This window comes from Micromonospora sp. CPCC 205561 (genome assembly GCF_036906775.1).
GTDB lineage: Bacteria > Actinomycetota > Actinomycetes > Mycobacteriales > Micromonosporaceae > Micromonospora.
The window spans coordinates 1-54,361 of sequence record NZ_JBAKHV010000002.1; the positions used below are offsets into that span (position 1 = coordinate 1).

Annotated in this window: 61 protein-coding genes and 3 pseudogenes (1 of these 64 cut by a window edge); 27 read left to right on the forward strand and 37 right to left on the reverse strand. The window is 72.6% G+C overall.

Translation table 11 applies throughout. The features are described from left to right. The 7 genes from V6V16_RS02145 to V6V16_RS02175 form a co-directional block, all read right to left on the reverse strand. On the reverse strand, positions 1 to 746 hold a 746-nt coding region (locus tag V6V16_RS02145; protein ID WP_334559007.1), incomplete at its 3' end, for a SigE family RNA polymerase sigma factor. Between the two features lie 102 nt (positions 747 to 848). Beyond that, complete coding sequence (locus V6V16_RS02150; RefSeq protein ID WP_334559009.1) at positions 849 to 1,724, reverse strand: PH domain-containing protein; 876 nt, start codon at positions 1,722 to 1,724, stop codon at positions 849 to 851. A gap of 6 nt (positions 1,725 to 1,730) precedes the next feature. Continuing rightward, on the reverse strand, positions 1,731 to 1,889 hold the full coding sequence (locus tag V6V16_RS02155; RefSeq protein WP_007455302.1) for a hypothetical protein: 159 nt from the start codon (positions 1,887 to 1,889) through the stop codon (positions 1,731 to 1,733). 134 nt (positions 1,890 to 2,023) lie between these two features. Next, entirely contained in the window at positions 2,024 to 2,722 is a 699-nt protein-coding gene (locus V6V16_RS02160; protein ID WP_334559011.1) for a DUF6758 family protein, read from the reverse strand. 92 nt (positions 2,723 to 2,814) lie between these two features. Then, positions 2,815 to 3,438 carry a TrmH family RNA methyltransferase gene (locus tag V6V16_RS02165; RefSeq protein ID WP_334559012.1) on the reverse strand — a complete coding sequence of 208 codons (624 nt, stop codon included), beginning with the start codon at positions 3,436 to 3,438 and terminating at the stop codon, positions 2,815 to 2,817. 61 nt (positions 3,439 to 3,499) lie between these two features. Continuing rightward, on the reverse strand, positions 3,500 to 4,027 hold the full coding sequence (locus tag V6V16_RS02170) for a hypothetical protein (RefSeq protein ID WP_334559013.1): 528 nt from the start codon (positions 4,025 to 4,027) through the stop codon (positions 3,500 to 3,502). A gap of 61 nt (positions 4,028 to 4,088) precedes the next feature. Beyond that, a complete protein-coding gene (locus V6V16_RS02175; RefSeq protein ID WP_334559015.1) occupies positions 4,089 to 4,604 on the reverse strand; it encodes a MaoC family dehydratase in 516 nt (171 codons plus the stop codon). Between the two features lie 548 nt (positions 4,605 to 5,152). On the opposite strand from V6V16_RS02175, the gene trxA reads away from it, so the two are divergent. From trxA to V6V16_RS02190, 3 genes are all read left to right on the forward strand, one after another. Beyond that, positions 5,153 to 5,515 carry a thioredoxin gene (gene trxA / locus V6V16_RS02180; protein ID WP_334559017.1) on the forward strand — a complete coding sequence of 121 codons (363 nt, stop codon included), beginning with the start codon at positions 5,153 to 5,155 and terminating at the stop codon, positions 5,513 to 5,515. A gap of 136 nt (positions 5,516 to 5,651) precedes the next feature. Then, complete coding sequence (locus tag V6V16_RS02185; protein WP_334559019.1) at positions 5,652 to 6,092, forward strand: hypothetical protein; 441 nt, start codon at positions 5,652 to 5,654, stop codon at positions 6,090 to 6,092. Beyond that, complete coding sequence (locus V6V16_RS02190; protein ID WP_334559020.1) at positions 6,089 to 6,997, forward strand: HTTM domain-containing protein; 909 nt, start codon at positions 6,089 to 6,091, stop codon at positions 6,995 to 6,997. Before V6V16_RS02185 ends, V6V16_RS02190 begins: the two co-directional genes overlap by 4 nt. Here the strand turns inward: V6V16_RS02190 and V6V16_RS02195 are convergent. Continuing rightward, complete coding sequence (locus tag V6V16_RS02195) at positions 6,961 to 7,380, reverse strand: thiol-disulfide oxidoreductase DCC family protein (protein ID WP_334559021.1); 420 nt, start codon at positions 7,378 to 7,380, stop codon at positions 6,961 to 6,963. The genes V6V16_RS02190 and V6V16_RS02195 overlap by 37 nt on opposite strands. Positions 7,381 to 7,482: 102 nt before the next feature. On the opposite strand from V6V16_RS02195, the gene V6V16_RS02200 reads away from it, so the two are divergent. Together V6V16_RS02200 and V6V16_RS02205 are read left to right on the forward strand one after the other, a co-directional pair. After that, on the forward strand, positions 7,483 to 8,529 hold the full coding sequence (locus tag V6V16_RS02200; protein WP_334559022.1) for an Rv2578c family radical SAM protein: 1,047 nt from the start codon (positions 7,483 to 7,485) through the stop codon (positions 8,527 to 8,529). 82 nt (positions 8,530 to 8,611) lie between these two features. Further along, entirely contained in the window at positions 8,612 to 9,019 is a 408-nt protein-coding gene (locus tag V6V16_RS02205; protein WP_334559023.1) for a CoA-binding protein, read from the forward strand. A 153-nt stretch (positions 9,020 to 9,172) separates the two neighbouring features. Here V6V16_RS02205 and V6V16_RS02210 read toward each other — a convergent pair whose 3' ends face one another. Further along, positions 9,173 to 10,369: an acyl-CoA dehydrogenase family protein gene (locus tag V6V16_RS02210; protein ID WP_334559025.1), complete on the reverse strand. Its 1,197-nt coding sequence runs from the start codon at positions 10,367 to 10,369 to the stop codon at positions 9,173 to 9,175. A gap of 174 nt (positions 10,370 to 10,543) precedes the next feature. Between V6V16_RS02210 and V6V16_RS02215 the strand changes: the two genes are divergently transcribed. Then, complete coding sequence (locus V6V16_RS02215) at positions 10,544 to 10,993, forward strand: DUF4190 domain-containing protein (RefSeq protein ID WP_334559027.1); 450 nt, start codon at positions 10,544 to 10,546, stop codon at positions 10,991 to 10,993. Positions 10,994 to 11,003: 10 nt separating this feature from the next. Here V6V16_RS02215 and V6V16_RS02220 read toward each other — a convergent pair whose 3' ends face one another. Further along, positions 11,004 to 11,909 carry an SDR family NAD(P)-dependent oxidoreductase gene (locus V6V16_RS02220; protein WP_334559029.1) on the reverse strand — a complete coding sequence of 302 codons (906 nt, stop codon included), beginning with the start codon at positions 11,907 to 11,909 and terminating at the stop codon, positions 11,004 to 11,006. A gap of 121 nt (positions 11,910 to 12,030) precedes the next feature. Between V6V16_RS02220 and V6V16_RS02225 the strand changes: the two genes are divergently transcribed. Continuing rightward, positions 12,031 to 12,546, forward strand: coding sequence for a DUF4190 domain-containing protein (locus V6V16_RS02225; protein ID WP_334559030.1), 516 nt, complete (start codon positions 12,031 to 12,033; stop codon positions 12,544 to 12,546). 52 nt (positions 12,547 to 12,598) lie between these two features. Here V6V16_RS02225 and V6V16_RS02230 read toward each other — a convergent pair whose 3' ends face one another. Then, entirely contained in the window at positions 12,599 to 13,555 is a 957-nt protein-coding gene (locus V6V16_RS02230; RefSeq protein WP_334559032.1) for an HpcH/HpaI aldolase/citrate lyase family protein, read from the reverse strand. Between the two features lie 127 nt (positions 13,556 to 13,682). On the opposite strand from V6V16_RS02230, the gene V6V16_RS02235 reads away from it, so the two are divergent. Continuing rightward, entirely contained in the window at positions 13,683 to 14,507 is an 825-nt protein-coding gene (locus V6V16_RS02235; protein ID WP_334559034.1) for an SDR family NAD(P)-dependent oxidoreductase, read from the forward strand. Positions 14,508 to 14,547: 40 nt separating this feature from the next. Beyond that, on the forward strand, positions 14,548 to 15,291 hold the full coding sequence (locus tag V6V16_RS02240; RefSeq protein ID WP_334559036.1) for a GNAT family N-acetyltransferase: 744 nt from the start codon (positions 14,548 to 14,550) through the stop codon (positions 15,289 to 15,291). Between the two features lie 37 nt (positions 15,292 to 15,328). Here V6V16_RS02240 and V6V16_RS02245 read toward each other — a convergent pair whose 3' ends face one another. After that, on the reverse strand, positions 15,329 to 16,279 hold the full coding sequence (locus tag V6V16_RS02245) for a DMT family transporter (RefSeq protein ID WP_442934015.1): 951 nt from the start codon (positions 16,277 to 16,279) through the stop codon (positions 15,329 to 15,331). Positions 16,280 to 16,385: 106 nt separating this feature from the next. Between V6V16_RS02245 and V6V16_RS02250 the strand changes: the two genes are divergently transcribed. Beyond that, positions 16,386 to 17,117, forward strand: coding sequence for an HAD family hydrolase (locus tag V6V16_RS02250; protein WP_334559040.1), 732 nt, complete (start codon positions 16,386 to 16,388; stop codon positions 17,115 to 17,117). 12 nt (positions 17,118 to 17,129) lie between these two features. On the opposite strand, the gene V6V16_RS02255 is transcribed toward V6V16_RS02250, so the two are convergent. Then, entirely contained in the window at positions 17,130 to 17,639 is a 510-nt protein-coding gene (locus V6V16_RS02255) for a hypothetical protein (protein WP_334559041.1), read from the reverse strand. Between the two features lie 76 nt (positions 17,640 to 17,715). After that, positions 17,716 to 18,585: a PhzF family phenazine biosynthesis protein gene (locus V6V16_RS02260; protein WP_334559043.1), complete on the reverse strand. Its 870-nt coding sequence runs from the start codon at positions 18,583 to 18,585 to the stop codon at positions 17,716 to 17,718. A gap of 33 nt (positions 18,586 to 18,618) precedes the next feature. Between V6V16_RS02260 and V6V16_RS02265 the strand changes: the two genes are divergently transcribed. The 3 genes from V6V16_RS02265 (at position 18,619) to V6V16_RS02275 (ending at position 21,865) form a co-directional block, all read left to right on the forward strand. Next, positions 18,619 to 19,905 carry a magnesium transporter MgtE N-terminal domain-containing protein gene (locus tag V6V16_RS02265; protein ID WP_334559045.1) on the forward strand — a complete coding sequence of 429 codons (1,287 nt, stop codon included), beginning with the start codon at positions 18,619 to 18,621 and terminating at the stop codon, positions 19,903 to 19,905. Further along, on the forward strand, positions 19,898 to 20,512 hold the full coding sequence (locus tag V6V16_RS02270; protein WP_334559047.1) for a DUF1003 domain-containing protein: 615 nt from the start codon (positions 19,898 to 19,900) through the stop codon (positions 20,510 to 20,512). The genes V6V16_RS02265 and V6V16_RS02270 overlap by 8 nt, the downstream gene beginning before the upstream one ends. Before the next feature lie 204 nt (positions 20,513 to 20,716). Beyond that, entirely contained in the window at positions 20,717 to 21,865 is a 1,149-nt protein-coding gene (locus V6V16_RS02275; protein ID WP_334559049.1) for an Mrp/NBP35 family ATP-binding protein, read from the forward strand. 104 nt (positions 21,866 to 21,969) lie between these two features. Here V6V16_RS02275 and V6V16_RS02280 read toward each other — a convergent pair whose 3' ends face one another. Both V6V16_RS02280 and V6V16_RS02285 read right to left on the reverse strand, forming a co-directional pair. Beyond that, complete coding sequence (locus V6V16_RS02280) at positions 21,970 to 22,392, reverse strand: preprotein translocase subunit TatB (protein WP_334559050.1); 423 nt, start codon at positions 22,390 to 22,392, stop codon at positions 21,970 to 21,972. A 70-nt stretch (positions 22,393 to 22,462) separates the two neighbouring features. Beyond that, positions 22,463 to 23,800 carry a S1C family serine protease gene (locus tag V6V16_RS02285; protein ID WP_334559051.1) on the reverse strand — a complete coding sequence of 446 codons (1,338 nt, stop codon included), beginning with the start codon at positions 23,798 to 23,800 and terminating at the stop codon, positions 22,463 to 22,465. 286 nt (positions 23,801 to 24,086) lie between these two features. Between V6V16_RS02285 and V6V16_RS02290 the strand changes: the two genes are divergently transcribed. Then, positions 24,087 to 24,674 carry an O-methyltransferase gene (locus V6V16_RS02290; RefSeq protein WP_334559397.1) on the forward strand — a complete coding sequence of 196 codons (588 nt, stop codon included), beginning with the start codon at positions 24,087 to 24,089 and terminating at the stop codon, positions 24,672 to 24,674. 50 nt (positions 24,675 to 24,724) lie between these two features. Here V6V16_RS02290 and V6V16_RS02295 read toward each other — a convergent pair whose 3' ends face one another. Both V6V16_RS02295 and V6V16_RS02300 read right to left on the reverse strand, forming a co-directional pair. Beyond that, entirely contained in the window at positions 24,725 to 26,191 is a 1,467-nt protein-coding gene (locus V6V16_RS02295) for a leucyl aminopeptidase family protein (protein ID WP_334559053.1), read from the reverse strand. A gap of 129 nt (positions 26,192 to 26,320) precedes the next feature. Beyond that, positions 26,321 to 26,488 (reverse strand): DUF3117 domain-containing protein, encoded by a 168-nt coding sequence (locus tag V6V16_RS02300; protein ID WP_007455245.1) that lies wholly within the window; start codon positions 26,486 to 26,488, stop codon positions 26,321 to 26,323. Between the two features lie 189 nt (positions 26,489 to 26,677). Between V6V16_RS02300 and V6V16_RS02305 the strand changes: the two genes are divergently transcribed. Both V6V16_RS02305 and V6V16_RS02310 read left to right on the forward strand, forming a co-directional pair. Continuing rightward, complete coding sequence (locus tag V6V16_RS02305; RefSeq protein WP_334559054.1) at positions 26,678 to 27,496, forward strand: PaaX family transcriptional regulator; 819 nt, start codon at positions 26,678 to 26,680, stop codon at positions 27,494 to 27,496. A gap of 2 nt (positions 27,497 to 27,498) precedes the next feature. Then, a complete protein-coding gene (locus V6V16_RS02310) occupies positions 27,499 to 28,290 on the forward strand; it encodes an enoyl-CoA hydratase-related protein (RefSeq protein WP_334559055.1) in 792 nt (263 codons plus the stop codon). Between the two features lie 30 nt (positions 28,291 to 28,320). On the opposite strand, the gene V6V16_RS02315 is transcribed toward V6V16_RS02310, so the two are convergent. The 4 genes from V6V16_RS02315 to V6V16_RS27830 all read right to left on the reverse strand — a co-directional run bounded on the left by V6V16_RS02315 (position 28,321) and on the right by V6V16_RS27830 (position 30,957). Then, positions 28,321 to 28,944 carry a hypothetical protein gene (locus V6V16_RS02315; protein WP_334559057.1) on the reverse strand — a complete coding sequence of 208 codons (624 nt, stop codon included), beginning with the start codon at positions 28,942 to 28,944 and terminating at the stop codon, positions 28,321 to 28,323. Between the two features lie 13 nt (positions 28,945 to 28,957). Next, positions 28,958 to 29,539 (reverse strand): DNA-3-methyladenine glycosylase I, encoded by a 582-nt coding sequence (locus tag V6V16_RS02320; protein WP_334559059.1) that lies wholly within the window; start codon positions 29,537 to 29,539, stop codon positions 28,958 to 28,960. A 159-nt stretch (positions 29,540 to 29,698) separates the two neighbouring features. Further along, entirely contained in the window at positions 29,699 to 30,196 is a 498-nt protein-coding gene (locus V6V16_RS02325) for an SRPBCC family protein (RefSeq protein WP_334559060.1), read from the reverse strand. Next, positions 30,193 to 30,957 (reverse strand): DivIVA domain-containing protein, encoded by a 765-nt coding sequence (locus V6V16_RS27830; protein ID WP_442934016.1) that lies wholly within the window; start codon positions 30,955 to 30,957, stop codon positions 30,193 to 30,195. Before V6V16_RS27830 ends, V6V16_RS02325 begins: the two co-directional genes overlap by 4 nt. Before the next feature lie 284 nt (positions 30,958 to 31,241). Here V6V16_RS27830 and folP point away from each other — a divergent pair, with 284 nt between their 5' ends. Next, positions 31,242 to 32,111, forward strand: a complete 870-nt coding sequence (folP, locus tag V6V16_RS02335; RefSeq protein ID WP_334559061.1) for a dihydropteroate synthase — start codon at positions 31,242 to 31,244, stop codon at positions 32,109 to 32,111. Between the two features lie 42 nt (positions 32,112 to 32,153). On the opposite strand, the gene ndhC is transcribed toward folP, so the two are convergent. Beyond that, positions 32,154 to 32,531, reverse strand: coding sequence for an NADH-quinone oxidoreductase subunit A (gene ndhC / locus V6V16_RS02340; RefSeq protein WP_334559062.1), 378 nt, complete (start codon positions 32,529 to 32,531; stop codon positions 32,154 to 32,156). A 131-nt stretch (positions 32,532 to 32,662) separates the two neighbouring features. Between ndhC and V6V16_RS02345 the strand changes: the two genes are divergently transcribed. The 3 genes from V6V16_RS02345 (at position 32,663) to V6V16_RS02355 (ending at position 37,272) form a co-directional block, all read left to right on the forward strand. Continuing rightward, complete coding sequence (locus V6V16_RS02345) at positions 32,663 to 34,063, forward strand: hypothetical protein (RefSeq protein WP_334559064.1); 1,401 nt, start codon at positions 32,663 to 32,665, stop codon at positions 34,061 to 34,063. Between the two features lie 334 nt (positions 34,064 to 34,397). Beyond that, entirely contained in the window at positions 34,398 to 36,245 is a 1,848-nt protein-coding gene (locus V6V16_RS02350) for a 2-oxoacid:acceptor oxidoreductase subunit alpha (protein WP_334559065.1), read from the forward strand. Then, a complete protein-coding gene (locus tag V6V16_RS02355) occupies positions 36,238 to 37,272 on the forward strand; it encodes a 2-oxoacid:ferredoxin oxidoreductase subunit beta (protein ID WP_334559066.1) in 1,035 nt (344 codons plus the stop codon). Before V6V16_RS02350 ends, V6V16_RS02355 begins: the two co-directional genes overlap by 8 nt. A gap of 118 nt (positions 37,273 to 37,390) precedes the next feature. Here V6V16_RS02355 and V6V16_RS02360 read toward each other — a convergent pair whose 3' ends face one another. Together V6V16_RS02360 and V6V16_RS02365 are read right to left on the reverse strand one after the other, a co-directional pair. Further along, positions 37,391 to 39,151: a trypsin-like serine protease gene (locus V6V16_RS02360; protein WP_334559068.1), complete on the reverse strand. Its 1,761-nt coding sequence runs from the start codon at positions 39,149 to 39,151 to the stop codon at positions 37,391 to 37,393. 327 nt (positions 39,152 to 39,478) lie between these two features. After that, positions 39,479 to 40,492, reverse strand: a complete 1,014-nt coding sequence (locus tag V6V16_RS02365) for a potassium channel family protein (protein ID WP_334559069.1) — start codon at positions 40,490 to 40,492, stop codon at positions 39,479 to 39,481. Positions 40,493 to 40,691: 199 nt separating this feature from the next. On the opposite strand from V6V16_RS02365, the gene V6V16_RS02370 reads away from it, so the two are divergent. The 3 genes from V6V16_RS02370 (at position 40,692) to V6V16_RS02380 (ending at position 42,995) form a co-directional block, all read left to right on the forward strand. Then, positions 40,692 to 41,189, forward strand: coding sequence for a helix-turn-helix domain-containing protein (locus V6V16_RS02370; protein WP_334559071.1), 498 nt, complete (start codon positions 40,692 to 40,694; stop codon positions 41,187 to 41,189). A gap of 140 nt (positions 41,190 to 41,329) precedes the next feature. Further along, positions 41,330 to 41,929 (forward strand): ClpP family protease, encoded by a 600-nt coding sequence (locus V6V16_RS02375; RefSeq protein WP_334559072.1) that lies wholly within the window; start codon positions 41,330 to 41,332, stop codon positions 41,927 to 41,929. A gap of 400 nt (positions 41,930 to 42,329) precedes the next feature. Further along, a complete protein-coding gene (locus V6V16_RS02380; RefSeq protein WP_334559074.1) occupies positions 42,330 to 42,995 on the forward strand; it encodes a class I SAM-dependent DNA methyltransferase in 666 nt (221 codons plus the stop codon). A 15-nt stretch (positions 42,996 to 43,010) separates the two neighbouring features. Here the strand turns inward: V6V16_RS02380 and V6V16_RS02385 are convergent, their stop codons facing one another. Both V6V16_RS02385 and V6V16_RS02390 read right to left on the reverse strand, forming a co-directional pair. Continuing rightward, a complete protein-coding gene (locus V6V16_RS02385; protein ID WP_334559076.1) occupies positions 43,011 to 43,988 on the reverse strand; it encodes a zinc-binding dehydrogenase in 978 nt (325 codons plus the stop codon). Positions 43,989 to 44,175: 187 nt separating this feature from the next. Next, positions 44,176 to 44,319: pseudogene (locus V6V16_RS02390) on the reverse strand (ATP-binding cassette domain-containing protein); the annotation flags it as partial. Between the two features lie 44 nt (positions 44,320 to 44,363). On the opposite strand from V6V16_RS02390, the pseudogene V6V16_RS27835 reads away from it, so the two are divergent. Further along, positions 44,364 to 44,507: pseudogene (locus V6V16_RS27835) on the forward strand (helix-turn-helix domain-containing protein); the annotation flags it as partial. A gap of 54 nt (positions 44,508 to 44,561) precedes the next feature. Here V6V16_RS27835 and V6V16_RS02395 read toward each other — a convergent pair. Further along, positions 44,562 to 45,059: a hypothetical protein gene (locus V6V16_RS02395; protein ID WP_334559077.1), complete on the reverse strand. Its 498-nt coding sequence runs from the start codon at positions 45,057 to 45,059 to the stop codon at positions 44,562 to 44,564. Between the two features lie 374 nt (positions 45,060 to 45,433). Here V6V16_RS02395 and V6V16_RS02400 point away from each other — a divergent pair, with 374 nt between their 5' ends. The 3 genes from V6V16_RS02400 to V6V16_RS02410 all read left to right on the forward strand — a co-directional run bounded on the left by V6V16_RS02400 (position 45,434) and on the right by V6V16_RS02410 (position 47,597). Continuing rightward, the gene (locus V6V16_RS02400) at positions 45,434 to 45,595 is read left to right on the forward strand and encodes a hypothetical protein (RefSeq protein ID WP_334559078.1); all 162 of its coding nucleotides are present in this window, start codon (positions 45,434 to 45,436) and stop codon (positions 45,593 to 45,595) included. 264 nt (positions 45,596 to 45,859) lie between these two features. Next, a complete protein-coding gene (locus V6V16_RS02405; RefSeq protein WP_334559079.1) occupies positions 45,860 to 46,423 on the forward strand; it encodes a dihydrofolate reductase family protein in 564 nt (187 codons plus the stop codon). A 646-nt stretch (positions 46,424 to 47,069) separates the two neighbouring features. Next, the gene (locus V6V16_RS02410) at positions 47,070 to 47,597 is read left to right on the forward strand and encodes a hypothetical protein (protein WP_334559080.1); all 528 of its coding nucleotides are present in this window, start codon (positions 47,070 to 47,072) and stop codon (positions 47,595 to 47,597) included. A 133-nt stretch (positions 47,598 to 47,730) separates the two neighbouring features. Here the strand turns inward: V6V16_RS02410 and V6V16_RS02415 are convergent, their stop codons facing one another. The 9 genes and pseudogenes from V6V16_RS02415 to V6V16_RS02455 all read right to left on the reverse strand — a co-directional run. Continuing rightward, entirely contained in the window at positions 47,731 to 48,144 is a 414-nt protein-coding gene (locus V6V16_RS02415; protein WP_334559081.1) for a hypothetical protein, read from the reverse strand. A 695-nt stretch (positions 48,145 to 48,839) separates the two neighbouring features. Beyond that, a pseudogene (locus V6V16_RS02420) lies at positions 48,840 to 49,102 on the reverse strand (IS5/IS1182 family transposase); the annotation flags it as partial. 165 nt (positions 49,103 to 49,267) lie between these two features. Next, positions 49,268 to 50,740, reverse strand: a complete 1,473-nt coding sequence (locus tag V6V16_RS02425) for an ABC transporter permease subunit (protein ID WP_334559082.1) — start codon at positions 50,738 to 50,740, stop codon at positions 49,268 to 49,270. A gap of 11 nt (positions 50,741 to 50,751) precedes the next feature. Then, positions 50,752 to 51,435, reverse strand: coding sequence for an ATP-binding cassette domain-containing protein (locus tag V6V16_RS02430; RefSeq protein WP_334559084.1), 684 nt, complete (start codon positions 51,433 to 51,435; stop codon positions 50,752 to 50,754). After that, a complete protein-coding gene (locus tag V6V16_RS02435; RefSeq protein ID WP_334559086.1) occupies positions 51,435 to 52,349 on the reverse strand; it encodes a phosphate/phosphite/phosphonate ABC transporter substrate-binding protein in 915 nt (304 codons plus the stop codon). The genes V6V16_RS02430 and V6V16_RS02435 overlap by 1 nt, the downstream gene beginning before the upstream one ends. Before the next feature lies 1 nt (position 52,350). Beyond that, positions 52,351 to 52,845 (reverse strand): hypothetical protein, encoded by a 495-nt coding sequence (locus tag V6V16_RS02440; RefSeq protein WP_334559087.1) that lies wholly within the window; start codon positions 52,843 to 52,845, stop codon positions 52,351 to 52,353. Between the two features lie 3 nt (positions 52,846 to 52,848). Then, positions 52,849 to 53,493, reverse strand: a complete 645-nt coding sequence (locus tag V6V16_RS02445) for a hypothetical protein (RefSeq protein ID WP_334559088.1) — start codon at positions 53,491 to 53,493, stop codon at positions 52,849 to 52,851. 4 nt (positions 53,494 to 53,497) lie between these two features. Beyond that, the gene (locus V6V16_RS02450; RefSeq protein WP_334559090.1) at positions 53,498 to 54,091 is read right to left on the reverse strand and encodes a hypothetical protein; all 594 of its coding nucleotides are present in this window, start codon (positions 54,089 to 54,091) and stop codon (positions 53,498 to 53,500) included. Then, positions 54,088 to 54,361: the 3' end of an NUDIX hydrolase gene (locus tag V6V16_RS02455; protein WP_334559092.1), read on the reverse strand. 326 nt of this gene lie beyond the right edge of the window; only the last 274 of its 600 coding nucleotides appear in the window; its start codon lies off the right edge, out of view; the stop codon is at positions 54,088 to 54,090. The genes V6V16_RS02450 and V6V16_RS02455 overlap by 4 nt, the downstream gene beginning before the upstream one ends.

Here is a 54,361-nt window from a genome sequence, read left to right on the forward strand (position 1 = left end):
GGGGCCACGGGCACCGGCGCGGGGGCCGGTCCGCCCACCGGCGCGGGGGCCGGTCCGCCCGACCGCTGCGGCGCGGGGGCCGGCGGCGGGGCGTTCGTCGCCGCGACGACCGCCGCGGCGTCCTCCCCCACCACCATCGTGGGTGCCCGGTCGGCCGGCGGACGCGGCGCGGCGGCGGGCGCGGCCCGGCCGGTGCCCCGGTGCCGTTGCCGGGTCGGGTTCGGGTCGGCCTCGGACGGCAGGTCGAGGGCGGCCTCGGCGCCCATCCGGCGGCGCAGGGTGCCCAGGGCGCGCGAGGTCTGGCTCTTCACCGTGCCCGGTGAGATGCCCAGCATGGCGGCGGTCTGCGCCTCGGACATGTCCTCGTAGAAGCGCAGCACGAGCACCGCCCGCTGCCGACCGGGCAGCGCGCTCAGGTGGCGCCAGAGCAGGTCCCGGTCGAGCTGCTGCTCGATCTCGTCGACCGCGGCCCGCTCCGGCAGCACCTCGGTGGGGCGTTCACCGTGCCAGCGCCGGCGCCACCAGCTCGTCGAAGTATTGATCATGACTCGGCGGGCGTACGGCTCGATCGCCTCGATCCCGCCGAGCCGCTTCCAGGCCAGGTAGGTCTTGGTCAGCGCGGTCTGCAACAGGTCCTCGGCGGTGGCCCAGTCCCCGCTGAGCAGGTAGGCGGTGCGCAGCAGGGCGCTGGAGCGGGCCGCGACGAAGTCGCGGAACTCCTCCTCCAGGGGATCCCTGCTTGCCACCGGCCACCTCCGCACCCCGTCCTCCTGGGAGGTTGCCATGCCCGGGGCGCTCGGGGCGACGGCGAATGGTGCGTAGTTCCTCCGATGTTCGGACGAGAAGTCTCAGGCCCCGTCGTCGGCCTTGGCCTCGTCGGCCTCCTTGCCCAGCCGTGCCTCGACCGCCTGCGGCTCGTACATCTCCTCGACGACGCGCAGGTAGAGCTCGTTGGGGTTGGGCAGGTTCTTGATCTCTCGCAGCGCCTGCTCCTGGCCGGCGGACTCCAGCACGAACGTGCCGTAGTTGAGCGCCCGGCCGGTGGGGGTCTGCTCGTACTTCATGTCGGTGACCCGGACCAGCGGCATCATCGCGACCCGCCGGGTGATGATGCCGTTGACCACCATCACCCGCTTGTTGGTCAGGATGAAGCGGTCGTACCACCAGTCGGCGACCTTCCAGGCCACCCACCCCATCACGGCGAACCAGAGCAGCACGGCGATCGTGGTCAGCGCGCCCACGTCCTGCCCGGCGAGGAAGCCGGCTAGGTAGCCGAGCACGAAGGTCGCCGCGATGCCGATCAGCAGCGGGGTGGTGAGGTGGATCCAGTGCCGCTTCCACTCGCCCCGGTAGCGCTCGGTCGGGAAGAGGTAGCGCGCCACCAGCGAGCTGGGCTCGTCCTCCAGCGGAAGCACCCGGCGTGGCGCCATGCCGGCGGCGTCGGCCCGCAGGCCGATCAGCTCGTCCTCGGAGATCTGCGGCGGCTGGTAACCGGCTTCGGGGTCACGGACCCAGGCCCGGCCGGACCGCCCCTCGCCGGCGTACGCCGGGCCGTCGCCGAAGCCGACGTCGTCGGAGAGGGAGGGGCCGTCGGAGAGGCCCGGACCGGTGCCGTAGCCCGGCCCGTCGTCCGGGCCGACCCGGGGGATCGGCTCCGTGTCTCGGTCCCGGCGCTCCCGATCGGGGTCGTCGGGGTCGAAGGGTGGACCGGAGGGGCTTCCCATCGGCGGCTAGGCGACGAGACTGGTGAAGAAGTCGCCGAATCCCTGGGCGATGTCCATGATCCCTCCGCCCAGCGACTTGAACACGTCCGCCGCAGAATTTGGCCGATAGGCGACGAAGAAGATCAAGAATGCGATTCCGGCCCAGGTGAGGACCTTCTTGACCATGGCGGGCCATCCTCTCGCGCGGCGCCGGGTCCCATTACCGCAGCGGCACCCAGAGTATCAGTGTGGTGTCGTACAGTGAATATCTGCGTCCGTTCTCCGACAATCCGGGAGACTTGTCAAGCCCTGGGGGCCGGTCAAGCCTTCCCGTGCAGATACGGAGACGGTGCGCCGTACACGAGCTCGGGTGGAGTCCACTCGGTCAGGTCGTGCAGCACGACCTCTTCCGCGAGCAGATGACCCGCACTCGCCGGCCAGGCTATCGCATGGAGCCACAATCCCCGAGCCTCGCCGGCGTACGCGCTTCGATCCGTCGGCGAGTTCACGAGCCACAGTGGAGTGGGATGGCCGGCCACCCTGATCCTGGCCTGCCCGACGTGCTCCGGATGCCCCGGCCCGGGACCGGTCAGCGCCTCCGCGAGCTCCGGCCCCGGATCCGGGCCGGCCAGCCCGGCGAACCGGGTGCCCAGGCCGACGCCCGGCTCCTCGGCCACGAAGACCAGGTCGGCGGGACCACCGCCGAGCGGCTCGGGCCCGGCGCAGGCGACGGCGGTGGCGCGCACCCCGGTGCGGTCGTCCCCGGCGTACGCCACGCCGGTGACCGTCCAGCCCGTCGGGAGCGGCCACGGGCACCACAGTGGCGTCGCCGGGTGGTGCGGCGGCTCGGCGGCGGCGGCGATCCGTTCGACCACGCTGGCCACGATCTCGGCTCCGATGTGCTCGGGCACATGCAGCGGGGCAACCGGTCCGCAGGCCAGGCAGCGCGACTCGGTGTGCATCAGGTCCGGCGCCCGCACCGGTCCCCCACATCTCGGGCAACTCACCGCGACACTCACCGTCCTACCGTCGCCCTGTCGTGCCGCCCCGTCAAGCGGCGCGCCGGATCCGGTGCCGCTGCGGGGTGTCGTGGACGGGCGGCCGGGGGGGGTCAGCCGGGCGGCGGCCCGGCGTGCGCGCGGATCCAGGCGTGCATCGCGATGCCGCTGGCCACACCGGCGTTGATCGACCGGGTGGAGCCGTACTGGGCGATGGAGAAGAGCTGGTCGCAGGCGGCGCGCGCCGGCTCGGAGAGGCCGGGGCCCTCCTGCCCGAACAGCAGCACGCAGCGCCGGGGCAGGGTCGTGCTCTCCAGCGGCCGGGAGCCGGGCAGGTTGTCGATGCCGACGACCGGCAGCTCCCGTCCGGCCGCCCAGGCGACGAACTGCTCGATCGTCTCGTGGTGCCGGACGTGCTGGTAGCGGTCGGTCACCATCGCGCCGCGCCGGTTCCACCGCCGCCGGCCGACGACGTGCACCTCCGCGGCGAGGAACGCGTTGGCGTTGCGGACGACCGTGCCGATGTTGAAGTCGTGCTGCCAGTTCTCGATCGCCACGTGGAAGTCGTGCCGGCGCCGGTCCAGGTCGGCCACCACCGCCTCGCGCCGCCAGTAGCGGTAGCGGTCCACCACGTTGCGCCGGTCGCCCTCGGCGAGCAGTTGGGGGTCGTAGCGCGGGTCGTCCGGCGGGTCCCCCGGCCAGGGTCCCACGCCGACGTCGAGCTGGTCTCCGGTCACGGTCACGCAGGGTACGGCCCGGGCGCCCCGCCTCCGCCGCGGCCCCGCCGACCGCGGCGGGTCAGCGCAGCCCCAGCGCGCCGCCGAGCCGGTCGAGGAAGCGACGGTCGGCGGGGGGCGGCGGCACCGCCCGGGGGCCGGTCGCGGCAGCGGCACGGACCCGGGCCGCGATCGACTGGAGCCACTGCCGGTACGCGGCCGAGTCGGCGGGGTCGGCTCGCCGCCCCAGCACGCGCGTCGCGGCCCGGCAGGCGGCGAGCAGGTCCACCACGTCGGCGAGGCGCTCGACGACGTCGGTCGCGCCGTCGTGGCGGGCGTAGATGGCGGCGACCACCGCGCGTACGAGATCGCTGTCGAAGGCCCGGCCGGCCGCGACCGCGTCCAGGCCGGCGACCCCGGCGGCGACACCCTGGCGGGGCCGCCCGGGGCCGGGCGCGGCGGCGGCCACGATCACACGGCCGGGCAGGGTGGTGAGCAGATCCCACTCGGCGGCGGAGTAGACGGCGGTGGTCAGCGGTGCGGCGCGGCGGCCGGCAGAGGAGGGCTCTCCGGCGACGGAGTGGCTCATGGGAACCTCCGGCGCCAGCATATGCCCCGGATCGGGAAAAGGGCCCCTACCACCCGGAACCCGGACGAGAAGGGCCCGTCGCTCAGCGCGGTTCGGGGAAGCTGGGCCGCTCCGGGTCGACGCCCTCGGGGACCATGGTCGCCGCGTACTCCTTCTTCGGGACCATCACCCGGCGGCGGAACACGCACACCATGGTGCCGTCCTGGTTGTAGCCCCGGGTCTCGACGGAGACCACGCCCCGGTCGGGCTTGGAGGCGGACTCGCGCTTGTCCAGCACGGTGGTCTCGCCGTAGATCGTGTCCCCGTGGAAGGTCGGCGCCACGTGCCGCAGCGACTCGACCTCCAGGTTCGCGATCGCTTTGCCGCTGACGTCGGGGACCGACATGCCCAGCAGCAGCGAGTAGATGTAGTTGCCGACCACCACGTTCCGCTTGAACTGGCTCGCCGTGCCGGCGTAGTGCGCGTCTATGTGCAGCGGGTGGTGGTTCATGGTGAGCAGGCAGAAGAGGTGGTCGTCGTACTCGGTGACCGTCTTGCCGGGCCAGTGCCGGTAGACCGCGCCGACCTCGAACTCCTCGTAGTAGCGGCCGAACTGCATCCTTGTCCCCTTCGACGGGCGGCGACGGAGTTCGGCACAGCATGCCTTATGCGGTGTTAAGGCGAGGCGCGGGGCGCGAGGCGGGTGGATATGTCACAACACCGCGACCGGAGGGAGACGCAATGAGCGGCGGGGCCCTCCCCGGCACCCGCCGCCCACGCTCTGATGGGGAAGATTCTGCCCCACGGCGAGGCGGATCGAACAGAGACCGAGGTCACATTTATCTTTTTGTAACAATACTCTGCGTAACCGGGCGAGAGGGCTTCGGCGATCTCCGCACACCAGATAGTCGCTTGTCAAGCGCTTGATTGCGCAATTGCGGTGGCCAACCGGGCGGATCTTCCTGGAAACGCTCCCATCACGTCAGGTCACGCAAATGCGTCGTGCACTTGCGTGCCGCAACGGCCCGGGGCATCAGCCTTCATCGATGATCGGGACGCGCGTTCAGCGGCGTGACGAGCACGTTTCCGCCGAGCCGGAGCGGGAATTCCACGCGGTACGCCCTGGTTCCCCTAGACGTAGCTATTCCGCGCCGATCGGAGACTTTCATGGCAACCGTAGAGCTGACCACGGCAAACTTCGACGAGGTGACCGGCAGCGAGGGCATCGTGCTCGTCGACTTCTGGGCCGAGTGGTGCGGCCCGTGCAAGCGGTTCGCCCCGGTCTACGAGCGCTCCTCCGAGAAGCACTCCGACATCGTGTTCGGCAAGGTCGACACCGAGGCGCAGCAGGAGCTGGGCGCCAAGTTCGACATCCGGTCGATCCCCACCATCATGGCGATCCGCGACGGCGTCATCGTCTTCGCCCAGCCCGGCGCCCTCCCCGAGTCCGCCCTGGAGAACCTGATCGAGCAGGTCCAGGCCCTCGACATGGAGGACGTCCGCAAGAAGCTGGCCGAGCACAACCACTGAGCCGGCGCGCTCCACGACGGCCGGGCCCTGGTGGGCCCGGCCGTCGCGCGTGCACGCCCCCTGGCCCGCCGGGCAGCCGGGAGTGGCCGTCGGAGGGAGCCGGAACGGGCGGTACACCCCGTATCGTCACGACGCGATGGAAACGTTGACCACCCGCGGTCGCGCCACCCGGCTCGCCGCCACCGCCCTCGGCCTGGCCCTCCTGCTGGCCGGCACCGTCCGGGGCACCGACGACCACTTCCCGTTCGGCCCGTTCCGGATGTACTCGACCTCCAACCCGCCGAACTCCCCCGCCCCGGACACCCGGGTCGAGGGCGTCGACAGCACCGGAGCCGTCGTCGACCTGGGCGAGGGCGCCACCGGCATCCGCCGGGCCGAGATCGAGGGCCAGCAGGGCCGTTACGCCGCCGACCCCGCGCTGCTCTCCGAGGTCGCCGACGCGTACACCGAACGGCACCCGGGCGCGGCGGAGCTGGTCGAGGTCCGCATCGTCGTCCGCTGGCACGGCATCCGCGACGGGCGCCCCACCGGGCGCTGGAGCGACGAGACCGTCGTCGCCTGGCGGGCGGACCGGTGAGCCGCTGGTTGACCGAGCCCGTGCCGCGCGGCCGGGTGGCCGCCCTCCGAACGTTGATCTACCTCTTCGTCGCCGCCGACCTGGTCGTCTTCACGCCGTGGGTACGCACCCGGGTGGCGGTACCCGGCGAGCTCTACCAGCCGCTGCTCGTCGGCCGGGTGCTGCCGCTGCCCACGCCGACCCCCGCGCTGGTCGCCGTCATCTTCTGGGCCCTGCTGCTGCTCGCGCTGCTCGCCGCGACGGGCCGGGCGCCCCGCCTGCTCGGCTGGGCGGTCTTCGCGCTCTACTTCGAGTGGATGATAGTCGCGATGAGCTACGGCAAGGTCGACCACGACCGGTTCGGCCTGCTCGTCGCGCTGGCCGTGCTGCCCACCGCCGGGCGGGCCCGGCACGGCGACGCCACCCGCACCGAGGCGGGCGGCTGGGCCCTGCGGGTCACCCAGATCGCGGTCATCTGCACGTACTTCCTGGCCGCCTGGGCCAAGCTGCGCTTCGGCGGGCTCGACTGGCTGACCGGCTCGGTGCTGGCCCGGGCGATCCTCCGGCGTGGCACCGAGTTGGCCGACCTGATCGCCTCGGTGCCGTACCTGCTGATCGCCGCGCAGTTCGGCATCGTCGCCTTCGAGCTTTTCAGCCCGGTGGTCTTCCTGCTCAGGGAACGCTGGCGGCTGGCCACGGTGGGCTTCTTCTACTCGTTCCACCTGGTGACGGTCGCGACCATCACGATCTCGTTCGCCCCGCACCTGGCCGCGATGACCAGCTTCCTGCCGCTGGAGCGCGTCCGCCCGGTGGTCTGGGCACGCCGGCTGCTGGCGCGCCGCGGGCGGGGCGGCGGCCGGTCCGCCGGCGCGGCGCCGGCCCTCGCCGGTCAGGCGTCGGCGGCCGGGCGGCCGGACGGCCCGTAGAGGCGCTCCCGGGCCTCCTGGGGCAGCGCGCACGCGGCCGTGCCGCCGGGCAGCCGGTGCCGGTTGCGGGCCACCCAGCGGTACGCGGGCCAGGCCGCGGCGCGCACCGGCGGGAGCCCGAGGACGGCACCCGCGGCCCGCCAGAGCGGGGTGCTGTCACCGAGGAGCCGGGCGATCGCGTCCGGGCCGGCGGCCCGGGAACCGTCGGCGCCGACCCACTGCACCGCCTCCTCGCACGCGGCCTCGCTCAGCCCGAGCGCGTCGAGGTCGGCGAACTGCCACGGCACCACCCGGACGCCGGTCGGGACGCGCCGGTCGATGAACTCGGCGCACCGGGTGCAGAACGCGCAGTCCCCGTCGTAGACGAACGTCGACCTCTCCATGCCTCCATCCTCCACGCCGCCGCCCACCGCCGGGAGACGAGGTGGGCGGGAACACGGCGGGTCCCCTTGCGCGTCACTCGTACGCATGTTCGAATGGTGGCCATGCGCTGGGAGAACCTCGCCGCTCCCCCGGACGAGGGGATTCCCGGGCGGGCAGCGCCAGCGACGCCACCCCTGCCGCTGGCGCTGCCCGGCGCGGTCGCCCGCACCTTCGACACGCCGGGCTTCGCCGGCATGACGTTCTACGAGATCCAGGCCAAGTCGATCATCAACCGGGTGCCCGGCGCCTCGCGCGTGCCGTTCGAGTGGACGATCAACCCGTACCGGGGTTGCTCCCATGCCTGCCGCTACTGCTTCGCGAGAAATTCTCACACCTATCTGGATCTCGACGCCGGGGCGGACTTCGACCGGAAGGTGATCGTCAAGGTCAACGCGGGTGAGCTGGTCCGGCGGGAGCTGGCCGCGCCGCGCTGGCGGGGCGCGCCCGTCGCGATGGGCACCAACGTCGACTGCTACCAGCGCGCCGAGGGGCGCTACGAGCTCATGCCGCAGATCATCGCGGCGCTGCGCGACTTCGCCAACCCGTTCTCGATCCTCACCAAGGGCACCCTGATCCTGCGGGACCTGCCGCTGCTACGCCAGGCCGCCGAGGTCACCCGGGTCGGTCTCTCCTTCTCGGTGGGCTTCGTCGACGAGCGGCTCTGGCGGGCGGTCGAGCCGGGCACCCCCAGCCCGAGGCGGCGGCTCGACGCGGTGCGGGCGCTGACCGACGCCGGCTTCGAGGTCGGGGTGCTGATGGCGCCGATCCTGCCCGGGCTCAGCGACGACGAGGGCTCGATCGACGACACCGTGGCGGCGATCGCCGCCGCCGGGGCGGCCAGCGTCACCCCGCTGGCACTGCACCTGCGGCCCGGGGCCCGGGAGTGGTACGCACGCTGGGTCGGCCGCGGGTTTCCGCACCTGGTCCCCCGCTACCGCGAGCTCTACCGCTCCGGCGCCTACGCCCCGCAGTCCTACCAGCGGGAGCTGACGGCGAGGGTGCGGATCGCGGCCCGCCGGCACGGGCTGCACCGGGGCGAGCGCGGCGACGACCGCCGGCCGGAGCCTCCGCCCGCCCCGCCGGCCGCCGAGCAGCTCAGTCTGCTCTAGACGGTCCGGTTGCCGCCGTGGCCCTGCGGGCCGCGCCGCGCGCTCCCCGGCGGGAGCCGGGCGTCGGGGTTAGAGTCGGCGGGTGCGTTCCGCCCAGCAGATCCTCGCCGACTCCGCCGTGATCGCCGTCGTGGGCGCGTCCCGCGACCCGCGCAAGGCCGCGCACAGCGTGCCGGCACAGATGCAGCGGTACGGCTGGCGGATCATCCCGGTCAACCCGACGGCCGACGAACTCTTCGGCGAGCGGGTCTACCGGTCGCTGGCCGACATCCCGCACCCGGTCGATCTCGTCGACGTCTTCCGTCCGGCGCACGACGCGGTCGACGTGGTGCGCGAGGCGGTGGCGATCGGCGCGCCGGCGGTCTGGTTGCAGCTCGGCATCGTCTCGGCCGAGGCGCGGCGGATCGCCACGGAGGCGGGCATCGACTACGTCGAGGACCGCTGCCTGATCGTCGAGCGCGCCGCCGCCGGCCTGACCCGCCTGGGCTGAGCGGGCGCACGGGTAGCGGACGCAGGGCGGGCCGCGCGGTGGGGGTCGGCCCCGGGCCGCGCCGTCGGGCTGATGTCGCGGACGATTCACGCCCGCAGCGTCCGTCGACGTCGTGGACGACTCAGCCCGACAGGCGCCGGCGCGGCGTACTCCTCAGAGCTTGTACTCCTTGAGCAGCCCCCGGGAGATGATGGTCTTCTGGATCTCGGAGGTGCCCTCGCCGATGAGCAGGAACGGGGCCTCCCGCATCAGCCGCTCGATCTCGTACTCCTTGGAGTAGCCGTAGCCGCCGTGGATGCGGAACGACTCCTGGACGACCTCGGCGCAGTATTCCGACGCGAGCAGCTTGGCCATGCCGGCCTCGACGTCGTTGCGCTGGCCGGCGTCCTTGAGCCGGGCGGCGTTGACCATGAGCGCGTGGGCCGCCTCGATCTTGGTGCCCATCTCGGCGAGCTTGAAGGCGACGGCCTGGTGCTTCGCGAGCGGCTGGCCGAAGGTGCGGCGCTGCTGGGCGTACGCGACGGCGAGTTCGAAGGCGCGCAGGGAGATACCGCAGGCGCGGGCGGCCACGTTGACCCGGCCGACCTCGATGCCGTCCATCATCTGGTAGAAGCCGCGGCCGACCTTCTCCGCGCCGCCGAGGACGGCCGACTCGGGGACGGTCACGCCGTCGAGCACCATCTCGGTGGTCTCGACGCCCTTGTAGCCCATCTTGTCGATCTTGCCGGGGATGGTCAGACCGGGCGCGGTCTCGCCGAAGCCGGGCTCCTTCTCCAGCAGGAAGGTGCTCATGTTGCCGTAGACGGAGTCCGCGCCGGTGTCGGTCCTGACCAGGGTGGCCACCACCGAGGAGTAGGCCCCGTTGGTCAGCCACATCTTCTGGCCGTTGATGACGTACCGGTCGCCGTCGCGCACGGCCTTCGACTTGATCGCGGAGACGTCGGAGCCGCACTCCGGCTCGGACATCGAGAAGGCGCCGCGCACCTCGCCGGTCGCCATCTTCGGCAGCAGCCTTGCCTTCTGCTCGGCGGAGCCGTGCTGGGAGATCAGGTACGCGACGATGAAGTGGGTGTTGACGATCCCGGAGATCGACATCCAGCCCCGGGACAGTTCCTCGACGACCAGGGCGTAGGTCAGCAGGGACTCGCCGAGCCCGCCGTACTCCTCGTCGACGGTGAGGCCGAAGAGCCCCATCTCGCGCATGCCGTCGACGATGCCGCTCGGGTACTCGTCGGCGTGCTCCAGCCGCTGCGCGTGCGGGATGATCTCCCTGTCGGCGAACTCCCGGACGGTCTCCAGGATCGACCGCTGCACATCGGTCAGGCCGGGCGTCTGAGCGAGTCGGGCCATCTCAACCTCCGGGTGGTCGGCGCCTTACTCATCGGTAACTGAACGCTCGGTCAGTATCTGCCGCGCGCCGGTCGCGGCCAAGGTGACCAGTCCACACAACCGCTGTGAAAAGGTTCACCGCTGCGGGTAGCGTCCGGCAGGAGGGACGCGATCCGTCACCGGCAGGAGGAGACCGTGACCCAGCCACCGCCGCCGGGCCCGCCCGATCCGGACCGTCCGCTCTCGCCCTGGGAGCCCCCGCCGGAACACGGCCCGTCGAGGCCGGAGCCGTTCCCGTACGGGCAGCCCGGCGAGCCGCCGCCCGGGCAGCAGTGGGGGCACCAGCCCCCGTACACCCCGCAGGTGCCCTACGGGCAGTACGGCCCGCCGTCCGGTCACCGGCCCGCCGGCGGGACCAACGTGCTGGCCATCCTCTCGCTGGTCTTCGCGTTCGTCTTCTCCCCGGCCGGCATCGTCCTCGGGCACCTGGCCAAGCGGCAGATCCGCACCACCGGCGAGGAGGGCGACCAGCTCGCGACGTGGGGGCTCGTCCTCGGCTACGCGATCACCGGGCTCGGCGTGCTGGCCTGCTGCGGCTGGATCGCTCTGATCGCCGTCGCCGGCAACAACGGCCCCAACTACTGAGCGGCCGGAGTCAGCGGAACTGGGCCTCCCGAACGCTGTTGCCACCGTCGACCACCAGCATCTGCCCCGTGATGTACGAGGCGGCCGGCGAGCAGAGGAAGGTGATTGCTGCGGCCACCTCGTCCGGCGTGCCGGGGCGGCCGACCGGGGTGCCCAGGCCCTGCCTGATCTCCGCGACCGTGGAGGCCGCGGTGTGGATGGTGCCGGGCGCCACCGCGTTGACGGTCACCCCGTCGGCGATCATCTCCATCGCCAGCGCCCGGGTCAGCCCGACCACGCCCGCCTTCGCCGCCGCGTAGGCCGCCTCCGTCGGCAGGGCGTTGACGGGCCCGGCGGTGGCCGACAGGTTGACGATGCGGCCCCAGCCCCGCTCGGCCATGCCGCCGATGAAGGCCCGGCTGCACAGGAACGCGGTGGTCAGGTTCCGGTCGATCTCGCCGTGCCACTCGTCGTAGCTGAGCTGGGCGACCGGGCGAAGCACCTCGGGGCTGGCCCGGCTCGCCAGCCCCGCGTTGTTGACCAGCACCTCCACGTCGCCGAGCTGCTCGGCGACGGCGTCGGCGAGCGCGCCCACCTCCGCCTCGTCGGTGAGGTCGGCGACGAACCCGGTCACGCCCAGCTCGCCGGCCCGCTCGTGGATGCGCCGGGTGGTGGAGACGATGGCCACCCGGGCGCCGAGGTCGGCCAGCCGCCGGGCCGTCGCGTACCCGATGCCGTCCGGGCTGCCCGCGCCGGTGACCAGGGCGACCTTCCCGTCGAGGCGCATGGTCACCGGGTCCGGCAGCGGCGCCGGCTCGTCGGTGCCGGCGCCGCCCGCCGGGGCGGCGGCGCGGCTGCGCCGGGCCTGGCCCGGGCGGCTCACGTCCCGTCTCGGTCGGCTGCCGGAGCGGTCCGCGGCTCGCGCGTCAATCACCATGCCAGGATCCTGCCCGCTTCCCGGGGCCCGGGCAACGCGGCACACCCGGTGACGAGGCCCCCGGGTTTCGCCGGGGCTGGCTACCCTGACGGGCGCACCCCGGACCAGACGGAGCTGACGAATGACATACCCCCCGCCCTCCGGCGGCTGGAACGACCCGGCGTGGTCGGGCCAGCAGTCGAGCCCACCCGCCGACCCCGCCCTCCCGGTGAGCGGTCAGCCCATCCCCGGCCAACCCGCCGGCGTCGACCCGTACGCGCCGGAGGACCCGTACGCGGGCGGCGACCCGTACGCCGGGATGAAGCAGCACCCCGGGCAGCCCGCCGCCTACCCGCCGGTCGCCCACCCGGGCTACGGCTACGCCCCGTCGGCGAGGACCAACGGCCTCGCCATCGCCGCGCTCGTGCTCTCCCTGATCGGCTTCACGTCCTGCATCACCGGGCCGATCGGCGCGATCCTCGGCCACGTCGCGCAGAAACAGATCCGGCAGACCGGCGAGGGCGGCGAGGGCCTGGCGAAGGCCGCCATCATCGTCGGCTGGGTCGTCACCGGCCTGCTCGTGCTGTTGATCCTCTTCTACGTGGCGATCTTCGTCTTCGCGATCACCCAGTCCGGCTCGGGCAGCACCACCTACTGACGCCGCCGTGCCGCCCCGGCGGACCGGGGCGGCACGGGTCGTCGGCGTCGGGCTACCCGGCGGGCGGGGTGAAGGACGACGTGCGGGTCATGCCGGCCGCCCGCCCCTTCGCCGCGATCACCAGCGCCATCTTGCGGGACGCCTCGTCGATCATCTCGTCGCCGAGCATCACCGCGCCGAGCCGGCCGCCCGCCTCGGACGTGTAGTGCTCGTACGCGTCGAGGATCAGCTCGGCGTGGTCGTAGTCGGCCTGGGCCGGCGAGTAGACCTCGTTCGCGGCGTCGATCTGGCCCGGGTGCAGCACCCACTTGCCGTCGAAGCCGAGCGCCGCCGAGCGCCCGGCCACCTCGCGGAACGCGTCCACGTCGCGGATCTGCAGGAACGGGCCGTCGATGGCCTGCTTGTCGTGCATCCGGGCGGCCATCAGGATGCGCATCAGGATGTAGTGGTAGGGATCGCCCGGGTAGTCCGGGATGAGCGCCCCGACCACCAGCGACCTCATGTTGATCGACGCCATGAAGTCGGCCGGCCCGAAGATGATGGTCTCGACCCGGGGCGAGGCCGCCGCGATGGCGTCCACGTTGACCAGCCCGGCCGCGTTCTCGATCTGCGCCTCGATGCCGATCCGGCCGACCTCCAGGCCGAGCGTCTTCTCCAGCTGGGTCAGCGTCATGTCGAGCCACTGCACCTGGGCCGCGTTCTGCACCTTCGGCAGCATGACGCAGTCGAGGTTGGGGCCGGCGCCCTCCACGATGTCGATGACGTCCCGGTAGGTCCAGGGCGTCGTCAGGTCGTTGACCCGGACCACCCGGGTCTTGCCCGACCAGTCGCCCTCGTTGAGCGCCGCGACGATGTTCTTCCGGGCGTCGGGCTTCGCCAGCGGGGCGACGGCGTCCTCCAGGTCGAGGAATACCTGGTCGGCCGGGAGGCCCTGGGCCTTGCCGAGCATCTTGACGCTGGAGCCCGGTACCGCGAGGCAGGACCGGCGGGGGCGACCGACAGCGGCCATGGATGCGCTCCTTCCAGCGTGCGGCGCGCACGCCGACGTCAGCTGACGAGAATGCGAGGGCTCGACGATCCCAAGGGTCTTTGTGACGCCACGGTAACCTCGTGCCGTGACCGGGGTGAATGGACCTGTGGAAGATCTCACTGGACGCCGACTCGTGGTGGTGACGGGGGCCAGTTCGGGCATCGGCCTGGCGGCCGCCGTCGACCTGGCGCGCCGCGGTGACCAGGTGGTACTGGTCGGCCGGGACCCGGCGCGGCTCCAGGCCGCGGCCGAACAGGTCCGGGAGGCGTCCGGCGAACGGCCTGAGCTGTTCCGCGCCGACTTCGCGGTGCTCGACGACGTGCGCCGGCTGGCCGGCAAGCTGCGCGAGGCGTACGACCGCATCGACGTGCTCGCCAACAACGCCGGGGCGATCGTGCTCCAGCCGCTCACCACGGTCGACGGCTTCGAACTGTCGATCCAGGCCAACCACCTCGCCCCGTTCCTGCTCAGCAACCTGCTGAAGGACCGGATCGGCCGGATGGTGGTGACCGCCTCCGGGGCGCACCGCAGCGGCGTGCTCGACCCGGCCGACCTGAACGCCGCGCTGCGCCGCTACCGGCCCATCCAGGCGTACGGCACCAGCAAGCAGGCGAACATCCTGTTCGCCGCCGAGGCGGCCCGCCGCTGGCCGGAGATCCCCGCGTACTCCTTCCACCCCGGGGTGGTCCGCAGCCGGTTCGGCAACGACAGCCGGCTGGTCGCGCTGGGCATGCGGTTCCTGCCGTTCCGCAGTCCGGAGAAGGGCGCCGAGACGCTGGTCTGGCTGGCCAACCAGGACCCGGCGCGGCTGGTGACGGGCGGCTACTACGCCGACCGCCGACCGCGCCGGCCACTGCGCAAGGCCGCCGACCCGCAGCTCGCCGCCCGGCTCTGGACGGCCAGCGCCGACGCGGTCGGCGTCGCCGGATAGCGGTGTCGCCGGTGGCCGGGGCGCTGCGATACTCCGCCCCATGACGACCACGGGGAACGACGGCGGCGCCACCCTGCGCGTGCTCGGCAGGGACGAGGAGCTCCAGGCCCGGCTCGACGCCGAGCTGACCACCTTCAACAACCGGGCCACCGGCGCGACGGACGAGGCCGTCCTCTCCGTCCGGGTCGACGACGCCGACGGCGAGCTGGTGGCCGGCCTGACCGGATGGACCTGGGGCGGCTGCGCCGGGATCAACATGGTCTGGGTGCGCGAGGAGCGCCGCGCCGAGGGCTGGGGCGGCCGGCTGCTGCGCGCCGCCGAGGAGGAGGCCCGGCGGCGCGGCTGCACGGAGATCTCGGTCTCCTCACTGTCGTTCCAGGCGCCGGGGTTCTACCGCCGGCACGGCTACCTCGACACCGGGCACCGGGAGGGCATCCCCGGCGGCCACGTCGACCACCACTTCTTCAAGTCGCTGGTCACCGACCCGGCCGCCGCCGTACGCCTGGTGGCGCTGGTGGAGCTGGCCGCGCACGCGGTCGAGGCCGGCCGACGGTACGAGGACACGGTGCTCGGCCTGCTCCGCCGGCACGGCGGGCGGCTGGAGCGCCGGCAGCGCACCGGCGACGGGCGGACGGAGGTGCACCTGATCCGTTTCGACACCCGCGACGGCTACGCCGGCTTCCTGGCCGACCCGCAGCGGGCGGCGCTGCGGGACGAGCTGGGCGACGCCGCCCCGACCGCCCGGGTGCTGGAGGTGCACGAGGTGACCGCGGACGGCAGGTAGCGGCGGACGGCCCGGTCGGAGCGGCCGGCCGCGCGCCTCAGTCGCCCGGCGGGGCGGCGTCGGCGGGGACGGCGGTGGAGAGCGGCCGGGCCCGGCGGGCGCCGCCGAGCACCACCACCGCGACGCCGGAGAGCAGCAGCGCCAGCCCGAGCAGCGCGGTCACCCCGGGCAGCTGCCCCAGCCAGGCCCAACCGATCAGGGCCGCGCCCGGGGCCTCCAGCAGGGCCAGCACGCTGACCGTGGTCGCCGAGACCTTCTTCAAAGCGAAGTTGAACATCGAGTGCCCGAGCAGTTGGGCGCCGGCGACCAGGGCCAGCACCACGAGCCAGGTGTCGGTGTCGAACCCGGTCAGCGGCACCCGGCCGACCAGGCAGACCACGAGCAGCAGCAGCGCGCAGACCCCGTAGCAGATGGTGGTGTAGGTGGTGGTACTGATCGTCGTGCGGGCCCGCTCACCCAGCGCGGTGTAGACCGCCGCGAACATGCCCCCGGCCACCGCCAGCAGGTCGCCGGCCACGGCCCGGCCGGAGACGGCGAAGTCGGCCCCGGTCGCCACGCCGGCACCCGCGACCGCCACCGCGATGCCGACCCACACGGCGCCCGGCAGCCGGCGGCCCTGGGCCCGGGCGATCAGCCCCTGCCAGACCGGTTGGGTGGCGCAGAGCGCGGTCGCCGCCGCGACCGAGGTGAGCTTGGCGCTCGGCATCCAGGTGGCGAAGTGCGCGGCGAGCGCCACCCCCGACAGCACGCAGTAGACCCCCTCCCGGCGGCCCGCGCCGACCCGCAGCGAGCGGAACTCGGCGCGTCGCCGGGTCGCCGAGAACGGGCCGAGCACGGCGACCGAGAGCAGGTTGCGCCAGAACGCGACGGCCAGCGCCGGCGCCGCCGCGAAGGCCACCAGCGGCGCGGAGGACGAGACGGCGACGACGGCCAGCACGAGCGCCCCGGTGGTCACCGGGTCGAACGGGCGGCGCGGTACGGGGGACACGGGGAGCAATCCTCACACGGGCACGGCCACCACGTAACGTCAGCACTCCGTTACGATCATGCTTGTCCGCGCCGGCGATTCCCCTACCGCCCGGAGGCGCTCCCCCATGCCCACGTACCAGGCGGTGCTGTTCGACTTCTTCGGCACGTTGAGCCGTTCCGTCCAGCGGGGCGCGGCCCACCGGTCGACCGCCGAGCTGCTCGGATGTCCGCCGAGCACGCTCGTCGACGTGCTCGACCGCACCTTCTACGAACGCGCCTGCGGGCGGCTCGGCAACGCCGAGGCGACCCTGCGCTGGGTCTGCGAGCAGGCCGGCGTACGCCCCTCGGACGACGCGGTCCGCTCGGCGGTCGCCTCCCGCCACCGGGCCATCCGCGCCGACACCCGGCTGCGTGAGGAGGCGGTGCCCACGCTGGCCGCGCTGCGCCGCCTCGGCCTGCGCACCGGGGTGATCAGCGACTGCACGCACGAGCTGCCCGCGTTCCTGCCGCAGTTGCCGATCGACCCGCTGCTCGACGTGCGGGTCTTCTCCGTGCAGGTGGGCAGCTGCAAGCCGGACCCGGCGCTCTACCAGGCGGCGTGCCGGCGGCTCGACCTGGCCCCGGCGGACTGCCTCTACGTCGGCGACGGCGGCAGCCAGGAACTGACCGGGGCGGAGCGGGCCGGGATGACCGCCGTACGGCTGGCCGCGCCGGACCTGGCCGGGCACATGGTGTTCAACGCCGACGCCGGCTGGATCGGGCCGGTGCTGCGCTCGCTGGACGAGGTGGTCGACCTGGTGCGGGCGGCGGCGGTGCCGGCGGGCCCGCAACTGCCGGCCGCCTGCGGCTCCCGCTGACCCCGGCCCGCCTCAGCGGCGACGGACCCGGTGCAGCCGGAACGGCTTCCGGGTCGCCCGGGCCGCCGGCGTCTCGCGTGGCACCTCGGCCAGCGAGTCCGCGGGCAGCGCGGCACCGGCGACGGGCTCACCGGCCGGGGCCAGCCGGTTGATCGCGCAGCCGTCGGCCGCCCAGCGTTCGACGAGTTCGGCGGCGGAGCCGGACGCGTTCAGCCGCTTCGCGGCCACCAACGGCGCGGTCGTCTCCCAGTGCTCGGTCCCCGGTGCCAGGCGGCTCACCCGGGCCGGCCAGGAGACGATCCGCCCGCCGTGGTCGCCGCGCAAGGTGACCTGGGCGTCGGTGGCGTCGGCGAGGCCGGGTGCGGACTGCTCCCCCGGGCCGCTGACCACGAAGAGCGCCCCCTCCAGCGGTACGCACCACAGCCCGAGCGCCGGGCCGCCGGGCACGCTCACCCAGGCCACCGCCGCCTTCTTCATCGCCTCGTCGACCAGCGGCGTGCTGGTCCGGTCCGCGTCGGTCACCCCGGCATCCTCCCGCACCCGGGCCGGTTCCGTCAGCGCCGCCCGCCCACCGGCCGGTCCCGGTCCCCTCGGCGGGTCAGCCGACGAACGGGGGGACCGTGATCTCGCCCCGGGCGACCGGCATCACCTGGCCGGTCACGGTGGCGCCCACCGCCTGGCCGCCGGCGGCCGTCACCGTGCAGGCCAGCAGCGACGGACGGCCGATCTCGACGCCCTGGTGCACGGTGTACCGCGCGTGCCCGTCGCCCGGCAGCAGACCGCTGGCGACCAGCCACACCCCGAGCCCCAGGGCCGCCGAGCCGGTGGCCGGGTCCTCCGGGACGCCGAGCCCGGGGACGAAGACCCGGGCGTGCGCGGTTTGGACGGCGGCGTCCCAGGAGAAGACGCTGACGTGCTCGACGCCGTACCGCTCCGCCGCCGCCGCGTTGACCCGCGCCCGGGCCACCGCCTCCGGGCGGACCGGGAGGTAGGGGAACTCCAGCCCGCAGCCGGCCACCCGGGGGGCCGGGCCGACGTGGTCGTCCGCGCTGAGCCCGGCCATCTCCAGCAGCGGCTCCGGGTCGAGCTCGGGACCGAGGGTGGGGAGGCCGCCCGTGAGCGTCGCCCCGGTGGCGGTCACCTCGACGGGGAGCACGCCGGCCCCGCACTCCTGAGTGACCTGCCCCACATCGAACAGGCCCCGGCGGCGGGCGGTCACCGCCGCGCCGACGCTGGGATGGCCGGCGAAGGGCAGCTCCTCGACCGGGGTGAAGATGCGGGCCCGGTAGGTGGCGCCGGCCCGGGTGGGCGGGAGCACGAACACCGTCTCGGAGAGGTTGAACTCCAGCGCGAGCGCCTGCATCTGCTCGGTGGCCAGCCCTTCGGCGCCGAACACCACCGCCAGCGGGTTGCCGGCGAACGGGCGGTCGGTGAAGACGTCCACGATCTCGTAGGCCAGGGTCGACATGTTGTTAGACACTAGGCGCTTAGGCTGGTGCCCGTGAGCACGCCGACCCGGGTCTACCTCGCCCGGCTCGCCGGAGTCGCCGTCTTCGATCCCAACGGTGACCAGGTGGGCCGGGTCCGCGACGCCGTGGCCCGGCTGCGGCCGACGCAACGCCCGCCCGAGGTGATCGGGCTGGTCGCCGAGATGCCGATGCGGCGGCGGATCTTCCTGTCGCTGAACCGGATCACCTCCATCGACGCCGACGCGGTCGTGCTCGGCAGCGGCACGCTCAACCTGCGGCGCTTCGAGAAGCGTCCGAACGAGCTGCTCGTGCTCCAGGAACTGCTCGACCGGCGGGTGCAGGTCGACCCCGGCGCGCAGCCCGGCTCGGTGGTCGACGTGGCGATGGAGTGCAGCCGGGGCGGGGAGTGGTCGCTGGCCCGGGTCGCCGTACGCGAGCAGACCGGCCGGCTGACCCGTCGGGGGCACCTGCAACAGGTCGAGTGGGAGCGGGTACGCGGGCTGAGCGGGATCGCCGACAGCAGGGGCACCGCCAACCTGCTCGCGGTCCTGGAGGACATGCGCCCGGCCGACCTCGCCAACGCCCTGCAGGACCTCCCCGACGCCCGGCGCAACGAGGTCGCCGCCGCCCTCGACGACGAACGCCTGGCGGACGTGCTCAGCGAGCTGCCCGAGCACGACCAGGTGGAGATCCTGGCGGCGCTGGACCGGGAGCGGGCCGCCGACGTGCTGGAGGAGATGGACCCGGACGACGCGGCCGACCTGCTCAGCGAGCTGCCGCCGCCCGAGCAGGACGTGCTGCTCGACCTGATGCAGCCGGACGAGGCCGATCCGGTGCGTCAGCTGCTCAAGTACACGCCGGGCACGGCGGGCAGCGTGATGACCTCCGAGCCGGTCATCCTGCCCCCGGACGCCACGGTCGCCGAGGCGCTGGCCCGGATCCGGGAACCGCAGCTCTCGCCCGCGATCGCCGCGCAGGTCTTCGTGACCCGGGCGCCGATGACCACGCCCACCGGCCGCTACCTCGGCATGGTGCACTTCCAGCGGCTGCTGCGTGAGCCGCCGGCCGACCTGCTCGGCGGCATCGTGGTCAACGACATCGACCCGCTGCGGCCAACCACCCCGCTGCCGGAGATCACCCGCCGGATGGCCACGTACGACCTGGTCGCCATGCCGGTGATCGACCGCAGCAACCGGCTGGTCGGCGCGGTCACGGTCGACGACGTGCTCGACCACCTCCTGCCCCGCGACTGGCGGGACCGGGACGCCGCCGAGAGCCCGGCCACCGCCGGGCCGACCCTGGACGGCGTGGATGGCTGAGCAGCGGCGGGCGCAGCGGCTCGACCAGCCGCGCGAGCCCCGGGGCGTCAAGCTGCCCCGGTTCGACCCGGAGGCGTTCGGCCGGTGGTCCGAGGGGATCGCCCGGGGGATGGGCACCGCGAACTTCATCGTCTACATGACGATCGTCATCGCGCTGTGGTTCGCCTGGAACACCCTGGCCCCGGCGCCCCTGCGCTTCGACCCGTACACCTTCACGTTCCTGACCCTGGTGCTCTCCCTCCAGGCCAGCTACGCGGCCCCGCTGATCCTGCTGGCCCAGAACCGCCAGGCCGACCGGGACCGGGTCTCCCTGGAGGAGGACCGGCGGCGGGCGACCATGCAGAAGGCCGACACGGAGTACCTGACCCGGGAGATCGCCGCGCTGCGCAACGCGATGGGCGAGGTGGCCACCCGGGACTTCCTCCGCTCGGAACTGGCCCGGCTGGCCGAGGAGCTGGACGAGGCGGGCCGGCGCCGGCAGCGGCTGGAGCGCCGGCAGCAGGAGAAGATCCCGCAGCACGGCGACGGGCTGGAGGAGCCCCGCGACGAGCTGGACGGCGACCTCGCCCCCGACCGCCGGCCCGAGGGGCGCGAGTCGGGGGCCTGAGCGGCGGGGCCGGGGGCAGCGGGCCCGAGGTCCGGGTGGTCGGGCCGGCAGAGCGCTCGCCCCACGCCGCCGGGCGGCGGTCGGGCCACGCGGAACGTCCCGATTCGCGCCGTCCGCCGGTCGCCCCGACCGCGGCCATCGATTCGCTCACACCGGCCACCGCGGGCGGCGGTGGGTGTTCGCCTCCGACGTAGCATTGCGGGCATGTCAGCACCCGTCAGCACCGTCTCCGACGCGATCCAGGCCGCGCTGGCCACCGTCAACGACCCGGAGATCCGCCGGCCCATCACCGAACTGGGCATGGTCCGCTCCGCCGAGGTCGGCGACGACGGCGTCGTGCGGGTCGAGCTGCTGCTCACCGTCGCCGGCTGCCCGCTGAAGGACAAGCTGCGCGCCGACATCACGGCCGCGGTCGGCGCGGTGCCCGGGGTGACCGGCGTGGAGATCGAGTTCGGCGTGATGAGCCCCGAGCAGCGCCAAGAGCTCCAGTCGCGGCTGCGCGGCGGCAACGCCTCCCAGGAACCGGTCATTCCGTTCGCCCAGCCGGGCTCCCGGACCCGGGTCTACGCGGTCGCCAGCGGCAAGGGCGGCGTCGGCAAGTCCAGCGTGACGGTCAACCTGGCCGCGGCGCTGGCCGCCCGCGGGCTCTCCGTCGGCGTGGTCGACGCGGACATCTACGGCCACTCCGTGCCCCGGATGCTCGGCGCGGACGGCCGCCCGACCCGCGTCGAGGACATGATCATGCCGCCGCAGTCGCACGGCGTGAAGGTCATCTCGATCGGCATGTTCACCGCCGGCAACGCCGCCGTGGTGTGGCGCGGCCCGATGCTGCACCGGGCCCTGCAGCAGTTCCTCGCCGACGTCTACTGGGGCGAGCTGGACGTGCTCCTGCTCGACCTGCCCCCGGGCACCGGGGACGTGGCCATCTCCCTGGCCCAGTTGCTGCCCAACTCCGAGATCCTGATCGTCACGACCCCGCAGACCGCCGCAGCCGAGGTGGCGGAGCGGGCCGGCGCGATCGCGTTGCAGACCCACCAGCGCGTGGTCGGCGTCATCGAGAACATGTCCTGGCTGGAGCTGCCGGACGGCTCCCGCATGGAGGTCTTCGGCGCGGGCGGCGGTCAGGCGGTGGCCGAGTCGCTGACGAAGACCATCGGCGCGCAGGTGCCGCTGCTCGGGCAGATCCCGCTCGACACCCGCGTGCGCGAGGCCGGCGACGTCGGCACCCCGATCGTGCTGGCCGAGCCGGAGTCGCCGGCCGCGAAGGCCCTGGGCCAGGTCGCCGACCGGCTGGCCGTACGCCGGGAGTCGCTGCTCGGCAAGCCGCTGGGTCTCAAGCCCGCCGGCCGCTGACCGTACGCCGGCCACGGCCGGCGCCGACGCCACCCGCACGGGGGCGGCGTTCCCCCCGGGGAGCGTCGCCCCCGTCGCCGTCCCCAACGGGTACGGCGGGCGGGTCAGGTCGCGTCGTCGTAGCTGGCGCGCGGGGCGGGGGCCGGCGCGCTGCCGGTGGCGGTGGCGGGGCGGGCGCCACCCGAGCGCAGGTCGGCGGCGGAGGCCACGTCCTTCAGCTCGTTGTGCACGCCGGTGACGTCCGCGCGCAGGTTGTCGTAGACGCCCTGCAGCGGCTTCCGGATCGCCTGCTCGTCCTCCTCGGTGAGCAGGTGCTTGCGGATGAACGCCTTCGGGTGCAGGTCCTCCAGCTGGATGTCGGTGCCCAGCTCGCGGCTGAGGTCCGTGGTGGCGTTGCGGGCCATGTTGCGCAGGTTGCGCACCATCCGCAGGCCGTCGCTGATCACCACGGGCAGCCGGTCACCGAAGATCAGCAGCGCCAGGAGCAGCAGCGCGCCGATCTCCCACCAGTTCAGGTTCTCGAACACTGCGCGGGCCTCCTTCGGTCAGCAGCAAGACTACGCACGTCGCACGCCCGCGGGGAGGGGTGCCCGGCCGCTACTTGGCGTCCGCGGCCAACGTCACGGAGGCGTTCTGCCGGTCGGAGCCCCGGCGGTACTCGACGGTCACCACCGCGCCGGGCGCGAACTTCCGCACCAGGGCGATCAGGTCGGTCGGTTCGGTCATCGGCCGCCCGTTGAGCTTCAGGATCACGTCGCCGGCCTTCAGCCCCGCCCCCGCCGCCGGCCCGGACGGTTCCACCGCCGCCAGGCGTACGCCGGGCCCGCCGGTGCCCGTGCCGGGCCCGCCGACCTGCGCGCCGATCACCGTACGCCGGGCCTTCCCGGTGCCGATGATGTCCTGGGTGATCCGCTTGGCCTGGTTGATCGGGATGGCGAAGGCGAGGCCGATGTTGCCCGCCTCCTGCCCGTCCGAGACCAGCGACTTGATGGTCGAGTTGACCCCGATCACCCGGCCGGCGCCGTCGACCAGCGGGCCGCCGGAGTTGCCGTGGTTGACCGCCGCGTCGGTCTGGATCGCCGCGTAGTAGCGGGTGGGGCCGCCGGGCTCCCCCGCCCGCATCGTCCGGTCCAGGGCGCTGACGATGCCGGCGGTGACCGTGTTGGCCAGCGAGAGCGGCGATCCCATGGCCAGCACCGGGTCCCCGACGGCCAGCGCGTCGGAGTCGCCGAACTCGACCGGACGCAGGCCCGTCCGGGAGACCTTGATCACGGCGATGTCGGACTCCGGGTCCTGCCCCACGACGGTGGCCGGGGCCGAGCTGCCGTCGTTGAAGACCACCGACGCCTTGCCGGTCGCCCCCGCCAGCACGTGGTCGTTGGTGATCACGTGGCCGTCGGCGCTGGCGACGAAGCCGGAGCCCTCGCTCGTGCCGCCGAGGCCCGCCACCCGGACGGTCACCACGCTGGGCAGTACCCGCTCGGCGACCCCGGCGAGCGACTCTGGCCGGCGCTGGGCCAGGCCGGGCGCCTGCGGGTCGGCGCCGAGCACCGTGCCGACCCCGGCGCCGCCGCGCACCGCGAAGGCGTACCCCAGCGCGCCGCCGAGGCTGCCCGCGAGCAACGCCGTGATCAGCGGGATGAGCAGCAACTGCCGCAGCGTCGGCCGGCGAGGGGCGTCCGGGTCGCTGACCGGCTCCGGCTGGGCGCCGGGGCTCGCCCCGGCCGGCAGCAGCACGGCGGCCGGGGCACCCGGATCGCGCCACGGGTCGGCCAGCGCGTCGGACCACCAGGGCGAAGTCGTGCCACCCCCGGCGCCCTGCGGCGCCTGCGGCGACCCCACCGGCGGGTATCCGGGCCCCGGCGGTCGCGCCGGTGCCGGAGTTCCCCCCGGCTGGCGCCAGTCCCAGCCGTCGGTCACGTCGGTGCCTCCCACTCCATCCCCGGATCCCGCGCTCCACGGACCCGGCGACGGGGTCGCCCGGTCGCGATCGACGGAACACCGCTTCCAGGATTACACGGATGCCCCGGATCGAGTCACCGGTTGCCGGTGCCGTGATCGTCGGTTGACGGACGCGCGGCTGCGCCCGTCCGGTGCCGCCTCTAGGCTCACAGTGCCCACCCGCCCCCGCACCACACGCGCCGCCCGGAGGTGTCCCATCGCCACCGTCGCCGGTTCCGGCACGTCGTCGGCCCAGGCACTGCACTTCGCCGAGTCGTACGTGACCGAGGACCTCGTCCTGCGCACCGCCCGCAGCCTGGCCCACGAGGTAGGCCTCGACGCGGTGACCCCCGGCGCCGGCGCGGCGCTGCGGCTGCTCGCCGCCGCCGGCAGCGCCCGCGCGGTCGTGGAGATCGGCACCGGCACGGGCGTCAGCGGGGTCTGGCTGCTGCGCGGCATGCGCGCCGACGGGGTGCTCACCACCATCGACGTGGAGGTGGAGCACCAGCGGATCGCCCGCCGGATCTTCGCCGAGGCGGGGTTCGCCGCCGGTCGGACCCGGATCATCACCGGCCGGGCGCTGGAGGTGCTGCCCCGCCTCGCCGACGGCGCGTACGACCTGGTCTTCGTGGACGCGGAGTCGACCGGCTTCGCCGCCTGCGTGGACGCCGCGCTGCGCCTGCTGCGCCCGGGCGGCGTGCTCGCGCTCAACGGCACGCTGGCGGGCGGCCGGATCGGCGACCCCGCCGCCCGCGACGTCGAGACGGTGACCGTCCGCGAGGCGATCAAGGCGATCCGGGAGTCGGAGCACTGGATCCCGGCGCTGTTGCCGGTCGGCCACGGGCTGCTCGCCGCCGTGAAGTGCTGACCGGCCGGCGGTGACCGTGGCGCCCACCGGGAGCGGGCGCCGCCCGGCGGTCAGGCCAGCGTGCCCAGCCAGCGCAGCAGCGAGCGTACGCCCCAGCCCGTCGCGCCCCGGGTCAGCTCGGCGTCGTCGCCCTCGGCCCAGGACGGGGCGGACATGTCCACGTGCAGCCACCGGTCGCGCAGCTCGCCGGTGAACTCGCGAAGGAAGAGGGCGGCCGTCACCGAGCCCGCGCCCCGGTCCGGCGAGCTGTGCAGGTCGGCCAGCTCGCTGCCGAGGTACTCGGTGTAGTCGGCGGGCAGCGGCATCCGCCAGGCCGCCTCGCCGGCGGCGTCGATCGCGGCCAGCACGTCCGCCGCGAGCCCGTCGTTGTCGCTGTAGAGGGCGCCCGTGCGCTTGCCCAGCGCCACCGCGTTCGCCCCGGTGAGGGTGGCGAGGTCGATCAGCAGGTCGGGCTTGAGCTCGGCGGCGGCGTACGCGAGCGCGTCGGCCAGGACGAGCCGGCCCTCGGCGTCGGAGTTGGTGGTTTCGCTGGTCGTGCCGCCGTAGTGGCGGACGACGTCGCCGGGGCGGAAGGCCGAGCCGCTGAGCATGTTCTCCGCCAGCGGCGCGAGCGTGGTGACCCGGACCGGCAGGCGCAACGCCGCCGCGCCGAGGGCCGCCGCGACCACCGCCGCCGCCCCGGCCATGTCCTTGCGCATCAGTTTCATCGCCGGCACCGGCTTGATCGAGATGCCGCCGGTGTCGAAGGTGATCCCCTTGCCGACCAGCACCACGTGGGTGCGCGCGTCGGCCGGGCGCCAGTCCAGCTCGACCAGGCGCGGCGGGCTGGCCGAGCCGCCCCCGACGGCGAGGAGCCCGCCGAAGCCCCGCGCCGCCAGCTCGTCCGGGCCGCGTACCCGCAGGTGCAGGTCCGGCGCGTCGGCGACGGCGGCGGCGACCTGGTCGGCGAACCACTCGGGGTTCTTGACCGAGGACGGGGTGTTGGTGAGGTCGCGGGCGAACCGGGTCAACCGGGCCGTAGTGCGGGCCACCTCGACCGCCGCGCCGTGTGCGCCGGGGTCGGTGACCAGCACGTCGACCCCCGCCAGCGCGGGGGTCGGGCCGGCGTCCGTCATCCGGAACCGGTACGACCCCAGCAGCAGCCCCTCGACCAGTCCCCGGACGGCCGCCGGGGTGGCCTCGGCCGGCATCGCCAACGTGACGTGTCTCTCATCCTTCGCCACCCGCGCCAGGGCGGCCCCGGCGGCCCGCCAGCCCGCCTCGTCGCCCGCGCCGACGCCGAGCAGCAGCAGCCGGCCCGGATCCCGCCCGGGTCGCAGCTGCGCCTGGACCTCACCGGGCCGACCGGTCAGCCGCGCGGCCGGCGCCAGGGCGGCGGCCTCCTCGGCGACGCCCTCGGGCAGCCTCACGCCGGTCGGGGCCGGTTCGGCCGGGGCGTCGTCGCCGGTACCCGGGCGGACGGGCAGGGCGAGGGTGTCGAGCCGGTCCGGCTCGGCGAGCAGACGGATGGCGAGCACGCGGAGCCGTACCTCCAGGAAAGCTCACGGAGCACGGCTCCGCGGGAAATGAAGACCCTGAGCCACCGGCGGGGCCGGTGGCTCAGGGGTTGACGAAAGGCCCGCGCGGGCGCGCGGTCCGTTCCTCGGTCAGCCGGCGGCTGCCTTCAACGCGTCACCGAGCGCGTTGGCCTCGTCGGGAGTCATCTCGACGACGAGCCGGCCACCGCCCTCCAGCGGGACGCGCATGACGATGCCCCGGCCCTCCTTGGTGACTTCCAGCGGACCGTCGCCCGTCCGCGGCTTCATCGCCGCCATGTTGTCTCCCCTCAGACCTACACCAGGGTCGGTGGGTTGCCCCACAGCCACTTCGTCCTGCCACCCAAAACCTACGCGGGGGTGTCGACCAACGATTTTCCCTGATGAACACCGCCGGACCCAAACCGAAGCAGCATTGATGTAACAGCATCTAGCTTATCCTGAGAAGGCCTGTCACAATGTGCGGTCATGCAGGCACGGTCGGCACTCTTCGACCTGTACGGCGACCACCTCCGGACGAGGGGCGGCCGGGCACCCGTCGCCGCCCTGGTCAGGCTGCTGGCGCCGCTCGGGATCGCCCCGCCCGCCGTGCGCACGGCGGTCTCCCGGATGGTCCGTCAGGGCTGGCTCGACCCGTGCCGGCTCAACTCCGGGCCGGGATACTCGATCACACCGAAAGCCGCCCGCCGGCTGGACGAGGCGGCCGCGCGGATCTACCGGACCGGCCGGGTCAGCTGGGACGGACGGTTCGACCTGCTGGTGCTGGAGGCGCCCCTGTCCCGGCGGGACCGGCAACGGCTCGCCGCCAGCCTGACCTTCCTCGGCTACGGCGCCCTGGACGAGTGCACCTGGGTCGCCACCCGCCCGGGTGAGGACGTCGACGTGCTGCTCGACGAGGCGGGGGTGCGCTACGAGCGGTTCACCGCCGCGCACACCGCCGGCACCTCCGGCGCGATGGGCGTGGTGCGCCGCGCCTGGGACCTGGCGGAGATCGGCCGGGCCTACGAGCAGTTCGTCGCCGAGCAGCGGCCGCTGCTGGCCGGCGTGACCGTGCGCAGCGCCGACGAGGAGGCGTACGCCGCCCGGTTCCGGCTCGTGCACGCGTGGCGTACCTTCCTGTTCCGGGACCCGCAGCTGCCCCCGGCGCTGCTCCCCGAGCGTTGGCCCGGCATCGCCGCGGCCAGTTTCTTCGACCGGCACGCGGCCCGGCTGCGGCCGGCCGCCGACCGGTACGTCGAGCAGTGCCTCGACTCCGGCAACCGCATCGCCCGACAGAAGGGTCGTTAGAAGTGACCGAGCCGCTGCTCGTCGACCGCACCGACGCCGTCGTCACCCTGACGCTGAACCGCCCCGAGGCGATGAACGCGTTCGACGTGGCGCTCAAGGAGGCCCTGCGGGAAACCCTCGCCGAGCTGGAGACCGACCGGTCCTGCCGCGCGGTGGTGCTCGCCGGCGCCGGTCGGTCGTTCAGCGCCGGCCAGGACCTGCGCGAGCACGTGCAGTCGCTGAACTCGACCGACGGCAATCCGCTGGACACCGTGCGGGCGCACTACAACCCGATCGCCGCCCGGCTCGCCAACCTGCCCAAGCCGGTGGTCGCGGCGGTTCGGGGCATGGCCGCCGGGGCGGGCGCCTCGCTGGCCTTCCTGGCCGACATCCGCATCGGCGGGCCGTCGACCAGCTTCCTGATGGCGTTCGCCAAGGTCGGGCTCGCCGCCGACACCGGCGCGTCCTGGACGCTGCCCCGGCTGGTCGGCCACGCCAAGGCCATCGAGCTGCTGCTGCTGGCCGAGCCGGTACGCGCGGTGGACGCCTGCCAGCTCGGGCTGCTCAACCGTCTGGTGGAGGACGACGAGCAGGTGTTGCCGACCGCGCAGGAGCTGGCCGCCCGGCTGGCCGCCGGCCCCACCGTCGCCTACGGGGCGATCAAGCGGCAACTCTCCATCGCCGATGCGGGCACCCTGGCCGACGCCCTGGCCGCCGAGGCGCAGGCTCAGTCGATCTGCGGGGGCACCGCCGACCACCGCGCCGGCACGCTGGCCTTCGTCAACAAGGAGAAGGCGGTCTTCGAGGGCCGCTGACCCCCTGCCCGGCGGCCGCCGGGCGGCGGGTCAGTCGTCCTCCTCCGGATCCTGGTTGGCCTCCGCGCCGAGGACGAACGCCTGCATGGCCAGCTCGTCCCCGGAGGGCGACACGAAGGCGGGCAGCTCTCGCGGCCCCAACTCCTGCACGTAGGCCCAGAACAGCCGGACCGCCTCGGCCGGCGTGGCCGCCTCGATCGGCAGGTCGAGGCTGACCAGCCAGGAGCGCCGGCCCGGCGGCGGACCGAGCCGGTCGGCCAACTCCCGGAAGGCCGCCGGATCGAGGGCGGTCACCGGCCCGTCGAGCGTCAGCGCGTCGGCCGGCACCGGCTCGTCGAAGGCCCGGCGGGTGTACGCCACCACCAGCGGCGCGTCGCCCCGCTCCGACTGCGGGTCGTCCGGGTCCTCCCGCTCCTGGCCGCTGGCGGCGGCGACCCGGCCCAGCGCCACCACCCGTGGCGGCGCGTCGGCCAGCACGGCCACCCGGTCACCGGGGCGGGGGCGGGCGGCGTCGGGCAGACCGGTCAGTTCGAGGGTGTCGTGATGGACGAGCCGCTCGGCCTCGTAGCGCCCGGTGGGCAGCAGCACCGCCCAGGCGCCCGTGCCGTCGGCGGGACGGGCGCCGTCCATCCGGTGCGCGGTCACGATCGTCATGAACCCCATCCCATCACGCCACCTCCGCCGCCACGACGTGGCAGCCCGCGAGGTGGTCGTCGACCATCCCGGTGGCCTGCATCAGCGCGTAGGCCGTGGTCGGGCCGACGAAGCGGAAGCCCCGCTTCTTGAGCGCCTTGGCCAGCGCGGTGGACTCGGGGGTGAGCGCCGGCACCTCCGCGAAGGACCGGGGCCGGGCCGGCCGTGGCGGCGGGGCGAAGGACCAGAGCAGCGCGGAGAGCCCCTCCGGCAGCGCCAGCGCCGCGCGGGCGTTGGCGATGGCCGCCTCGATCTTGGCCCGGTTGCGGACGATGCCGGCGTCGGCGAGCAGCCTGGCGACGTCGGCGTCGCCGTAGCCGGCCACGGTCTCGATCCGGAACTCGTCGAAGGCCAGCCGGAACGCGGGGCGTTTGCGCAGGATGGTCAGCCAGGACAGCCCCGACTGGAACGCCTCCAGAGTGATCCGTTCGTAGAGCGCGTCGTCGCCGTGCAGGGGCCGGCTCCACTCGGTGTCGTGGTAGACGGCATAGTCCGGGGTGCCGGCCCCCCAGGCGCAGCGCGGCAGCCCGTCGGCGCCGATCACCAGGTCAGTCACGCGTCCACGCTAGGGCACCACACCGACCGGCCCAACGCCCCGGGCTTCGCGGCGCGCCCCCGCGACCGGGCTCGGACGCCCCGGAGTCGACGACACCGCGGTCACCGCGTCGCGTCGACGGCCCGCTGTCGGGGACGTCGAGTCGATCATCGGACCGGTTCAGGGCAGCCGGCCCTGCTCGACCAACCGGCCGAACCTGCGCAACGCCTGGGTGAGGCTGAACTTCGAGCCGGGCCAGAGCACCGGCCAGGCCATCCGGCCGGCCGGACCGCCGGGCAGGTGGAACCACTCGTGCCAGACCACCTGGGTGCGGTCGCGCTCCAGCGGGGTGCAGCGCAGCACGCCCGGGCCGCGCAGCAGCTTCCCGCAGTGCACCACGCCGACCTCGTAGGGCGCGTCCACGCGGACCACCCGCATCTCGTCGCGCAGCACGGCCGGCCCGAGCGTGGTGACCGCCTCCACCAGGCTGCCCTCCCCGCCGTCCCCCTCGACCAGCCGGACGGTGGTGAACGGGATCCAGTCCGACTGCCGTTCCCAGGCGGTCAGCGCCGCGAAGACCCGCGGCGCCGGCGCGTCGACGATGACCGTGGCGGTGACCTCGCCCGCGCCGGGCTGGGCCACCTCCCCGAGGTCGTCGCCGCGTTTCGGCCCGGTCACGTCGACTCCGACCGGGCCGCCGGACCGGACCGCTCGCCGCCGCCCGCCGGCGACGCCGTGCCGCCGCCCGCCGAGCTGTCGCCCGCCGTGCCGGGCGCGTTGGCCGCGCCGGCCGCGCCAGCCGCGTTGGTCGCCTTGGTCGCGCCGGTCGGCTCCGCGGCGCCGTCGGCGTCCGTCGCGGCGCGGTCCGCGCCCTCGTCATCCGGCCGAGCGGTCGCGTCGCCGGGGCGCCCGGCGGCCCCGACGCCGGGGGAGGCCGACTCGCCCGCCGCCGATCCGGCGGTCGCGCCGGCGAAGGCGGGGATCGGCTCGACGACGACGTCGGTCTCGCCGCGTGCCGCCGGCCGGCCGGCGTCGACCGGCACCGCCCCCCGGGCCTCCGACGGCGCCTCGGCCGCCGCCGCTGCCGCCTGCTCGCGGGCCCGGCGCAGCTCCTCGGCGTCGGCCGTCCGTCCCTCGCGCAGCGCGGCCACCTCCGCCTCCAGTACGCCGATCAACTCGGACTTGTAGCCGATGTCGTAGGCCGCGCGACGCATCGCCTGGTCGACCTGGGCCATGCGGTAACCCCGCGGGGCGGTGTCGAACCGGACCTCGCTGACGTCGGCCTCGCGCAGCGGACGGGCGGCCGGCAACGGCACGGCCCGGCCGTCCGGCTCGGCCGGCGCCAGGCCGGGATCCCGGCCGGTGACCAACACCGTCACCCCGAACACGACCGCCGCGACGGTCAACGCCACGACCAGCAGGAGCAGCACCTGATCCATGCACAGATCGTGGCACGTCGAACGGGCCGGAGCGACCCCGCCACCGCCCGCGTCGCGGATCGATGTGCCGGAGCGCCGTCCGGCGCCCGCTCCGGGCCGTAGCGGAGAGCGGCCCGGCGGGCCGGAACGGCCGACGGCGCCGCCTGCGGACCGACGGAACCCGACCACACGAACCGATGGAGCCGGACCAGGCGGACCGGCGGGGCCGGGACGGGGCGGACCCGCTAGCGTCGTGACGGCCGGTGGTGCGAGGTGGTCGCCGGCGCGGACCTTCAGGAGGCGGTATGGCCGGGGCGCTTCGGCTCGGTGGGCGCACGTTCGGCCCGGGCGAGCTGGCGGTGATGGCGATCGTCAACCGCACACCGGACTCGTTCTTCGACCGCGGTGCGACCTTCGCGCAGGACAGCGCGCTGCGCGCGGTGGAGCGGGCGGTCGAGGAGGGCGCCGAGATCATCGACATCGGCGGGGTCAAGGCCGGCCCCGGCGAGGAGGTCGACGCGGCCGAGGAGATCCGCCGCACGGTCCGGACCATCGCCGCCGTGCGGGCCGCCTTCCCGGACGTGGTGATCTCGATCGACACCTGGCGGGCCGAGGTGGCGCAGGAGGCGGTGGCGGCGGGCGCCGACCTGCTCAACGACACCTGGTCGGGCGCCGACCCGGCGCTGGCCCGGGTGGCGGCGGAGACCGGTGCGGGGCTGGTCTGCTCGCACGCCGGCGGCCTGGCGCCCCGGACCCGCCCGCACCGGGCGGCCTTCACCGACGTGGTCGCCGACGTGGTCGCGACGGTGACCGGGCTCGCCGAACGCGCGGTCGCGCTGGGCGTACGCGCCGACGGCATCCTGATCGACCCGGCGCACGACTTCGGCAAGAACACCCGTCACTCGTTGGAGATCACCCGCCGGCTCGACGAGCTCTCCGGCACAGGCTGGCCCCTGCTGGTCGCCCTGTCGAACAAGGACTTCGTCGGTGAGACGTTGGACCTGCCGGTGGCCGAGCGGCTGGAGGGGACGCTGGCGGCCACCGCGGTCTCGGCCTGGCTGGGCGCCCGGGTGTTCCGCGCCCACCAGGTCCGCCCGACCCGCCGGGTGCTCGACATGGTCGCCTCGATCCGGGGCGACCGCCCGCCCACGCTGACCCGGCGCGGCCTGGCCTGACCACCTGACCCGGGGACGGGCGCACCGGGGCCGGCGCGGCGGTCAGGACCAGCGCAGGATGTTCTTCCGCCAGGCGTAGAGGATGCCGAGTGCCAGCACCGCGACGAAGACCGCCATCTCCACGACGGTGACCAGACCGAACCCCGGCCGGTCGAAGACCACCGCCCAGGGGAAGAGGAACACCGACTCCACGGCGAACAACACGTAGAGGTATGCGTACACGTAGTAACGGATCTGCATCTGCGCCCAGTCGCCGCCGACGGGATCGAGGCCGCACTCGTAGGTGGCGCGCTTGCCGACCGGGTCCGCGGGGCGGGCGGGACGTAACACCCGGTTGGCCGAGAACGCCGTAACGAAGAAGAGGACGCTGGCGAGCAGGAGCAGCCCGAGCGTCGCGTACGAGCCCAGGTAACCGGTCACGGTCGCTGAGCCTACCGCCCCCGGCGGTCGGCCGCGTCGAACCCGTTACGGATTTGTTTCCCGGTGGGACTAGTGCCACCTGGCAACTGTTGTCGAATATTGGGACCTTACTCATCGTCACCGGAGGACAGATGGCCCGCGTGGACGTACGGCCCGGCCGGCGGGCGCGTGACCGACGCGCCTGGCCGCTGCTGGTGATCTCGCTCGCGCTCGGCCTGACGGTCGCCGCGGCACCGGGCTGGGCGACGGCCGCCCCGACCGCCACCCGGGCCGCCGCCGCGACCGAGCCGGCGGCGGAGCCCGGCGGGGAGACCCCGACGGCGGATCCGACGGAGACCGGACCGGCGCCCACCGACGCGCCGGCCACCACGGCACCGCCGCCGGAGACCACGCCCCCCGCCGAGACGTCCGAGCCGGCCCCCACGACGACGGCGCCCGAGGAACCGGCGCCGACCACCGCCGCGCCCACGACCGCACCGGCCCCGGGGCCCTCGGTGCCGCCGGTCCGGCCCTCCGCGCCCGCCCCGAGCCCGCCGACCCCGCAGGCCGGGGTCCGCGTCACGACCGACGACGTCACCCTGACCGCCGCGTACTGGAACGCGCCGAGCACGGTGACCACGCTCCGGGTGACCATCACCAACACCGGCGCCACGCCCGCCCGGATCCGGCTCACCTACACGCTCCCGGCCGGGCTGACCGACGCCGGCACCGCGGGCTGCGCCGGCCTCGGCGGCGGGGAGCACCGCTGCGGCGAGTGGACCAGCGCGCCCGGCGCCCGGTTCAGCACCCTGCTCCGCGTACGGGTCGGCGGCGACGCCTGGAAGCGGATGCCGCTCAGCGGTTCCGTCCGGGTCACCGCGACCGCCCCCGGGGTGCCCGGCCAGGTGGGCGACAACGAGGGCTTCGCCGTGCTCTTCCCGCCCGGCCCGCCGGTGCCCGGGATCAGGCTCGACGCCGACGCCGTCACCTTCGACATCAGCGGCGCGGCGAGCGGGCTGGCCGTACGGCTGGGCAACACCGGCCGGGTGGACGCCACCGGCGGGGTCGAGGTGATCCTGCCCGCGGGGGTGTCCGTGCCGACGCCCCCGGCCGGCTGCACCGCGGTCAGCCCGGCCCGTACCCGCTGCGAGCTCGGCACCGTTGCCGCCGGCCGCACGGCGGAGCTGCGGCTGCCGGTCACCGCGACGCCCGAGGCGCAGCGGGAGGCCCCGCTGGCCGGCGCGGTGACCGGCCAGCTCGACCCGCGCAGCGGCAAGACCCGGCAGGTGCAGATGAGCTTCCGCATCACCGCCGCCGCCGCCCTGGCGACCCCGGTCGCCTCGCCGCCGGCGCCGACCGGCTCGCAGGGTGTGCTGGCGGCGGGTGCCCCGGCCGTCAGCGACGGCGACGGCGACTCGACGCGGCGCACGGCGGTCCTCCTGATCGTGGCCTCCACCCTGCTCGTGCTGTTCGCCCTCGCCCTGGCGACCACCTCGCTGCGGCGGCGGATGGCCGCCCCGGCGGCCGGGGCGCCGTCGGCCCCGACGGAGTGATCCCGGCGGGCCGTCGCAGCACCCGTTCCGGTCGCGCCGGCGTCCCCGCCGGCCGGGCGGGCCGGCGGTGTCGTGATCTGGATTACGGCGAGCGGATGGAAACACCTCAAACCGGGGTGGAATCTCGCTGGATCGCGTCCCACAGGACGGCCTCCGAGAAGGTTGGGGCGGCGATCCGACGTAGGCTCTCAGGTGAGGCAACTAGAGCGGACCGGGCCCGTCTTCGCGGGTCTGGTGCAGCGGTGCGTCAAGGAGGTCACGTGGCCGGGCAAGGCGAGGTCACCATCATGTTCAGCCCTCCGCGCCACCGCGCACAGCGAAGCGAGGTGCAGGCGTGACCAAGCAGATCCGTCAACTGGACCGGGTGGTCATCCGGTTCGCCGGCGACTCCGGTGACGGGATGCAGCTCACCGGCGACCGGTTCACCTCCGAGACCGCGCAGTTGGGCAACGACATCTCGACGTTGCCGAACTTCCCGGCGGAGATCCGGGCCCCCGCCGGCACGCTGCCGGGCGTGTCGAGCTTCCAGGTGCACTTCGCCGACTACGACATCCTGACCCCCGGCGACTCGCCGAACGTACTGGTGGCGATGAACCCGGCGGCACTCAAGGCGAACCTGGCCGACCTGCCGCGCGGGGCCGACATCATCGTCAACACCGACGAGTTCACCAAGCGCAACCTGGCCAAGGTCGGCTACCAGTCCAACCCGCTCGACGACGACAGCCTCGCCGGCTACGTGGTGCACCCGGTGGCGCTGACCTCGATGACGGTCGGCGCGCTCGCCGCGTCCGACGTGTCCAAGAAGGACGCCGAGCGGGCCAAGAACATGTTCGCCCTCGGGCTGCTCTCGTGGATGTACAACCGGCCGTACGAGTCGACGCTGCGATTCCTGGAGCGCAAGTTCGCAGCCCGGCCCGAGCTGGTCGCGGCGAACGTCGCGGCGTTCCGCGCCGGCTGGAACTTCGGCGAGACCACCGAGGACTTCGCGGTCCGCTACGAGGTCAAGCCGGCGAAGATGCCGCCGGGCACCTACCGGAACATCACCGGCAACGCGGCCCTCTCGCTCGGCCTGGTGGCCGCCGGCGTCCGCGCCAAGCTGCCGGTCTTCCTGGGCGCCTACCCGATCACCCCGGCCTCGGACATCCTGCACGAGCTGAGCAAGCACAAGCGTTTCGGCGTGCTCACCATGCAGGCCGAGGACGAGATCGCCGCGGTCGGCGCGGCGCTGGGCGCCTCGTACGGCGGCTCGCTGGGCGTCACCACCACCAGCGGCCCGGGTGTGGCCCTCAAGAGCGAGACGATCTCCCTCGCGGTCGCGCTGGAGCTGCCGCTGGTGATCGTCGACGTGCAGCGGGCCGGCCCCTCCACGGGCATGCCGACCAAGACCGAGCAGGCCGACCTCAACATGGCGCTCTACGGCCGCCACGGCGAGGCCCCGGTCGCGGTGATCGCGCCGAGGTCCCCGTCGGACTGCTTCCACGCGGCCATCGAGGCGGCCAGGATCGCGCTGACCTACCGCACCCCGGTCATCCTGCTCTCCGACAACTACGTGGCCAACGGCTCCGAGCCGTGGCTGCTGCCCGACGTCGAGTCCCTGCCCGACCTGCGGGTCGAGTTCGCCACCGAGCCCAACGACGAGGACGGCACGACCTTCCTGCCCTACCTGCGCGACCCGGAGACGCTGGCCCGCCCGTGGGCCATTCCGGGCACCGCCGGGCTGGAGCACCGCATCGGCGGGCTGGAGAAGGCCGACAAGACCGGCGACATCTCGTACGACCCGGCGAACCACGACTTCATGGTGCGTACCCGGGCCGCCCGGATCGAGACGATCCCGGTGCCGGACGTCGAGGTCGAGGACCCCGACGGCGACGCCCGGGTGCTGGTGCTCGGCTGGGGCTCGACGTACGGGCCGATCGGCGCGGCGTGCCGGGGCCTGCGCCAGCGCGGCCACGCCATCGCCCAGGCGCACCTGCGGCACCTCGCCCCGATGCCGGCCAACCTCGGTGAGGTGCTGCGCTCCTACGACCGCGTGGTCATCCCCGAGATGAACCTCGGTCAGCTCGCCCACGTGATCCGGGCGACGTACCTGGTCGACGCGATCGGCTACAACCAGGTCCGCGGTCTGCCGTTCACGGCCGCCGAGCTGGAGACGATGCTGGAAGAGGTCCTGAAGAATGTCTGAGCCCGTCGCCCTCAAGCTCACCGCCAAGGACTTCAAGTCCGACCAGGAGGTGCGCTGGTGCCCCGGCTGTGGCGACTACGCGATCCTCGCCGCCATCCAGCAGTTCATGCCGGAGCTGAACATCCCGCGTGAGCGGATCGTGTTCGTCTCCGGCATCGGCTGCTCCTCCCGCTTCCCGTACTACATGAACACCTACGGGATGCACTCGATCCACGGCCGTGCCCCGGCGATCGCCACCGGCCTTTCGGCCAGCCGCCCCGACCTGTCGGTCTGGGTGGTCACCGGCGACGGTGACGCCCTCTCCATCGGCGGCAACCACCTGATCCACGCGCTGCGCCGCAACGTCAACCTGAAGATCCTGCTGTTCAACAACCGGATCTACGGCCTGACCAAGGGGCAGTACTCGCCGACCTCCGAGGTCGGCAAGGTCACCAAGTCGACGCCCGCCGGCTCGGCCGACGCGCCGTTCAACCCGCTGTCGCTCGCCCTCGGCGCCGAGGCCACGTTCGTGGGCCGCACCATCGACTCCGACCGCAAGCACCTCCAGTCGGTGCTGCGGGCCGCCGCGGAGCACCAGGGCTCGGCGTTCGTCGAGATCTACCAGAACTGCAACATTTTCAACGACGGCGCGTTCGACCAGCTCAAGGAGCCGGCGACCCGGGACGACTTCCTGATCCGGCTGGAGCACGGGCAGCCCATCACGTTCGGCCGCGACGGGCAGTTCTGCGTCGTGCACCCGCCGGGCGGCTTCGGCCTGGAGGTCCGGGAGACCGCCTCGGTCGCCCCCGGGGAGATCGTCGTGCACGACGCGACGGTCGCCGACCCGGCGTACGCCTTCGCGCTCTCCCGCCTGCCCGGCCTGGACCTGCGGAACACCCCGATCGGCGTGTTCCGCTCGGTGGGCCGGCCGTCCTACGACAGCGTGGTGCAGGGGCAGCTCGCCGCCGCGAAGGCGAAGGTAACCGAGACCCAGGAGCAGCAGCTCGCCGGGCTCCTCGCCAGCGGGGACACCTGGACCATCGTCTGACCGGTACGGCCGGCCGCCGCCCCCGCGAGGGCGCGACCGACCGCCGACGACAGCACCGGGAAGGGCCCCGCAACCATTCGGTTGCGGGGCCCTTCCGTCGCGGTGGTGCGGAACCCGATCAGAAGATCAGGTTGAAGCTGCCCCAGCCGCTGGAGATCACCTTGCCGCTGGCGTCGATCCAGTTGCCGCGGCCGTCGGTGGTGTAGAGCTTCATCTGGTTGCTGCTGTTGACGCCCATCATGTCCATCATGTTGTCGCCGTCCCAGTCGCCCAGCGTCATGATGTTCTTGAAGCCGCCCCAGCCGCTGCCGATCTGGGTGCCCGACGGGTTGGTCCAGCCGCCGGCACCGTCGGACTGGTACATCTTGAGCACACCGGTCGACGTGCGGCCGATGATCACCTCAAGCCCGTCGCCCTTCCAGGCGCCCGGCGTGAGGAACAGGTTGAACCCGTTCCAGCCGGTGCCGATCCGGGTGCCCGACGGGTTCTCCCAGCCGCCCGCACCGTCGCTGGTGTAGCGGACCAGGTCGCCGTTGGACTTGCGGACGAGCAGGCTCGGCCGGTTGTTGCCCATCCAGTTGTTGGTCACCATGAGAGCGGTGAAGCCCGCCCAGCCGGTGCCGATCAGCTTGGCGCCGCCGGAGAAGTTGCCCTGCCCGTCGGTGTTGTACAGGTACAGCTCGCCGGTGGTCTTCATCGCCATGATGGACGGCCGGTTGTCGCCGTTCCAGTTGTAGACGCGGAAGATCCGCTTGAAGCCGCCCCACCCGGAGTTGATCTGGCGGGACATGTAGAAGCCGCCGTAGCCGTCGTTGCCGAACCCGCTGCCGTAGTAGAGCCGCAGGTTACCGGCGGTGTCCCGGGCGATGAGGTCGGTGTGACCGTCGCCGGTCCAGTCGGCGTTGATCAGCGGCGGCCGGGTGAAGTCCGCCTTGACCGCGTCGACGTAGTTGTTGAGCCGCACGTAGAAGCCGGGAGCCTCGCCGCAGACGAAGCCCCAGCTGGTGATGCCGACCTGCTTGCCGCCGACCACGAGCGGCCCGCCCGAGTCACCGTTGCAGGTGTCGGCGGCCGGCGCCGCCGGCAGGCCCGCCCCGGCGCAGAACATCTCGCCCGGGTAGTACAGGTTGGGCACGTTGCAGTACGAGTCGGACTGCATCGGGACGGTCGCCTTGCGCAGCCGACTGTCCGTGATCTCCTGCCCGTTGGCGTCGTAGTCGACGCCATAACCGGCGATCACCGCGGAGGTGCCGGCCACGTACGGCGTCTGGTCGCCCTGGTTGCCCAGCGCGATCGGGGTGTACTCGGCGGGCAGGTTCCCCTTGAGGGTGATCACCGAGACGTCGTTGCGGATCGGCGCGTTTTCCTGCTCGTACTGCTGCGCCAGGTTCCAGCCCGGGTGGGTCCAGGTGGAACCGACCTCGGCGACGTATCCGCTGTCGTTGAGGATGTTGCCGTACTCGTCGAGGATCCGGTCGTTACCGGCGATGACGCGGGTGCTGCCCGGCCCGTCGGTGACGCAGTGCGCGGCCGTCAGCACCTTGTTGGGGGCGATGATCGAGCCGGTGCACCAGTACCAGTAGTGCTCGCCGTCGATGCGCAGGGTGGTGACGACACCGACGATGTAGGGGAACTCCGACGCGCTGGCGAAGGTTCCCCCGACGATGCGCGGCTTCGCGCTCGTGCCGGACTGGAACCGAGGTCCCTTGGCGCCCGGCGTGGGCAGCTTGAGCTTGCCCTTCTGCAGGTTCGGCAGCTTCCTCGGGCTGTCGGCCCGAGAACCGCCCGTCGCGTCGAACACGCCGGCCCCGGCGGGGGCGGCCTGCGCGACGGTCGCGGGCGCGACGAATGCCGTGCCCGCCAGGGCGAGGCCTGCCACGATGCCGGCCGACCAACGCCTTCTGGCTCCTGCGGATTTTGCCACTTCAGCCACTGATTGTTTCCCGTCGTTCGATTAACGAGGCACTCGGAACGGCTCAGCTGAGGTGCCCGACGGACGGGAAGACGACAAACGACGGCCGGGGCGTCTGCCCCCGCGCGAAAGATGTTGCCCCCGTCGCCTGAGCCAGTGACGGTGCGTCGACTGCGGTCGATGGTGGCACCCACTGGCAATTCCAAGCCGTCAAACGGTAGCAAGCATCCCGGGGCAGAGATAGATCCGTTGAGAGGATTCTCGGTCAGCCCAAGGGCCTGGCCAGGGCGCCGGTCAGGTGGTGCCGGTCGACTGGGGACGGTCGTCGCGTACGTGCACCAGCATGTCGCCGGTCTCGATGACCGCGCCGGCCCGGTCGGCCAGCGTCACCACCTTGCCCCGCCGCACCAGGGCGATGACCAGCGATTCCAGCTCCCTCGGCGACCTGCCCACCTCGGCCCGCTCGGCGGAGCGCATCGCCAGCGCCATGCCCTGGCCGGGAGTGAGCAGGTCCTCCACCACGTCGATCAGGGGCGGGGCCGAGGTGGACAGACCGAGCAGCCGACCGGCGGTGGCCGACGAGACGATCACGTGGTGGGCGCCGCTCTGCTTGAGCAGCGGGGCGTTCTCGGCCTCCCGGGCGGCGGCGATGATCCGCACCTGGCCGGCGGTGAGCTGCCGTACGGTCAGCGCCACCAGGACGGAGGCGTCGTCGCTGTCCGTCGCGATGATCACCGCTTTGGCGTTGCGTACGTGCGCCTCGTTGAGCACCGACGAGCGGGTCGCCGAGCCCTCGATCGCCACCAGGCCGGCCGAGGTGGCCTGCCGCAGGGCCGGGCCGCTGCGCTCCACCACCACGATGCGCGACTTGTCCAGCCCGTTCTCCAGCAGGGCGGAGACCGCGCTGCGGCCCTTCGTGCCGTAGCCGCAGATGATGACGTGGTCCTTCACGGCTCTCCTCCACCGCGACAGGCGGCGCCCGGTGCGGTACTGCTCGGTCAGCACTTCGAGGGTGGTGCCGACCAGGATGATCAGGAATAGGACCCGGGCCGGCGTGATGTAGACGACGTTGATCAGCCGGGCGGTCTGGCTGACCGGGGTGATGTCGCCGTAGCCGGTGGTCGAGAGGGTGACCACCGCGTAGTAGAAGCAGTCGAGGAGGGTGAGGTTGTCCTCGTTCACGTCGCGGTAGCCGTCGCGGTCCAGGTAGACCACGGCGACGGTCGCGAAGACCAGGCCGACGGCGGCGGCCAGCCGGAGGCTGAGCGCGCTCAGGGGGCCCCGTCGCTGCGCGGGAAAGTGGATCACGGGAGGGCCTGCCCCGGCCCCGTCGTCGCCTGCACGACCACAACATAGCGGCCTGCGCCGTTCCCGCACGGCGAGGGCGCGAAGACCGGTGCCCGAGCCCGGCATCCGGCACGACTCGCGGCCGGCGGCCGACCCGCGCGCCCGGCAGGGGGCATGATGGGGGTGTCCCCCGGACGACGAGCCCGAGAGTGAGGCCGGCATGTCGTTGCTGCGACGAGTGATCGGCGGCGTGCTGCGCCGGCTCCGGCTGCGGCAGGGCCGCACGCTGCGTGAGGTGGCCGAGGCCGCCGGGGTGTCGGTCCCCTACCTCTCCGAGGTCGAACGCGGCCGCAAGGAGGCCTCCTCGGAGGTCCTCGCGGCGATCTGCCGGGCCCTGGGCATCCGCCTCTCCGACCTGTTGGAGGAGGCCCGCGACGACCTTCGCCGGGTGGAGCCGCGCGTCCCGGCCGCGCCCCGGGCCGGCCTGGCCCGGCTGGAGCGGGCCGAGACCGGCCGCCCCGGCGCCGCCGCCACCGGCCTGCGCGTCGGCCCCCGGGCCGCCGGTCCGCTGCCGCACCTGAGGTCCCGGGCGGAGGGCCCGACCCTCCGGGTCGGGCGACCCGCCTCCGCCGCGGGCGCTCGCCCCGGTCCGCGTACCCGGGTGGCGCTCGGCTGCGGGCGGGCACGGGCGGGCACGCGGGCGCTGACCGTCGTCTAGGCCGGCCGGTTCTGCCGTAGGCGGATCTGCCGCCGGCAGAATCGCTACGCCCGCGCGCCCCGCTCCCCCCAGGCTGGAGGGGCCGGTCCCCCGGGCGTCCTCCGCGGTCGCCCGCCGGCACGGCCAGGAGGGCGGACGCGATGATCGGTCTCGACGTGCGGATGTTGGACGGTGGGCAGCCGTCCTTCGGCGACCAGGTGTTCGAGCGGTTGCTGAAGGAGCGGATCATCTTCCTCGGCACCGAGGTGACCGACGCCTCGGCCAACCAGATCTGTGCCCAGATGCTGCTGCTCGCCGCCGAGGACCCGGAGCGGGACATCGTCCTCTACATCAACTCGCCGGGCGGCTCGGTGAGCGCGGGGATGGCGGTCTACGACACGATGCGGTTCGTCCGCAACGACGTCGCCACGGTGGCGCTCGGCTTCGCCGGCTCGATGGGGCAGTTCCTGCTCTGCGCGGGCACCGCCGGCAAGCGCTACGCGCTGCCCCACTCGCGGATCATGATGCACCAGCCGTCGGGCGGGATGGGCGGCACCGCCGCCGACATCACCATCCAGGCGGAGAACATGCTGCACGTGAAGCGGACCATGCAGGAGCTGATCGCCCGGCACAGCGGGCGCAGCCTGGAGGAGATCCAGCGGGACTGGGACCGCGACCGGTGGTTCACGGCCGAGGAGGCCCGCGAGTACGGCCTGATCGACCGGGTGGTCACGAAGGCCGAGCAGCTGCCGGGGAGCTGACGCGCCCGGGCCGCGACGGGGGCGGTCCGGGCGGTGGCGCGCGACGGCGCCCGGCGTTGGTCCCGCCGGCGCCGTCGCGTCCGGGTGCGTGCGACGCGCGGGGCGGGAGAGGCGACACGGGCGCCGGACGCGCCCCCTCGATCCCGCGTCCGACCCCCGGTACGCGATGGCCGCCGTGGTGCTGGCCGTCGATACGCGGAGCCTATTCCCAACGATGGGAATTCGCGCGGAGGGCGGGCGCAGCGTCTTGGCCGCCGCTCTCGTTACATCCGGCCGCCGCTCCCCTCCGCACGCGGACGTCCACCTGCGAGCGCCTCGACGACGGTCCAACCGCGACGGCACCCGGCCGGCCCCCGCCGGCGCCGGGACGCTCCCCCGGCGCCCGGTAACGTGCCGGGTCGTGAGCGAATCGGAACACCTCCGCGAGACCCGGGCCGCCTACGACGCCGTGGCCGTCGACTACGCCGAGCGGTTCAAGGACGAGATGGCCGGCAGCCCGTGGGACCGGGCCGTCCTCGCCGGCTTCGCCGACCTCGTGCGCGCTGCCGGGAACGGGCCCGTCGCCGACGTCGGCTGCGGCCCCGGCCGGGTCACCGGGCACCTGCACACCCTCGGCCTGGACGCCTTCGGCATCGACCTCTCCCCCCGGATGGTCGAGACGGCCCGGCGGGCCCACCCCCACCTGCGCTTCGAGGTGGGGACGATGCCCGACCTGGAGCTGCCGGACGCCGCCCTCGGCGGCGTCGTCGCCTGGTACTCGACCATCCACGTCCCGGACGAGCTCCTCCCGGCCACCTTCGCCGGCTTCCGCCGGGCGCTGGCGCCCGGCGGTCACCTGGTCCTGGCCTTCCAGGTCGGCGACGAGCCGCTGCACCTGACCGAGGCCCTCGGCCACCCGGTCTCACTCTGCTTCCGGCGCCGGCGACCGGACCGGGTCGCCGAACTGCTGACCGACGCGGGGCTGGAGGTCCGCGTCCGGCTGGAGCGCGAAGCCGAGGCGTACGCCAGCGGCGGTCGGGAGCGCACGCCGCAGGCGTACCTGGTGGCCCGCCGCCCGGCGGACTGAGACCCCTGCTCCCGGTCACCGCCGCACGGTCAGCACCACCCTGCCGAACGCCCGGCGCGCCTCCAGATCGGCGTGCGCGGCGGCGGCCTCGGCCAGCGGATAGGTCGAGACCAGCGGCCGCCACCAGCCGCGCCCGGCCGGCTCCAGCGAGCGTGCGGCCAGCGCCGGGATGCCACCGGGCAGGGCGCGCATCCGCTGCCCCAGCCAGCCGACGGTCAGACCGCGGGAGACGAGGTCGTCGGTGCCGATCCGGGTCGCCTCGCCGGACGACCACCCGAACATCGCGAAGCGGGACCCCGGCCTCGTCAGCTCCAGGGCCGCCCGGCCCACCGCGCCGCCCACGCCGTCGTAGACCAGGCTCAGGCCGCCGACGCGCTCCCGTACCGTCCCGGTCCAGTCCGGGCGGCCGTAGTCCAGCACGAGGTCCGCGCCCAGCTCGGCGAGCTTCGCCGTCCGGTCGGCGCCGCGCGCCGCCGCCACCACGGTCGCGCCGGTCGTCCGCGCGGCCTGGGCCAGCAGCCAGCCGACCCCACCCGCCGCCGACGGCACGAAGACGACGTCGTCCGCCGCCGGCCGTTCCAGGTCGAAGACCCCGAGGGCGGTACGGCCCGTGCCGACCGCGGCCACCGCCTCTACGTCGGTCAGGTCCGGCGGTACGGCGAACAGCGACCCGACGTCGGTGACGGCCTGCTCGGCGTACCCGCCCGGCACCATGCCCAGGTGCGCGACGACCCGCCGGCCCCGCCAGGACCCGTCGACGCCCTCACCCACCTCGTCGACGACGCCGGCGACCTCCCGGCCCGGGACGGTGGGCAGCTCCGGCAACGGGAACGGCCCGCCCGCCCCGCCCCGGCGCAGGGTCGTGTCGAGCAGGTGCACGCCGCTGGCCGACACCGCGATCCGGACCTGGCCGGGGCCGAGCGACAGGTCGGGCAGATCGTCGAGGACCAGATTTCCGGGGGGACCGAACTCGTGGAGCCGAATCGCACGCATGCCACCATCCGACAACCTCAACCGAGGTTGACGTCAACACGCTTCCGGCTCAGACGGTCGGCACCACCATCGGGGTACCGGTGACCGGGTTCGGCATCACCACGCACGGCAGGCCGAAGACCTCCCGCATGAGGTCGGCGTCCACCACGTCGGCCGGTGGCCCCTGCGCGACGAGGCCCTGGGGCAGGAAGCCGACCTGCCTGGCGAACCGCTTCGGCCGGTGCTCGGCGACGTCCCGGCCGTCGAGGCGGACCGCCCCCGAAGACGGCGGGAGCAGCCGGACGAACGCCTTCAGCAGCGTCGGCTTCCCGCAGGCGTCGGGCCCGACGATCGCCGTGAACCGCCGTCCGGCACGGCCAGGCTCACCCGCAGACGCTGCAACGCGACTTCGCCCGCGAGTTCGGCATGTCCTACTCCCAGTGGCGGACCAGGCTGCGCCTGCGGGCGTCGCTGGCGCTGCTGGAGACCCGGCCGGTCGGCGAGGTCGTCCACCGCATCGGCTACGCGAGCCCGCCCGCCTTCATCGCCGCCCCGCTAGGTGGCGGGTGGCGCTCGCGCCGGCCCGCGCCAGCGTCAGAAGTTGACCTTGACTCCGGCCGCCTTGCAGGCGGCGGTGATGCTCGCGCCGGCCTTCTCGAAGGCCGGGTTCTCGGCGGCGGTCAGCGGGTCCGCGGCCGCCGCGGCCTTGGACGCCTCCGCGCTGAACGCCTCGACCACGGTGGCCACCTTGCCGTCGCCACCGCCGGCGACCGCCGCGGTGAGCTTCTGGCTGAGCTCGGTCAGAACGTCCTTGTAGGCGGCCGCCTCGCCGGACGTCATGGCCTTGACCAGCTTCGGCCGCATCTCGCTGTCGGCCTTCTTGACGGACTCGCAGAGCTCCTTGTCGCTGGCGCCACCCGCCGGGGCCGACGAGGACGGCATCGCGGAGGCGGAGGCGGCCGCCGAGGAGGCGGGCACGGAGGCGGAGGGCGTGGAGCCGGCCGTGGTCGCGCTCTCCTCCCCACCGCAGGCGGTGAGAGCCAGCACGGAGAGAGAAATCAACGCGACGAAGGTGGCACGAAGACGATTCACGGGCGCGGACGTTAGCCGATGCAACACCGTTTGATCAATTCCGATCCCGACCGGTGATCGAGGCAACCCCGACGGCGAGCGTCCCGCGTCAGCCCTTCATGCCCTTTGATCCATCCGCCAGCTTGGCCGGCCGGCGCGGCCGCTCGCGGGGCCGCCTTGGTGAGTAGCGCCCGCACTCCGGCATCGTGCTCTGGCTACTCTCGCTCCATAGCCGAGGACTTCACGATCGAGCTGACCACGACCAGGCCCTGGTGCTCTCTCCGATCGGCTTGACAAGGCGATCGGTACTGAGAGGTTCGATGCCATCGTTGACGAGGACATCGCCGGTCTGGTCGGCGTTGCACCGCATCAGCGGCACTCTGGACAAGTCGCTCGTGGAGATCTTCACGCCGGACTACACGGCACGCCTGGACGCCGCCCGCACGCGTCTCCTCACGGACCTCGGGGACTATTTCGTGCAGGAACGACAGGTGCGTCGGCACGCGAGGCACCACGACAGCGGCTACGAGGATGACCGTGACGAGTCCGGAGCTTGACCGGAACAGCGGGCGCGACCTGGGAAACCCTCCCGCAATCGATTCTTCGCCGCGGGTAAGTGCCTCGACCAATGCCGCGAGTGACCGTGGTTCATCCGCGCTAACGGCACGCCAATGGCACGAACCAAGGTGGTACGGGACAGGCGGCCTGGAAGTCTTGAGCGAGGGCCAGGAGCCGGTCGGTATGAACAGATTGCGCGCCGGTCAGTTTTCTCCGCTCCACTGGTCTAGTCTTCCGAGACCGACTGACGGAAGGCATGCGCTGTGCGGAAACTGATCTACGGCATGAACCTGTCCCTGGACGGCTACATTTCCGCGCCCGGCGACGACCTCGGTTGGAGCGAGCCGAGCGATGAGCTGTTCCAGTGGTGGCTCGATCAGGAGCGGGCGATCAGCCTGTTTCTGTATGGGCGCCGGCTGTGGGAGACCATGAGCGCCTACTGGCCGACCGGCGACCAGCAGCCGGACGCCACCCCGGCGCAGATCGAGTTCGCGCGGAACTGGCGGGACACGCCGAAGGTGGTGTTCTCCTCGACGATCGACAAGGTCGACTGGAACGCTCGCTTGGTCACCGGCGACGCGATCGCCGAGATCACCCGGCTCAGGGCCGAGGACGGCGGGCCGATGAGGGTCGGTGGCGCAACGCTCGCCGGGGCGGCCATGCGGGCCGGGCTGATCGACGAGTACGAGATCGTCACCCATCCCGTCCTCGTGGGCGGCGGCAAACCGTTCTTCAGTGCGCTGGACGGCTGGGTGAACCTGAACGTGGTCGAGACGCGGACGTTTCCCGGCGGCGTGATTCTTACCAGGTACGAGACGAAGCGCTGAGCGCGATTCCTTCACGAGGAGCTCGTCTGCGGGAGCGGCAGCATGCCCCCGGAGCAAGGTCGAGCCTTCGCAGCGATGAGGTGTGACTCGCATTCCTCCCCTCACCCGGATAGATGCCGAGACCAGGCTGCCCCTGCGCGATGACCTGGCTCCCCCGGCCTGACCATGAGTAGCGGACAGGATGACCACCTCGGCCAACGACGGGACCGGCGACTACCGACGATCTACGGCTGCCACGAGCCGGAACATCTCCGCCCGGAAGGTCACGGAAGCGCGCGGAGTGCCGATCCCGCCGGAACTGGTGACGATGCTGCGGGCGCACATCGAGCGGAGCCGCCCGTCGGCGCCGACGGGCGGCTGTTCCGCATCGACCGGGGCAACGTGGTGGCGTCGTCGGCGTACTCCGGGGTCTGGGACGAGGCGCGGACGCTGAGCCTGACCCCGGACCGGGCGGCGTCCCCTGGCCGGGCGGCCCTACGACCTAATGCACGGCTGGGGCATCGCTCTGGCTCAACGCCGGGCTGCCGGCGCCCGAGGTCGGGCAGCGGGCCGGGCACTCGGTCGGCGCGCTACTCCAGGTGTACGCGGAGTGCCTCGACGGGGACCGCAGCAGGATGAACGAGCGCATCGACGCGACGCTGAGCTCATGTACGTCCAGAGCCCGTGCCAGGATCGCGACGTGCTCCGATCCGTTGAAGTCACCACCGTCCTCGCCCTCCCCTCGTCCTCCCACAACCTCCACTGGCGGGGCCGGCTCGAGCTGAGCCTCGACTGCTTTGTCTGCGAACGCAGCGGTCGCACCACGCTCTTCGAGGTGGGCGCGGATCGAGCCATCTGCTCAGGTGATCGCGAGTTCGGCCAGCATTACTCCGCCGGCCGCGTCGCGACCTTCGACCACAGCGAAGAACGCGAACAGACCAGTCTGCGTGCGGTGATCGACTACTGGTGGGCGCCCTTCCACGACGCTAAGCGGGATGAGCCTGGCGCTGCCCTCACCCGAGCGCCCTGGGTTCGGCTCCACCTGGGCTACTACTGTCCCGAGACGGAGAAGGCGGGCGAGTTCGACACCCAGACCAACGTCGTCCGACCTTCGTCTGGATCCTGTCGGCACTGCTCGACGCCGCTCATGGTGAGCCGGGAGGTACCGCAACTCCGGCTTCTGGCGGGTCGCTGATGATCACGAGGGCGGCATCTGGCTGCGTAGTTCGATCGATCGACGCGATGACGGCTGCTCACCCTTCCTCACGTCCAGACAGAGTGATCCTCACGTCCCGAGGACACGCCCACCATCATTCCGTCAGGAGTTGTCAGACGCCGGCCGGGCTGCCGGCGTCAGCCGGCGGGTCGGTGCGACCCCGGGCCTGCCGGGCCCGCCAGGAGCTCTCGACCAGCGCCACGACGAGTAGCCAGATCCCCATCCCCAGGCCGACCCAGATGCGTCGCATCGGAGCGAACGCTTCGGCGTCCCTGGCCCAGTCCCGCTCTCCGAGGTAGACGACGGTCATCCTCTCCCCGACCCCGGGAGTCCCCTTCCAGGCCCACAGTTCCGTCTCGTGCCCCGAGGCGAGCCGGACCCGGACGAGGTCGGAGCGACCGACGTGCCGTGCCCTGACGACCTCGGCCGGCGTGCTGACGCCGTTCGCGCTGAGATAGAGACCCTGGCCGATGGTAACCAGCGCCCAAGTGACCAGCAGCGCACCGCTGAGCACGAGCGCCAGCATCCGCCGTCTCGGGTTGGCGGTGAACGGGCCTGACGTCGACGCAGGCTGAGGGTGCGGGGTGACCATCGCCCCAGCGTGTCACCCACCGGCAACGGGGTGCGGTGGGCCCGGCGGGGAACCGGCGCGGCCACCCCGTTCGAGTAGGACGAGGAGCGGACCCATCGTCACCAGCACGGCTGACCCCTGCCTACAGGGCGTGGAAGCGGGCCGGCACGAGGATCTTCAGCTCAACCGCCCAAGATCATTGCACGCATTTCTGCACATAGGGCTGCAAACGGCGGCTACAGGTGGCATCCGGATGCACAGGTCCACCCATCGACGCGGTGACGTATCCGCAGGTCAGATGGCGTTCTGGCTGATCTTCGAGGTGCCCCCGGCAGGATTCGAACCTGCGACACACGGTTACCAACCGTCACCCTGCCGAGCTTGTCATCGTTGGTCACATCTTGGCGTTGACCTGCGCGAACGGCGTCCTTCATTAATCGCTACTTGTCACTCGTGGTCAATTCTGGGGAGGGTTTTTCGGGGGGTAAATGGGGGCACCCTGCCCGGTGCCATCAGCGAACGGATGCTGGCGCAGGTGGTGCCCTGGGGTGGGGATGCATGGATCGAGGAGCACCTCGTCGTGCGGATTCCGGACCTCGGTACGCGCCAGTCCTGCGCTCCTGGCCCGCACGAGTGCATCTGGGTGCAACGTACGGCTTCTGCTCGGCGACCCGGTCGGTCGGGAGCAGCGTGCCGTCCAGGATCGCGCACACCAGCAGCCGGATGCGTCGCATCGCGGTGTTCAAGTCATCGGCTGCCAAGCAGAGCAGGGCTATCGCCTCCTGGACGTAGCGCCAGGCAGGGGCGACGCCGATCTCGAAGTGAGTTCCCCCGCTTGATAGAGCGTTGGTTACCTGCTGCGGTAAGGTCGGAGCCGGTGAAACGGTGTACGGACTGTTCGCCGACGTCCGCGACGGGCGGACTATCCATTGCGCAGCCCCCTTCGCGCCGGTTGGCGGTCCGCTAGGTGCGAGCCGACGGGATCCCGATCTCGCTGGTCGCGCACCAGGGTGTGTACGTGCTCCGCTGACCGCGGTTCGGATGAACCCAAGTGTTCATCACCGGCACCAGAGCCGACTCAGGGCTGACGTGGCGCCCCCCGGCCGAGCAGTTCGACCATGCCCACCAATAGGCACGCCAGCAGGCCCCCGGCGACCAGGGCCGGCAGCGAGCCTGCGTTGCGTGCCTCGACCAGGAAGTAGCCGAGGCCACCGGCACCAACCGAGCCGATCAAGACGGCATTGCGCAGGTTGTGCTCAATCTGCCAGTACGCGATCGACGTCAACTGCCCGCCGAGCTGGGGGAGCAACCCACTCGTCAAGCTTTGCAGCGGCGACGCGCCCAACGCGCGCAGCGCCTGGTAGGAACTCACGCCTACCGAGTCCACCTCATCCGCGAAGAGCTTCGCCGCGGTAATCGTGCTTAGCACGGCGAGTACGACAGCCCCCGAGCTCCACCCGAAACCCACTGCGGAGATCGCCAGTATGACGAGCAGAACGTCCGGCACCGCCCGGCTCACAGCCAACAGGAGCCGGATTACGTACGGCAGCCAGCGCGGACGGCAGAGCTCCACTGAGGCCGCCAGTCCGATCAGGCTACCGGCAATAATGCCGATCGACGCTGCCGCCAAGGCGCTCGCGACTGTCTCCATCGCTGCCGCCGCGAGTCGCTGTCCCAGGTAGGTCAGCGGCGGTAGATCTATATACGGGAGCGCGAGCGGACGCGATCCAGTAGCCAGGCGGCCCAGACAAAAGAGCCAGCCGAGGACGCCGGTCCCCTGAAGGAACCCGACGGCGTACCGGCGCGCGGTCGGCGGCACCGGAGCGTGGCCGCCGGTTCCAGCCAGGGCCGCGAGCGATTCCAACCCGGCGTGGAAACATAACAACAGCAGGCACAGGCCCCCGACGACGGCGATATCCCCGTACGCGTAGTGCTCCTGCAGGCTGAGTCCGATCCCGCCGGCCCCTGCCACTCCAAGGATCACGACCTTGCGCAGCACCGAGTCGAGCCGCAGCAGGCAGGCCCGGAAGAGCAGCAGGTCGACCGAGGCGGTCAGCACCGCGACGAACGCCACGGCGTGGGTGGCGCCCGCCTGCCGGACCCGCCGGTACGGTTCCCGCTGGTCGTCGGTGACCGTGATGTCGAGTAGTCTGCTCAGCACGCCACCGGTGTAGAGCCCGACACAGATCAGCAGGATTTCCAATCTGGTCCCAAAGAAGAGTTGCAGGCAGAAAAGCACCGCGACTTCGGGGAAGCCGCGAGCCAGGAGGCTGGCGACCGCCGCCGACCACCGGCGTACCGTTGACTCCTCGCGCGGCAGGGCGCGGAACAGGTACAGGAATGTCCCCCACGACACGCCCATGGCCGCAGCGGCCAGCACCGTTGCCACGGTGGCGCCGATCTCCCGCAGCGTGACGCCGTCGAAGGATGGCGGGAACATACCGCCGAGTCGGCGGGTCAGGAACGCTGGCGAGACCTCCGAGGCGACCTTGACGGCGCAGTAGGCGGCGAGGCCGACGCCGACGAGCGCCGGCAGCACGGTGCCCAGCACCCGTCGCACACTCATGCCTCGACGAGCCGGCCACCCACCAGCCGCATACGCCGGGTCGCCCAAACCTCGGCCAGCCGCTCGTCGTGTAGCGCGAGCACGACGGCGCTCCCGCAGGACACAAGGTCATCCAGCAGGCGTAACAGTGCGGTCGCGGACTGCGGATCCAGCGAACTGGTCGGTTCGTCGAGCAGGACCAGTGCCGGACGCTGAAGCAAGGCCCGGCCAACCGCTACCCGCTGCTGCTGGCCACGCGACAGCCGCCCACACCGCACATGGGTGACGTGCGCCAGTCCCAGCCGCGTCAGCAAATCTGCTGCCGCAGCCCGTTCGGCGCGCGGGTAGGTGCGCCAGTGGAACCGAGGCAGGCGGAGACGTCCCAGACAGCCGTGCAGGACATTGGTGATCGCGTACAGGTCCGCCACTAGGGCCGGCTCGTGCGGCACCCAGGCGATCTCCGGCCGGTGCAGGGCCGGGACACGGCTGGAGGCCAGCGGCCCGAAGTAGGTCAGGCCACCTGCGAGCGTGGGGGTCTGCCCCGCCAGGCACGCGAGCACGGTGGACTTGCCGGCCCCGGAGTCGCCGAGCAATGCAATGCGGTCGCCCGCCCGGATCCGCATGGACGTGGCGGTCAGGATCGCCGTGCGGCCGTAGCCCAGAGTGGCGTCACGCAACTCAGCGAGCATTGTGCCCGGCATCAGGAGCACTGTCGGTAACCGGTGCGGCGACAGGCCTCCCGGATGCCGTCAAACGTCGCGTCTTCGGCCGGCGCGAGGCCGGTGACCGACGGATCAGCCGCCAGTCGGCAATCCGCGCTGTCGGTACAGATTCCGAGACTGACGAGACGCTCCACGTTGAAGTCAGTGCGCAGTGCGGTGACCAAGACGTCGCGCACTGCGGGGTCCAAACTGCCGCGAACAACGAGGGGAGCATTCGGGATGGGATCTGAGCGCCACACCACCTCGGTTCCGGAGAGGTCAAACCTGCGGGAGGGGAGCACCCGCTCGTACATCTCGTCCGAAGTGAACGCCACGTCGCAGAGCCCGCGCCGGAGGTCAGTGAGAGCCACGTCGTGCCCGCCGGTGTACGTCACCTCAACCGCACCGTCCGCCGACAGGCCGGCCGAGAGCATCGCCGACCGGGGGATCAGTCCACTGCTGGTGGATAGCGGATCCACTAGGCACACGTGCCGTCCTCGCAGACCGGCGGGCACGTCTATCCGCGCGCCCGACCGGGTCACCGCGACGGACCTGTAGGACGGCTCCCGGCTTCCGCTGCGATAGACGCCCGCTATACGCAGGTCGACACCGCCATGCCTGCCGACCAGGTAGGTGACCGGGCCCAGTTCGGCCACGTCAACCCGGTCCGCCAGTAGTCCCTCGACCGCAGCCTGGTAGTCGACGACCTTGATGATTTCCACCGGCCGACCTGTCGACCGTTCGAGGAGGGCGAGCAGTGCGCGATACGTTTCGCCTAGGGGCCCGGCGTTCTCGCCAGGCACCACGGCAACCCGGATGGCGTTGCCGCCGTGGGCCGAATCGCAGCCGGTACCGGTTCCCGTGAGCAGCAGGAAGCTCACCAGTGCCGCCGTGACACCCCGCATCCGACGCATCTCAGGCCCGCCTGGTTAGGGTGCCGTCACTCTGCCGCCACCAGCGCAGGCCCGCAGCATCCTGGAACACCAGGTCCAGGCCGACCTCAACGTTGTCGCCCACAGGAATATCCCCGGTCACCACGAACGGCAACTCCTCCATGGGCCGCATCAGGGAGATGAAGGTGGTCCGGCGGTGATCTCGTGTCGGCGGCGCAGTTTGACCAGTCCCCGTATCGAGCGCCCGGACGACCACCTGGTACACCGGTTCGCTCGAGGCGTTGAGACAGCGGCCTGCGACCCGTTCCGCAGACCACTGGTCCGGCCAGGCGGAGACCAGCTTCGCCTGGGTACGCGTCGCCTCCTGGCGGCTCTCTTCGGCTTCACGCTCTAACGCGGCGATGCGCTTGCGGTCGCGGAACAGCGTAATGACCGCGATTGTCCAGATGGCTAGGTTGCCGATCGCCTGGGCCCACCCGCCTGCGTCACCCCAGTCGATGTCGTTGCCGTCGATCACGGCTCACCGGAATTCTCGGCGTTGCGCGAGCATGCCGAGTTCTGCGGTGCCCCCGATGGAACCGTCCGGCAGCAGGCGTCTCGCAACGGACCATTTCTCGTCAAAATACTGCCGGAACGGCACGCCTAGCGACCATGTCGTGCCGCAGTGGACGATCAGATGAGGACTTCGCCAGCCCGCCGCGTTCACACCGTCCTCGAGAAGCACGTCGGCTCCGTAGTGTCCGAAGACCATGCGGTCGTTATTGATGAAGACGAGGCGGAACAGCGCCGGATAAGGCATTAGCCGCACCTCGAAGGTCTTGGACCAGCGGCGTAGCAGTGCCGCATACTCCTCCCGTTGCTGCTCGGTCAGGTCGTCCACGACGAGGAACCGAACCCGGCCGCCACGCCGCCACAGGCGTTCAAGTCCCTCGCTAAACCAGGGCTTGGTCCGCCACTTGTTCCCGTGGAAGCCGAAGAAATCGAGAGAGGTATGGGCCTGCGCCATGCATTGTTCGGGGCTCGCGTTGGAGTCCTTCAGAATGGCCGGGGCCTCCTCGATGCCGAAAAGCGCCATTGTTTTGAGAAGCTCGGAGGCGTGGCTAAGTCCTTCGAGGGCGTCCGGAACCTTATCTAGTTTCAGGTTGGCATCACTTTTACCCGGCACCCCGCTACCCCAATCTCGTGACGTGGCACTCTATCGCCTGAACCAGTTCGGCGGCATTGATCAACGGATCACCGCCAGAATTTGCGACGACCATGTCGACCTTCAGTCGCAAGGCCGGCTCGTTGTCGGTCATTCGCACCCGCCACTCGTCACTGTGCCGATTTAGTTCCGGGGAGCGCCGAGACAGCCGCTCGTAACGAACCTCCACCGGCGCGGAGACCAGCACCCGTAGGTAACCGTCGAGCGCCTGCGGCGAAGGACGGATTTTTGCCCCGTCGGCCAGCAGCGCGTCGTTGCCGCCGAGCACCGCGAAGGTGGCATGCAGGCGCTCGAAGGCGTAATGGGCGGCGGCATCGGCACTCAGTTCTTTGCGCCACCGAAGAAGGATGTGGCCGATCCGTTCCAGGTCGTCGAGTTCCTGCTCGGTAACGGAGACGTTCTCCTCCGAAACATCGTCTGCCCTCGGCATTCGGGTGACAAATCGACGCGGGAAAGCGATCTCCGGCGCCCACGAGAAGTGGTCACGTAGCGCCCTCAAAATTGTCGACTTTCCTGCTCCCGAACCCCCTACCAGTACAACACCACGACGCATCATCACCGCCCGTCCATGAGCAGTCGGAGCAGCACCAGGGCACTACGCTCCTCGCTCACCGTGCCGTCCAAGCATGCCTCGATCGTCTCGGCCGGGCTCAACCAGGTGACGGTGATGTCCTCACCCACCTCCGGCTCGGGGCCGTCGGCAAGTTCACGCCAGTCCTCGGCCACGAAATAGTAGAGGTCCCAGTCTACTGTGGCGCCGCAGACGCTGCGGTGCAGGAACAGCATCGAGGCGGCGTCGAGGCCGGCTTCCTCCCGCAACTCGCGCTGG

Excerpts from the sequence above, each read along its gene's own strand:
- V6V16_RS02430 (WP_334559084.1), bottom strand. The coding sequence starts at position 51,435 with ATGCCGGGCACAATGCTCGCTGAGTTGCGTGACGCCACTCTGGGCTAC.
- V6V16_RS02195 (WP_334559021.1), bottom strand. The coding sequence starts at position 7,380 with ATGGAGAGGTCGACGTTCGTCTACGACGGGGACTGCGCGTTCTGCACC.
- V6V16_RS02355 (WP_334559066.1), top strand. The coding sequence starts at position 36,238 with ATGTCTGAGCCCGTCGCCCTCAAGCTCACCGCCAAGGACTTCAAGTCC.
- V6V16_RS02415 (WP_334559081.1), bottom strand. The coding sequence starts at position 48,144 with ATGCTGGCGCTCGTGCTCAGCGGTGCGCTGCTGGTCACTTGGGCGCTG.
- V6V16_RS02230 (WP_334559032.1), bottom strand. The coding sequence starts at position 13,555 with ATGGCCGCTGTCGGTCGCCCCCGCCGGTCCTGCCTCGCGGTACCGGGC.
- V6V16_RS02150 (WP_334559009.1), bottom strand. The coding sequence starts at position 1,724 with ATGGGAAGCCCCTCCGGTCCACCCTTCGACCCCGACGACCCCGATCGG.
- V6V16_RS02410 (WP_334559080.1), top strand. The coding sequence starts at position 47,070 with ATGTACGTCCAGAGCCCGTGCCAGGATCGCGACGTGCTCCGATCCGTT.
- V6V16_RS02345 (WP_334559064.1), top strand. The coding sequence starts at position 32,663 with ATGGCCCGCGTGGACGTACGGCCCGGCCGGCGGGCGCGTGACCGACGC.
- V6V16_RS02260 (WP_334559043.1), bottom strand. The coding sequence starts at position 18,585 with ATGTCGACCCTGGCCTACGAGATCGTGGACGTCTTCACCGACCGCCCG.
- folP (WP_334559061.1), top strand. The coding sequence starts at position 31,242 with ATGGCCGGGGCGCTTCGGCTCGGTGGGCGCACGTTCGGCCCGGGCGAG.
- V6V16_RS02220 (WP_334559029.1), bottom strand. The coding sequence starts at position 11,909 with ATGGTGATTGACGCGCGAGCCGCGGACCGCTCCGGCAGCCGACCGAGA.
- V6V16_RS02225 (WP_334559030.1), top strand. The coding sequence starts at position 12,031 with ATGACATACCCCCCGCCCTCCGGCGGCTGGAACGACCCGGCGTGGTCG.
- V6V16_RS02170 (WP_334559013.1), bottom strand. The coding sequence starts at position 4,027 with ATGCTGGCGCCGGAGGTTCCCATGAGCCACTCCGTCGCCGGAGAGCCC.
- V6V16_RS02275 (WP_334559049.1), top strand. The coding sequence starts at position 20,717 with ATGTCAGCACCCGTCAGCACCGTCTCCGACGCGATCCAGGCCGCGCTG.
- V6V16_RS02375 (WP_334559072.1), top strand. The coding sequence starts at position 41,330 with ATGATCGGTCTCGACGTGCGGATGTTGGACGGTGGGCAGCCGTCCTTC.
- V6V16_RS02185 (WP_334559019.1), top strand. The coding sequence starts at position 5,652 with ATGGAAACGTTGACCACCCGCGGTCGCGCCACCCGGCTCGCCGCCACC.
- V6V16_RS02370 (WP_334559071.1), top strand. The coding sequence starts at position 40,692 with ATGTCGTTGCTGCGACGAGTGATCGGCGGCGTGCTGCGCCGGCTCCGG.
- V6V16_RS27830 (WP_442934016.1), bottom strand. The coding sequence starts at position 30,957 with ATGGATCAGGTGCTGCTCCTGCTGGTCGTGGCGTTGACCGTCGCGGCG.
- V6V16_RS02315 (WP_334559057.1), bottom strand. The coding sequence starts at position 28,944 with ATGACGATCGTGACCGCGCACCGGATGGACGGCGCCCGTCCCGCCGAC.
- V6V16_RS02305 (WP_334559054.1), top strand. The coding sequence starts at position 26,678 with ATGCAGGCACGGTCGGCACTCTTCGACCTGTACGGCGACCACCTCCGG.
- V6V16_RS02435 (WP_334559086.1), bottom strand. The coding sequence starts at position 52,349 with ATGCGTCGGATGCGGGGTGTCACGGCGGCACTGGTGAGCTTCCTGCTG.
- V6V16_RS02250 (WP_334559040.1), top strand. The coding sequence starts at position 16,386 with ATGCCCACGTACCAGGCGGTGCTGTTCGACTTCTTCGGCACGTTGAGC.
- V6V16_RS02385 (WP_334559076.1), bottom strand. The coding sequence starts at position 43,988 with ATGCGTGCGATTCGGCTCCACGAGTTCGGTCCCCCCGGAAATCTGGTC.
- trxA (WP_334559017.1), top strand. The coding sequence starts at position 5,153 with ATGGCAACCGTAGAGCTGACCACGGCAAACTTCGACGAGGTGACCGGC.
- V6V16_RS02300 (WP_007455245.1), bottom strand. The coding sequence starts at position 26,488 with ATGGCGGCGATGAAGCCGCGGACGGGCGACGGTCCGCTGGAAGTCACC.
- V6V16_RS02175 (WP_334559015.1), bottom strand. The coding sequence starts at position 4,604 with ATGCAGTTCGGCCGCTACTACGAGGAGTTCGAGGTCGGCGCGGTCTAC.
- V6V16_RS02240 (WP_334559036.1), top strand. The coding sequence starts at position 14,548 with ATGACGACCACGGGGAACGACGGCGGCGCCACCCTGCGCGTGCTCGGC.
- V6V16_RS02155 (WP_007455302.1), bottom strand. The coding sequence starts at position 1,889 with ATGGTCAAGAAGGTCCTCACCTGGGCCGGAATCGCATTCTTGATCTTC.
- V6V16_RS02200 (WP_334559022.1), top strand. The coding sequence starts at position 7,483 with ATGCGCTGGGAGAACCTCGCCGCTCCCCCGGACGAGGGGATTCCCGGG.
- V6V16_RS02210 (WP_334559025.1), bottom strand. The coding sequence starts at position 10,369 with ATGGCCCGACTCGCTCAGACGCCCGGCCTGACCGATGTGCAGCGGTCG.
- V6V16_RS02270 (WP_334559047.1), top strand. The coding sequence starts at position 19,898 with ATGGCTGAGCAGCGGCGGGCGCAGCGGCTCGACCAGCCGCGCGAGCCC.